This window comes from Simplicispira piscis (genome assembly GCF_054783455.1).
Genome location: NZ_BAAGQN010000006.1, coordinates 200,830 through 246,624, shown reverse-complemented (window position 1 = coordinate 246,624; position 45,795 = coordinate 200,830). Strand labels below are relative to the sequence as shown.

General features: G+C 63.6%; 39 protein-coding genes. 31 read left to right on the top strand and 8 right to left on the bottom strand.

The window, feature by feature from the left end; all coding sequences use genetic code 11:
• Positions 1-94: 94 nt before the first annotated feature.
• The 10 genes from ACYVOC_RS03305 (at position 95) to ACYVOC_RS03260 (ending at position 9,844) form a co-directional block, all read left to right on the top strand.
• The gene (locus ACYVOC_RS03305; protein WP_461160874.1) at positions 95-844 is read left to right on the top strand and encodes a 16S rRNA pseudouridine(516) synthase; all 750 of its coding nucleotides are present in this window, start codon (positions 95-97) and stop codon (positions 842-844) included.
• Positions 845-988: 144 nt separating this feature from the next.
• Complete coding sequence (locus tag ACYVOC_RS03300) at positions 989-1,387, top strand: MerR family transcriptional regulator (RefSeq protein ID WP_116004876.1); 399 nt, start codon at positions 989-991, stop codon at positions 1,385-1,387.
• 34 nt (positions 1,388-1,421) lie between these two features.
• Entirely contained in the window at positions 1,422-1,883 is a 462-nt protein-coding gene (locus tag ACYVOC_RS03295; protein WP_461160867.1) for a PaaI family thioesterase, read from the top strand.
• Positions 1,884-1,915: 32 nt separating this feature from the next.
• Positions 1,916-3,106 (top strand): isovaleryl-CoA dehydrogenase, encoded by a 1,191-nt coding sequence (locus ACYVOC_RS03290; RefSeq protein WP_116004874.1) that lies wholly within the window; start codon positions 1,916-1,918, stop codon positions 3,104-3,106.
• A 99-nt stretch (positions 3,107-3,205) separates the two neighbouring features.
• Positions 3,206-3,865: a carbonate dehydratase gene (can, locus tag ACYVOC_RS03285; RefSeq protein WP_116004873.1), complete on the top strand. Its 660-nt coding sequence runs from the start codon at positions 3,206-3,208 to the stop codon at positions 3,863-3,865.
• Between the two features lie 38 nt (positions 3,866-3,903).
• A complete protein-coding gene (gene aceK, locus ACYVOC_RS03280; protein ID WP_461160866.1) occupies positions 3,904-5,715 on the top strand; it encodes a bifunctional isocitrate dehydrogenase kinase/phosphatase in 1,812 nt (603 codons plus the stop codon).
• A 34-nt stretch (positions 5,716-5,749) separates the two neighbouring features.
• Positions 5,750-6,943 (top strand): acetyl-CoA C-acyltransferase, encoded by a 1,194-nt coding sequence (locus tag ACYVOC_RS03275; RefSeq protein ID WP_461160865.1) that lies wholly within the window; start codon positions 5,750-5,752, stop codon positions 6,941-6,943.
• 76 nt (positions 6,944-7,019) lie between these two features.
• Complete coding sequence (locus ACYVOC_RS03270; RefSeq protein WP_461160864.1) at positions 7,020-7,688, top strand: SDR family oxidoreductase; 669 nt, start codon at positions 7,020-7,022, stop codon at positions 7,686-7,688.
• A 34-nt stretch (positions 7,689-7,722) separates the two neighbouring features.
• On the top strand, positions 7,723-8,853 hold the full coding sequence (locus tag ACYVOC_RS03265) for an acyl-CoA dehydrogenase family protein (RefSeq protein WP_461160863.1): 1,131 nt from the start codon (positions 7,723-7,725) through the stop codon (positions 8,851-8,853).
• 202 nt (positions 8,854-9,055) lie between these two features.
• The gene (locus tag ACYVOC_RS03260; RefSeq protein ID WP_461160862.1) at positions 9,056-9,844 is read left to right on the top strand and encodes an alpha/beta fold hydrolase; all 789 of its coding nucleotides are present in this window, start codon (positions 9,056-9,058) and stop codon (positions 9,842-9,844) included.
• Between the two features lie 60 nt (positions 9,845-9,904).
• On the opposite strand, the gene ACYVOC_RS03255 is transcribed toward ACYVOC_RS03260, so the two are convergent.
• Entirely contained in the window at positions 9,905-10,393 is a 489-nt protein-coding gene (locus ACYVOC_RS03255) for a DUF421 domain-containing protein (protein WP_461160861.1), read from the bottom strand.
• A gap of 117 nt (positions 10,394-10,510) precedes the next feature.
• On the opposite strand from ACYVOC_RS03255, the gene ACYVOC_RS03250 reads away from it, so the two are divergent.
• The 3 genes from ACYVOC_RS03250 to ACYVOC_RS03240 are packed head-to-tail and all read left to right on the top strand — an operon-like array spanning position 10,511 to position 12,343.
• Positions 10,511-11,206 (top strand): DUF4197 domain-containing protein, encoded by a 696-nt coding sequence (locus tag ACYVOC_RS03250; protein WP_461160860.1) that lies wholly within the window; start codon positions 10,511-10,513, stop codon positions 11,204-11,206.
• Positions 11,207-11,211: 5 nt separating this feature from the next.
• Positions 11,212-11,631 carry a YchJ family protein gene (locus ACYVOC_RS03245; RefSeq protein ID WP_461160859.1) on the top strand — a complete coding sequence of 140 codons (420 nt, stop codon included), beginning with the start codon at positions 11,212-11,214 and terminating at the stop codon, positions 11,629-11,631.
• Positions 11,632-11,674: 43 nt separating this feature from the next.
• Positions 11,675-12,343, top strand: a complete 669-nt coding sequence (locus ACYVOC_RS03240; RefSeq protein WP_116004864.1) for an HAD family hydrolase — start codon at positions 11,675-11,677, stop codon at positions 12,341-12,343.
• Here the strand turns inward: ACYVOC_RS03240 and ACYVOC_RS03235 are convergent.
• A complete protein-coding gene (locus ACYVOC_RS03235) occupies positions 12,333-15,497 on the bottom strand; it encodes an EAL domain-containing protein (RefSeq protein WP_461160858.1) in 3,165 nt (1,054 codons plus the stop codon). The genes ACYVOC_RS03240 and ACYVOC_RS03235 overlap by 11 nt on opposite strands.
• Before the next feature lie 326 nt (positions 15,498-15,823).
• Positions 15,824-16,813: an AraC family transcriptional regulator gene (locus ACYVOC_RS03230; protein WP_461160873.1), complete on the bottom strand. Its 990-nt coding sequence runs from the start codon at positions 16,811-16,813 to the stop codon at positions 15,824-15,826.
• Positions 16,814-17,039: 226 nt separating this feature from the next.
• Between ACYVOC_RS03230 and ACYVOC_RS03225 the strand changes: the two genes are divergently transcribed.
• From ACYVOC_RS03225 to ACYVOC_RS03175, 11 genes are all read left to right on the top strand, one after another.
• The gene (locus tag ACYVOC_RS03225; RefSeq protein WP_461160857.1) at positions 17,040-18,647 is read left to right on the top strand and encodes a carboxyl transferase domain-containing protein; all 1,608 of its coding nucleotides are present in this window, start codon (positions 17,040-17,042) and stop codon (positions 18,645-18,647) included.
• Positions 18,648-18,665: 18 nt separating this feature from the next.
• Positions 18,666-19,175, top strand: a complete 510-nt coding sequence (locus ACYVOC_RS03220; protein ID WP_461160856.1) for a DinB family protein — start codon at positions 18,666-18,668, stop codon at positions 19,173-19,175.
• Positions 19,172-19,957 (top strand): enoyl-CoA hydratase/isomerase family protein, encoded by a 786-nt coding sequence (locus tag ACYVOC_RS03215; RefSeq protein ID WP_461160855.1) that lies wholly within the window; start codon positions 19,172-19,174, stop codon positions 19,955-19,957. The genes ACYVOC_RS03220 and ACYVOC_RS03215 overlap by 4 nt, the downstream gene beginning before the upstream one ends.
• 169 nt (positions 19,958-20,126) lie before the next feature.
• Positions 20,127-20,846 (top strand): DUF4126 domain-containing protein, encoded by a 720-nt coding sequence (locus tag ACYVOC_RS03210; protein ID WP_461160854.1) that lies wholly within the window; start codon positions 20,127-20,129, stop codon positions 20,844-20,846.
• 115 nt (positions 20,847-20,961) lie between these two features.
• Entirely contained in the window at positions 20,962-22,983 is a 2,022-nt protein-coding gene (locus ACYVOC_RS03205; protein WP_461160853.1) for an acetyl/propionyl/methylcrotonyl-CoA carboxylase subunit alpha, read from the top strand.
• Between the two features lie 35 nt (positions 22,984-23,018).
• On the top strand, positions 23,019-23,939 hold the full coding sequence (locus tag ACYVOC_RS03200; protein ID WP_116004857.1) for a 2-hydroxyacid dehydrogenase: 921 nt from the start codon (positions 23,019-23,021) through the stop codon (positions 23,937-23,939).
• Positions 23,940-23,971: 32 nt separating this feature from the next.
• The gene (locus tag ACYVOC_RS03195) at positions 23,972-24,880 is read left to right on the top strand and encodes a hydroxymethylglutaryl-CoA lyase (protein WP_278738407.1); all 909 of its coding nucleotides are present in this window, start codon (positions 23,972-23,974) and stop codon (positions 24,878-24,880) included.
• A gap of 5 nt (positions 24,881-24,885) precedes the next feature.
• On the top strand, positions 24,886-25,392 hold the full coding sequence (locus tag ACYVOC_RS03190) for a YbaK/EbsC family protein (protein ID WP_461160852.1): 507 nt from the start codon (positions 24,886-24,888) through the stop codon (positions 25,390-25,392).
• Positions 25,389-25,658 carry a DUF1289 domain-containing protein gene (locus tag ACYVOC_RS03185; RefSeq protein WP_278738405.1) on the top strand — a complete coding sequence of 90 codons (270 nt, stop codon included), beginning with the start codon at positions 25,389-25,391 and terminating at the stop codon, positions 25,656-25,658. Before ACYVOC_RS03190 ends, ACYVOC_RS03185 begins: the two co-directional genes overlap by 4 nt.
• Positions 25,659-25,829: 171 nt before the next feature.
• Positions 25,830-26,471 carry a 2-hydroxychromene-2-carboxylate isomerase gene (locus ACYVOC_RS03180; protein ID WP_461160851.1) on the top strand — a complete coding sequence of 214 codons (642 nt, stop codon included), beginning with the start codon at positions 25,830-25,832 and terminating at the stop codon, positions 26,469-26,471.
• A 55-nt stretch (positions 26,472-26,526) separates the two neighbouring features.
• Complete coding sequence (locus ACYVOC_RS03175; RefSeq protein ID WP_461160850.1) at positions 26,527-28,344, top strand: DUF294 nucleotidyltransferase-like domain-containing protein; 1,818 nt, start codon at positions 26,527-26,529, stop codon at positions 28,342-28,344.
• 394 nt (positions 28,345-28,738) lie between these two features.
• Here ACYVOC_RS03175 and ACYVOC_RS03170 read toward each other — a convergent pair whose 3' ends face one another.
• Together ACYVOC_RS03170 and ACYVOC_RS03165 are read right to left on the bottom strand one after the other, a co-directional pair.
• Positions 28,739-30,475, bottom strand: a complete 1,737-nt coding sequence (locus ACYVOC_RS03170; RefSeq protein ID WP_116004851.1) for a cation acetate symporter — start codon at positions 30,473-30,475, stop codon at positions 28,739-28,741.
• Positions 30,472-30,780, bottom strand: coding sequence for a DUF485 domain-containing protein (locus ACYVOC_RS03165; protein WP_116004850.1), 309 nt, complete (start codon positions 30,778-30,780; stop codon positions 30,472-30,474). Before ACYVOC_RS03165 ends, ACYVOC_RS03170 begins: the two co-directional genes overlap by 4 nt.
• Positions 30,781-31,148: 368 nt before the next feature.
• Between ACYVOC_RS03165 and ACYVOC_RS03160 the strand changes: the two genes are divergently transcribed.
• Positions 31,149-32,810 (top strand): MFS transporter, encoded by a 1,662-nt coding sequence (locus ACYVOC_RS03160; RefSeq protein ID WP_461160849.1) that lies wholly within the window; start codon positions 31,149-31,151, stop codon positions 32,808-32,810.
• Positions 32,811-32,825: 15 nt separating this feature from the next.
• Here ACYVOC_RS03160 and ACYVOC_RS03155 read toward each other — a convergent pair whose 3' ends face one another.
• Positions 32,826-33,938: an ABC transporter substrate-binding protein gene (locus tag ACYVOC_RS03155; protein WP_116004848.1), complete on the bottom strand. Its 1,113-nt coding sequence runs from the start codon at positions 33,936-33,938 to the stop codon at positions 32,826-32,828.
• 149 nt (positions 33,939-34,087) lie between these two features.
• Between ACYVOC_RS03155 and uvrA the strand changes: the two genes are divergently transcribed.
• On the top strand, positions 34,088-40,051 hold the full coding sequence (uvrA, locus tag ACYVOC_RS03150; RefSeq protein ID WP_461160848.1) for an excinuclease ABC subunit UvrA: 5,964 nt from the start codon (positions 34,088-34,090) through the stop codon (positions 40,049-40,051).
• Positions 40,052-40,217: 166 nt separating this feature from the next.
• On the opposite strand, the gene ACYVOC_RS03145 is transcribed toward uvrA, so the two are convergent.
• Both ACYVOC_RS03145 and ACYVOC_RS03140 read right to left on the bottom strand, forming a co-directional pair.
• Positions 40,218-40,916 (bottom strand): CatA-like O-acetyltransferase, encoded by a 699-nt coding sequence (locus ACYVOC_RS03145; RefSeq protein ID WP_461160847.1) that lies wholly within the window; start codon positions 40,914-40,916, stop codon positions 40,218-40,220.
• Positions 40,917-40,985: 69 nt separating this feature from the next.
• Complete coding sequence (locus ACYVOC_RS03140) at positions 40,986-41,543, bottom strand: hypothetical protein (RefSeq protein ID WP_461160846.1); 558 nt, start codon at positions 41,541-41,543, stop codon at positions 40,986-40,988.
• Between the two features lie 294 nt (positions 41,544-41,837).
• On the opposite strand from ACYVOC_RS03140, the gene ACYVOC_RS03135 reads away from it, so the two are divergent.
• The 5 genes from ACYVOC_RS03135 to ACYVOC_RS03115 form a co-directional block, all read left to right on the top strand.
• A complete protein-coding gene (locus tag ACYVOC_RS03135) occupies positions 41,838-42,098 on the top strand; it encodes a DUF4212 domain-containing protein (RefSeq protein WP_116004844.1) in 261 nt (86 codons plus the stop codon).
• Positions 42,099-42,108: 10 nt separating this feature from the next.
• Positions 42,109-43,917 carry a sodium:solute symporter family protein gene (locus ACYVOC_RS03130; protein ID WP_116004843.1) on the top strand — a complete coding sequence of 603 codons (1,809 nt, stop codon included), beginning with the start codon at positions 42,109-42,111 and terminating at the stop codon, positions 43,915-43,917.
• 150 nt (positions 43,918-44,067) lie between these two features.
• Positions 44,068-44,451 carry a hypothetical protein gene (locus ACYVOC_RS03125; RefSeq protein ID WP_116004842.1) on the top strand — a complete coding sequence of 128 codons (384 nt, stop codon included), beginning with the start codon at positions 44,068-44,070 and terminating at the stop codon, positions 44,449-44,451.
• A gap of 95 nt (positions 44,452-44,546) precedes the next feature.
• Positions 44,547-44,804, top strand: coding sequence for a hypothetical protein (locus ACYVOC_RS03120; RefSeq protein ID WP_199562995.1), 258 nt, complete (start codon positions 44,547-44,549; stop codon positions 44,802-44,804).
• Between the two features lie 2 nt (positions 44,805-44,806).
• Positions 44,807-45,795: SLC5/6 family protein (locus ACYVOC_RS03115; RefSeq protein ID WP_461160845.1), on the top strand; the 989-nt coding region annotated here is incomplete at its 3' end.

The window sequence follows — 45,795 nt, the reverse complement described above, 5'->3', positions numbered from 1 at the left end:
CAGGCTCTTACAGCGCAGCAACGCCCCTCTCAGCAATGAGCGGGGCGTTCCTGTTTCTGGGACTGGATAATCATCTCTCAGGTGCCCATAGATGATGCAATTGCAGGACATTCTTTATTCGCAGGGTTTTGGGACACGCCGTGTTTGTGCCGGGCTGGTGCAGCAGGGTTGGGTGGAGGTGCAGCAAAAGGGTGTGGACAGCACTCTCGTACCGTGTCGTGACTCTACGATGCGCTTCAACACCGACGGTTTGCAACTCTGCGTACAAGGCATATGGTGGCCTTACAAAGAAAAAGCGTATTTGATGCTGCACAAGCCAGCAGGCACAGAGTGTTCGCAAAAACCATCGACCTACCCCAGCATCTATACCTTGCTCCCTGTGCCTTTGCGTCAGCGGCCTACGAAGTCAGCCGTACAGGGTGTTCAAGCCATCGGCCGTCTGGATCAGGACACAACCGGCCTGATTTTGCTCAGCGACGATGGGCAGTTCATTCACCGCATGAGTTCACCGAAGAAGCATGTACCGAAGCTGTATGAAGTGCGCTTGAAGCACGAAGCAACGGCTGAACAGGTCGATCGCTTGCTGGCAGGTGTTGTTCTGGACGATGATCCCGCTCCCGTGAAGGCCGCGGCTTGCGTCCAAGTAGATTCCACGCTTGTGCACCTGACGTTGACCGAGGGGAAGTACCACCAGGTCAAGCGCATGATTGCGGCGGTGGGCAATCGGGTGGAGGGCTTGCATCGCTCAAGAATCGGGGGCTTGCAACTGCCTGCTGACTTGGCACCAGGCCAGTGGCGTTGGCTGGACGATACCGATTTGGCGTTATTGAAACCAGCACCTTGACGAAATAATGGGCAGCGCCAAGCCGTTGGTATCCGCTCGCTGGTGCACTGGTGGTTTGCTGTAGCATTGACGTAACGTCAACATTACAAGGCGATGCCAGAGCGGCGGCGATTCACGCCGCCATCGCACCGCCAGAATCCAAGCATGGCCTCCACCTTTACCATTCGTGATCTTGCCAAAGAATTCGATCTTACGACGCGGGCCATGCGTTTTTATGAAGATATGGGCTTGCTGCAACCCGAGCGAACAGGGCCCGGTGGACGGACACGGACCTATAGCGCACGGGATCGCACCAGGCTCAAACTGACGTTGCGCGCCAAGCGGCTGGGCCTTTCTCTCACGGAAGCGAAAGACATCATCGATCTGTACGACAGCCCCAGGGACACTGGTGTGCAGCTGCAGAAGTTTCTCGCGGTACTGGCCCAGCACCGCAAGCAGCTCGAGGAGCAGATGGCCGATCTCCAGGCCAATCTGGACGAAGTACGGGAACACGAAAAGGAAGCGCGCGCCTTGCTCGCCAAAGTGGCCAAAAATATCGGATAATTGACGTTTACGTAAACGTCAATCAGGAGCCTGCATGACGATACCCCGGTTCGAGCCCCGAGATTCACAGTATGCCGAGCGCGTGCAACAGAGTTTTGCGCGCCAAGGGATTATGAAAACCCTGGGCGCCACCCTCGGACTCCTGGAGCCGGGAGCCGTCGATATTCACCTCGACTGGGCGCAAGGCCTCACCCAGCAGCATGGATTCTTGCATGCAGGGGTCGTTTCCACAGGGCTGGACTCTGCCTGCGGCTACGCCGCATTTACCTTGATGCCCGCAGAGGCTGCGGTGCTGACCATCGAATTCAAGATCAACCTGCTAGCCCCTGCAAAGGGCCAGCGCTTTCGGATGGAAGGCCGGGTACTCAAGCCTGGTCGCACCATTTCGGTGTGCGAAGGTCACGCGTACGCGCTGCAAGACGGACATGAAACACTGGTGGCCACCATGGGTTGCACCCTGATGGCGGTGACCGGACGCCCGGATGTTCAGGGCTGATCAACCCATTTACTTCAACACAGGAGAACACCATGAGCATTCCCGGCAACCTTCCTGGCCTTAATTTTCAACTGGGCGACGATATCGATGCTTTGCGCGACGCCGTGCGGGACTTCGCGCAGTCTGAAATCGCACCGCGCGCCACAGAAATCGATCACTCCGACCAGTTTCCCATGGACCTCTGGCGCAAGATGGGCGATTTGGGCGTGCTGGGCATTACGGTGTCTGAAGAGCACGGCGGTGCCAATATGGGTTATCTGGCCCACATGGTCGCCATGGAAGAGATCTCGCGTGCATCGGCCTCGGTGGGTTTGAGCTATGGCGCGCACAGCAATCTGTGCGTCAACCAGATCAACCGTAACGGCAATGAGGAGCAGCGCAAAAAATACCTGCCCAAGCTGATCAGTGGCGAACATGTGGGTGCGCTGGCGATGAGCGAGCCAGGGGCGGGCTCCGACGTCATCAGCATGAAGCTCAAGGCCGAGGACAAGGGCGGCTACTACCTGCTCAACGGCAACAAGATGTGGATCACCAACGGTCCCGACGCCGACACCCTGGTGGTCTATGCCAAGACCGAGCCCGAGATGGGCGCGCGCGGCGTCACTGCCTTCCTGATCGAGAAGGGCATGAAGGGCTTTTCCATTGCGCAAAAGCTCGACAAGCTGGGCATGCGCGGCAGCCATACCGGTGAACTGGTGTTCCAGGACGTTGAAGTCCCTGCGCAAAACGTATTGGGTGGCGTGAATATGGGGGCCAAGGTGCTGATGAGCGGCCTGGACTATGAGCGTGCTGTGCTGACCGGCGGGCCGCTGGGCATCATGCAGTCCGTCATGGACAACGTGATTCCCTACATCCATGACCGCAAGCAATTTGGCCAGAGTATTGGCGAGTTCCAGCTCATCCAGGGCAAGGTCGCCGACATGTATACCGTTTTGCAGGCAGGGCGCTCGTTTGCCTACACGGTGGCAAAGAACCTAGACATGCTGGGTACCGAGCACGTGCGCCAGGTGCGCAAGGACTGCGCCAGCGTCATCCTGTGGTGCGCCGAGAAAGCCACCTGGATGGCGGGCGAAGGCATCCAGATTTTCGGTGGCAATGGCTACATCAACGAATACCCCTTGGGTCGTCTGTGGCGCGACGCCAAACTCTATGAAATTGGCGCCGGTACCAGCGAAATCCGCCGCATGCTGATTGGTCGCGAGCTCTTTGCAGAGACTTGTTAAGGCCCTGCAGAATAGGTTCCCGCTCGATCATTGCGGGCGGCTTGTTCTGCCTTGACCCTCCTGCCGCCGGGCACAACAACACTCCTCCAGGAAAACACTGTGACCACCGATTCCATTGAAGACCTGTTTGTCCACAACCGTGAATGGGCTGCTCAAATGCAGCGCGATCGGCCCGGGTTTTTTACCCTCCTCCTGGAGCAGCAAAAGCCGCGCTATATGTGGGTGGGCTGCTCAGACAGCCGCGTGCCCGCCAACCAGATCACGGGGCTGGAGCCTGGAGAGGTTTTCGTGCATCGCAACATCGCCAACGTGGTGGTGCCGACCGACCTCAACTGCCTCTCGACCATTCAGTACGCCGTTGATCAGCTGCATGTGCAGGACCTCATGGTCGTGGGGCACTACGGGTGTGGCGGCGTGCTGGCCGCGCTGCAGGATTTGCGGGTCGGCTTGTCCGACAACTGGATCCGTCACGTCAAAGATGTGCGCGACCGGCATCGCGAGCTGATCGCGGCGACAGAGCCCGAGTGGCGCCATGACGTCCTGTGTGAGTTGAACGTGATCGAGCAGGTCATCAACGTGGCACAAACCACGGTGTTGCAGGACGCCTGGGCGCGGGGGCAGAAAGTGCACCTGCACGGCTGGTGCTATGGGCTCAAAGACGGGCTCATCAACAACATGCATATCACGCTGGCGGGCAACCAGGGCATTGATTCGCTGTACAAGGCCGCCATCGACGGTGTGCGCGCCGCGCGGCGCTAAAGTCGCAGGGCCGATAGCATTCACAGGACGCCCAGCCCATGTTTCCCCAGCGCCTCGATTCGCCCCAAGCCTACGACATCGCGAAGGCGATGATGGACGGGTTCAACCGGCACTACCGCCTGTTCCGTACCGAATCCGCGCGCGCCAAACACCGCTTCGAAACCGCCGACTGGCATGGTCAGCAGCGTGCCCAGCGTGAGCGGATCGAGTTCTATGACCTGCGCGTCAAGGAATGCACGAAGCGACTGGAAAAAGAATTCAAGGCCGGCAGCCTTCCTATGGACGTGTGGCACCAGATCAAGCTCCACTACATTGGTTTGCTGGTCAACCACCACCAGCCCGAACTGGCCGAGACCTTCTTTAACTCGGTCACCTGCCGCATCCTGCACCGCACGCACTTTCACAATGATTTCATCTTTGTGCGCCCGGCGGTCAGCACCGAATACATCGAGAACGAAGAGCCCGAGGCCCGTCCGACCTACTGGTCGTACTATCCTTCGCGTGAAAATCTGTTCGACACCATGCTGGGCATCGTGGAAAACTTCCAGCTGCAGCGTGAGTTTGAAGACTTGCCCCGAGATATCCGCTACGTGCTCGCGGCCATGCAGGGGCGTCTGGACAAGGTGCGCCTGCGCGCCAACTTCCAGATCCAGGTGCTCTCCGGCCTGTTCTTCCGCAACAAGGGCGCCTATGTGGTGGGCAAGATCATCAACGGCTTTCATGAAGTGCCGTTTGCGCTCCCCATTCTGCACAACGATGCGGAGCAGCTCTACATCGACGCGGCGCTGTTTGGCGAAGACGATTTGCAGATGTTGTTCAGCTTTGCGCGTGCGTATTTCATGGTGGACATGGAAATCCCCAGCGCCTATGTGCAGTTTCTGCGCAGTCTGATGCCGCGCAAGCCGCGCACCGAGCTCTACAACGCGCTGGGTTTGGCCAAGCAGGGCAAGACGCTTTTTTACCGCGACTTTCTCTACCATCTCAAGCATTCCAGCGACAAATTCCGCATTGCTCCAGGCATCAAAGGCATGGTCATGCTGGTGTTCGACCTGCCCAGCTTTCCCTTTGTGTTCAAGCTCATCAAGGACTACTACCCACCACAAAAAGAAACCACGCGCGAACAGATCAAGGGCAAGTATCTGCTGGTCAAGCAGCACGACCGCGTGGGCCGCATGGCCGATACGCTGGAATACAGCGAAGTCGCCTTTCCGCGCGTGCGCTTCAATGATGAGTTGATCGCAGAGATTGAAAAGTTTGCCCCCAGCCAGCTCGAAATCAGCGACCGTGACGGCGATGGTCACCAGGAAGTCATCATCAAGCACCTGTATATCGAGCGGCGCATGATTCCGCTCAATATTTTTCTGCAAGAGTCCTTCGACACCGGCCTGGACGATCCGCGCGCACGCCAGCAGATGGAGCACAGTGTCATCGAGTATGGCAACGCCATCAAAGACCTGGTGGCGGCCAACATCTTCCCCGGCGACATGCTGTGGAAGAACTTTGGTGTCACGCGCAATGGCAAGGTCGTGTTCTACGACTACGACGAGATCGAATACATCACCGACTGCAACTTTCGCAAGGTACCCCAGCCGCGCAACGAAGAAGAAGAAATGAGCGGCGAGATCTGGTACACGGTAGGCCCGCACGATGTGTTTCCCGAGACGTTCGGCCCCTTCCTGCTGGGCAACGATGCAGTGCGTGAAGCCTTCATGCGGCACCATGCCGACCTGCTGGGCGTGGAGTTCTGGCAGCAGCACAAGGAGCGCATTCTTGCGGGCCATGTCTACGACGTGTTCCCTTATGACGTAAACCGCCGTTTCTCGCACGGGCACGAGGAGCGCGGCATCTGACGCCTTTTCCACTTTTCATTCAGGAGTGATTTACATGACTACACCATCCCAGGACCCCATCGTCATCGTCGGCGCAGCGCGCACCCCCATGGGGTCTTTCCAGGGCGATTTTTCGGCCCTCGCGGCGCATGACCTGGGCGGCGCCGCCATTGCTGCTGCTGTCGCACGTGCAGGGGTGTCGCCCGACCAGGTGGGCGAAGTACTGTTTGGCAACTGCCTGATGGCTGGCCAGGGCCAGGCACCTGCACGCCAGGCCGCCTTCAAGGGCGGTCTGCCCAAAGAAGCCGGTGCCGTGACGCTGAGCAAAATGTGTGGCTCTGGCATGAAGGCCGCGATGTTTGCGCACGACATGCTGCTGGCCGGCACGCACGACGTCATGGTGGCAGGCGGCATGGAAAGCATGACCAATGCCCCCTACCTGCTGCAAAAAGGCCGTGGCGGCTACCGCCTGGGCCACGACCGCATCTTTGACCACATGATGCTCGACGGCCTGGAAGACGCTTACGAACCCGGCCGCTCCATGGGCACCTTTGGCGAAGACTGCGCCGCAAAATACGGTTTCACCCGTGCCCAGCAGGACGCCTTCGCCACAGCCAGCGTCGAGCGTGCCAAGGCCGCCACGGCATCGGGTGCCTTTGCTGCTGAAATCACCCCCGTCACCGTCAAGACCCGTGCGGGCGAAGTGGTGGTGTCGGTGGACGAAGGCCCGGGCAAGGTCAAGCTCGACAAAATCCCCAGCCTCAAGCCTGCTTTCAAGAAGGACGGGACAATTACCGCCGCGTCCAGCTCGTCCATCAACGACGGTGCCGCTGCGCTGGTCATGATGCGCCAGTCCACCGCCGCAAAACTCGGCTGCAAGCCACTGGCGCGCATCGTCAGCCACGCCACGCACGCGCAAGAACCCGAATGGTTTGCCACCGCCCCCTTGGGCGCCACGCAAAAGGCCTTGGCCAAAGCGGGCTGGAATGCGGGCGATGTCGATCTGTGGGAAATCAACGAAGCCTTTGCCGTGGTGCCCATGGCGCTGATGACAGAGTTGGATCTGTCGCACGACAAGGTCAACGTCAACGGCGGTGCCTGCGCATTGGGCCACCCCATTGGTGCCAGTGGTGCGCGCATCATGGTGACGCTCATGTACGCACTGCAGGCGCGCGGCCTGAAGAAAGGCCTGGCCACGCTGTGCATCGGCGGTGGCGAAGCGACAGCCGTTGCGCTGGAACTGCTGTAAGTGATGGGTCTTGAATAAATTGATAGCTGCTCGCGCTTGATGGATGGGCGCTAGAGGCCAAAAACACTCAATATCAATGACGACACTCCTTGTCATGGGCGCATCGCGGGGCATCGGCCTCGAACTGGTGCGCCAGTACGCCGCCGAAGGCTGCCGCGTGATTGCCACCGTGCGTGACGACGCCGGGCGCGCGCGCGTGCAGGCGCTGGGCGCCGAGGCGTTGACCGTCGATGTTGCCAACCCTGCCAGCGTCAGCGGCCTGGCCTGGCAGCTCGACGGCGAGAAGCTTGACCTGGCGTTCTACGTGGTCGGCGTGATGCGCCGCCACGGCGCCCACACACCACCCACGCAGCAGGACTTTGATGCGGTCATGCACACCAATGTGCTCGGCGCCATGCAGGCCATCCCGCAGGTGGCTCCGCTGGTGGAGGCTGCGGGCGGCGTGTTCGCTTTCCTGTCGTCGTCGATGTCGCAGATTGGCAGCGTGGGCGAGAGCAGCGCCTGGCTGTACCGCACCAGCAAGGCTGCGCTCAACATGGCCGTAGCCGCAGCGCAGCACGACTACCCCGGCGCCGCGCTGGTCACCATCGACCCTGGTTGGGTACAAACCGACATGGGCGGCGAGACAGCGCCCCTCACGGTCGAGGCCAGTGTGCGCGGCATGCGCCAGACGCTGGCCCACCTCACGGCGGCCGACAAGGGCCAGCTGTTGCACCACGACGGGCGCCGCGCTGCGCATTGGTAAATATTTCTAAATCCCCAAACTGGAGACCCGCCCGATGTTGCTGACCCAAGACCAGGAAATGATCCGTGACGCGGTGCGCGATTTTGCACAAGAGCAGATCGCACCCCACGCCGCGCGTTGGGACAAGGAACACCATTTCCCCAAAGATGTGCACCAGGGACTGGCGGCGCTCGGTGCCTATGGCATCTGCGTGCCCGAAGAGTTTGGCGGCGCGCAGCTCGATTACCTCACACTCGCTCTGGTGCTCGAAGAAATCGCGGCGGGCGACGGCGGCACCAGCACCGCCATCAGTGTCACCAACTGCCCCGTCAACGCCATTCTCATGCGCTACGGCAACGCCCAGCAAAAGCGCGATTGGCTCACGCCGCTGGCGCAGGGCCAGATGCTGGGGGCGTTCTGCCTGACCGAGCCGCATGTGGGCTCCGACGCCTCGGCCCTGCGCACCACGGCGGTGAAGGATGGCGACGAATACGTCATCAACGGCGTCAAGCAATTCATCACCAGCGGCAAGAACGGCCATGTGGCCATCGTCATCGCCGTGACCGACAAGGGCGCGGGTAAAAAAGGCATGAGTGCCTTCCTCGTGCCCACCAGCAACCCCGGCTATGTGGTGGCGCGGCTCGAAGAAAAGCTGGGCCAGCACAGCAGCGATACCGCGCAGATCAACTTCGACCACTGCCGCGTCCCGGCTGAGAACCTGATCGGCGCCGAGGGCGAGGGCTACAAGATCGCGCTGGGTGCGCTTGAAGGCGGCCGCATCGGCATCGCCGCGCAGAGCGTGGGCATGGCGCGCAGCGCGTTCGACGCGGCGCTGGCGTATTCGAAAGAGCGCGAGAGCTTTGGCACGCCCATCTTCAACCACCAGGCCGTGGGTTTTCGCCTGGCCGACTGCGCCACGCAGATCGAGGCCGCGCGCCAGCTCATCTGGCATGCCGCCGCGCTGCGCGATGCAGGTAAGCCCTGCCTGAAGGAAGCTGCCATGGCCAAGCTCTTTGCCAGCGAGATGGCCGAGCGCGTGTGCAGCGCCGCCATCCAGACGCTGGGCGGCTACGGCGTGGTGAGCGACTTCCCGGTCGAACGCATCTACCGCGACGTGCGTGTGTGCCAGATCTACGAAGGCACGAGCGACGTGCAGAAAATCATCATCCAGCGCGCGCTGGCCTAAAGTTTGCTCCTGTATTTGTAGCTGCTTGCGCTTGATGGGTAAGCGCTAGAGGCAAAAAATATCCGAATTTTTCCGGTATTCTACGAGGCTGCCTGACGCCCAGGTGACTCTGTCGGGCCTCTTGTGCGGGTCGCGCCCGTTGCGCGCGGGGGCGGGGTGTTCTTACGATCGGCGCTTGTTTATCGCTGTACAGGAGCACCGCATGCCTTTCGCGCACGTCAATGGCCAGAAGTTGTATTACGAAGACACGGGCGGAGACGGCCCGGTCATCGTTTTCTCCCACGGGCTGCTCATGGACAGCAGCATGTTTGCACCGCAAGTGCAGGCCTTGCGCGGCCAGTGGCGCTGCATCACTTGGGACGAGCGTGGCCATGGCCAGACGGCCGATTCGGCACACTGCGACCCCTTCACCTACTACGACTCGGCCAACGACCTGGCGGCGCTGCTGGCGCACTTGGGCGTGCACAAAGCCGTGCTGGCCGGCATGTCGCAGGGCGGCTACCTGTCGCTGCGCTGCGCACTCACGCACCCCGAAGTGGTGCGTGCGCTGGTGCTGATCGATACACAGGCCCTGCAGGAAGATCCGCAAAAAATGGCGGGCCATGAGGTGCTGGTAAAGGCCTGGCTGGAGGGTGGGCTGTCTGACGAGATTGCGGCGGTGGTGGCGCACACCATCCTGGGCGACGGCTGGGCCGACGCGCCGCTGTGGCAAGCCAAGTGGAAGCAGGTGACCGTGCCCAACCTGCTGCAGTGCTTTACCACCCTGGGCAGCCGCGACGACATCAGCGAGCGCATCCGCGCCATTACCGTACCCGCGCTGGTGGTGCATGGCGCGCTCGACCATGCGATTGACCTGCAAAGAGCCCAGGCCATGGCCGACGCCTTGCCCCACGCGCAGATGGTGGTGGTGCCGGATGGCGGGCACGCCAGCAACCTCACACACCCCGAGCCCGTGAATGCCGCCTTGACGGCGTTTTTGGGCCGCTTGTAAACACCGCTGCAGGTCGTTGTCGGCTGGGTCCATGCCCGCGCCGGTCGGCCTGCGCCCGGTTTATGACAGGCCGGGCGAAAGGGGTGTGGGCCGCAGCACCACCGTGATTTGCCCGTTGACCTCGATCGTGGCGCGGGCCACCTCGTGCGCGTGCAGGCAGCCGCCCGCGCGCAAGGCGGCCGCCAGGTCGCTGGGGGAAATCCGTTCGCTCTGCATCAGTACTTCGTCCACCTTGCCGTCTTGCACCAGCACCCGCGGGCGTCCGTCAATCAGGCGTTCGAGCCGGCGAAAACGGTAAGTGAGGTGCGACAGCGCGACATGGCAACTGATCAGCGTGCTGGCCGAGATCAGCCCGCCGATCAGTGAGTTGTCTCCGGCATTCATCGAGTTCTGCACGGCGTTGGACAAAATCAGCAGCAGCACCAGATCGAACGGTGCGTACTGCCCGGTCTGCCGTTTGCCCGTCAGGCGCAGGAAAACCAGTAGAAACAGGTACACCACCACACCGCGCAGTACAAATTCCCACCATGGCACGCTCAGATTCCACATGAAGCATCTCCTTGCGGACCGGTGCCGCAGGGGCAGTTTAGAGCGTCAACACGCGCCAAAGCGACATCTGCAAGAATCGGGCAAGCCCCCCTGCAGCCCCATCGAAAGGATTTCTCCATGTTGCGCCGTACTTTCCACCAGGCTACTGCCAGCATTCTGTGCCTGGCCGCCCTGCGCCAGGCGCACGCACTGACGCTGGGCGACCTCTCCAGTGCCGAAGCCAGTAGCGGGTTGAAGGCCGCGCTGGGCCAGGGCGCCAGTGCTGCCGTGGCCCTGCTGGGGCGCAGCGATGGCTTCTTGGGCAACCCTCTGGTGCGCATCCCGCTGCCGGGCTCCCTGGAAGATGCCGCCAAGCTGCTGCGTAAATTGGGCCAGGGCAAGCGTATTGATGAGTTGGTGACCACCATCAACCGGGCTGCCGAGGCGGCCGTGCCCATGGGCAAGGATTTGCTGGTGAGCGCCGTGCAGGACATGTCGGTGACCGATGCGCGCAAAATTCTCACCGGCGGAGACACCTCGGTCACCGAGTTTTTTGCGGAAAAAACGCGTCTGCCCCTGGGCGAGCGCTTTCTGCCTGTGGTCACGCAGGCCACCGAGCAGGTGGGCCTGACCCAGAAGTACAACGCGGTGGCCAGCAAGGCTTCCAGCTTTGGCCTGATGAGCAAGGAAGACGCCAATCTGTCCCAGTACGTCACAGGCAAGACGCTCGATGGCCTGTACCGGGTGATTGGCGAGGAAGAAAAAAAGATTCGCCAGAACCCCCTGGGCAGCGGCAGCGCCATCGTGCAGAAGGTGTTTGGCGCGCTGCGCTGATCGCGATGCCACCCGCATTGCCCAAAAAACCAGGGGTCTGCCCCTGTGGCCATCTGTCGTCACGGCATGTGCCGCTGGCCTTTGACGACTGCTGCGGGCGCTATATCGACCACTTTGAAACCTGCCCTGCGCCCGATGCCGAGTTGCTCATGCGTTCGCGCTACAGCGCCTTTGTGCGGGAGCGGGCCGACTACTTGCAGGCCTCCTGGCATGCGCCCCAGCGCCCGGCGGTGCTGGACTTTGAACCCGGCGCACGCTGGCTGGGACTGGAAGTGCGCGCCCACCGTAGCACCGGGCCAGACCAGGCCGAGGTCGAATTCGTCGCCCGCTACCGTGTGGCGGGTAGCGCCGTGCGCCTGCATGAACGCAGCCGCTTTGTGCGCGAGGCCGGGCGCTGGTACTACGTGGATGGCGATCAATTTTGAAGAAAAACACCCTCCAGCGCTTTATGGATAAGCGCTAACAGCTATGAAATTTGAAGCAATTTTGTTCGACTGCGACGGCGTTCTGGTCGACAGCGAACCCATCACCAACGGCGTGCTGTGCGCCATGCTGGGCGAGGCGGGCTGGGCGCTCTCCAGTGAAGAGTGCATGCGCCTCTTCATTGGCAAAACCGTGCGCAGCGAGGCGGCCCGCATCGAGGCCCACACCGGCCAGCCGCTCACCGATGCCTGGATGGCTGATTTTTACGCACGCCGCAATGCGCGGCTTGATGCCGAATTGTTGGCCATTGATGGCGCCGTGGCCGCCGTGCAGGCGGTGCACGCCGCATTGGGTGGGCGCATTGCCTGTGCCTCGGGGGCCGACCGGTTCAAGGTGGAAATGCAGCTGCAGAAGGTGGGCCTGGCGCCGTACTTTGCCGGGCGCATTTTTAGCGGCCACGAAATGCCGGCCACCAAGCCCGCACCCGACGTGTACCTGGCGGCTGCAGCCGCCCTGGGGGTGCCGCCTGCGCGCTGCCTGGTGGTGGAAGACACAGTGACCGGCGTGACCGCCGGAGTGGCCGCGGGCGCTACCGTGGTGGGCTACAGCCCGTCACCCGTGGGGCATGGCACGCCCGAAGCCCTGCGCGCCGCTGGGGCGGTGCAGGTCATGGCGCACATGAATGAGTTGCCGGGGTTGCTGGTCACAGGCTGAATGCCGCCGTCCAGGCGTGGTCGGGTTTCCAGTGCTGCACCCAGTGCGGCAGTTCGCTGGCGGGCATGGGGCGCGCAATGCCGTAGCCTTGTGCGCGTTCACAGCCCAGGGGCAGCAGCAGCGTGCCGTGGGCAATGGTCTCCACGCCTTCGGCTATCACTTCGCGGTGAAAGGCGTGGGCCAGGCCGATCACGCCCTGGACGATGGCCAGGTCGTCGGGGTCGGTCTGCATGTCGCGCACAAAACTCTGGTCGATCTTGATGACCTCGGCGCCCAGGCGTTTGAGGTAGGTGAGTGACGAGTAGCCTGTGCCAAAGTCGTCCAGCGCAAAGCGCACGCCCATCGCTTGGCAGCGGTGCATGATGGCGGACACTTCTGCGATGTCTTCCAGTGCGCTGGTCTCCAGGATTTCCAGTTCCAGGAGGCTGGGTGGTATCTGGGGCTGCTCGGCCAGCAAGGCTGCCAGGCGATGGCTGAAGCCTTCTTTTTGCAGATGCTGGGCGTCAATGTTCACGCTGACCGGCAGGCTCAGCCCCTGCGCCTGCCAGTCGGCCATCTGGCGCAGGGCTGTGGCAATCACCCAGTCGCCCACATCCAGGGTGATGGCGTGGTCTTGCATCGCCGGCAGAAAAGCGGCCGGTAGCAGCAGACCGCGTTCCGGGTGGCTCCAGCGGATCAGGGCCTCGGCCCCGATCACCTGGCCGGTGCGCATGTTGACCTTGGGCTGGTAGTGCAGCACGAATTCTTGCTCGTCCAACGCCCGGCGCAGGCGCGCGATTTCCTCGCGCTGCGTCTTCACGGCCGTGTCCTGCTCCACATCGAACAGGTGGTAGCGGTTCTTGCCAGCCTGCTTGGCCTGGTACATGGCCTGGTCGGCATGGCGGATGAGAAGGTCTGGCGCCACGCCGTCGGCGGGAAACAGGGTGATGCCAATGCTGGCCGAAACCTGGAAGAGCTGGTCGCCCAGGCGCACCGGGTCGGCGGCGGCGCGCAGCATGCGCTCCAGCACGGGTTCGCAGTCACGCACGTGTTCGAGGTCGGAGAGCACAGCCACAAATTCGTCGCCACCCATGCGCGAAAGGGTGTCGCCTTCGCGCAAGGACGATTGCAGGCGCTGCGCCAGCGCGACGAGCAGATCATCGCCCCGCTCATGGCCATGCAGGTCGTTGACGGCCTTGAAACCGTCCAGGTCGATGAAGGCCACGGCCAGCGAATGCCCCTTGCGCTGGCAACGTGCCATGGTTTGCTGCAGGCGGTCGGCCAGCAGCACCCGGTTGGGCAGGCCGGTCAGCGCGTCGTAGTGCGCAATGCGTTCGAGCTTGCGCTCGTTTTCCTTGATGGAGGTGATGTCGGTGAAGAGCGCCACATAGTGCGTTGTTGCACCCAGCGGGTTGCGTACGGCGCTGATGGTGATGATTTCGGCAAACAGTTCGCCGTTTTTCCGGCGGTTCCACACCTCGCCCGTCCAGTGCCCGTGTTCCGCCAGGCTTTGCCACATGGAGGCATAAAAATCGGGCCCCTGGCGGCCCGACTGCAGCATGCGCGGGTTGTTGCCAATGGCTTCTTCTCGGGAGTAGCCGGTGATGCGTGTGAACGTGTCGTTCACATCAATGATGGTGCCGCGCGTGTCGGTGATGGTGATGCCCTCGCGGGCGTGGGTGAACACGCTGGCGGCCAGTTGCAGGCGTTCATGCGCCTGTCGCTGCTCGGTGATGTCGTGGAACGAGCCCATCATCGCGATGCCCCGTCCCTGGGCGTCGCGCTCTGTGACGCGGCCACGCCACAGGCCCCAAAGCCAGTGGCCATCGTGGTGTCGAACGCGCTGTGCCACTTCAAACTGCTCCGTCTCACCTTTGAGGCAGGCGGCCAGGGGTGGGCCGAGGGCTGCCAGGTCTTCAGGGTGCGTGCGGCCGCGCCATTCTTCGATGGACATCGGCCGTTGCTCGGAGTCTTGGTCACCAAAAATCTGGACCAGTGTGTCGTCGCCCTGGACCATGCCGGTGCGCAAATCCCAGGTCCACAGGCCCATGCGTGCGATGTGCATGGCCAGGTCGAGCCGGTCCTTGGCTGCCTGGAGTTGCTGGCGCTGGGCTTGCAGCTGGGTTTCCGCTTGCAGCCGGTCGGCCACCATGGTGTTGAAGTCGCGGGCCAGGTCCGCCAGCTCGGTCGGACCCTGGGGCTGTGCATAGGCTTGCCGGTCGCCCCGGCTGAAGGCGCGCGCCGCCTCGGCCAGGCTGCGCACCGGTTGCTCGATGCGGCGTGCCAGTGCGATGGCCAGCAGGCTCAGTGCCAGGACGATGAGCGCGCCTGCCGCTGCGGTGGTGATGGCCCGCTGGCGAACCTCGGCCGTGATAGTGGCGCTGGGCAGTCCGAAGTACGCCACCCAGCCCGTTTGCGGGATTTTCGTGGTGGCATAAAAGCGCACGGTGCCTTCCAGGCCCGGGCCTTCGAAAACGCCGTTCTTGGAGGCCGAGATGTGGCGCGCCATTTCCCAGTCGGGCTGCGTGCCAATGGCGCTCTCAGGGTCCTGGTTGCGCCAGAGCAAAACACCTTGGGCATCAAAGATGCCATAGCGGCTGTCTGCGGGCAGGTTCGGGGTCCAGAGGGCCATGTCCAGCGCCCGCAGTTCCATGGGCAAGTGCACCGCCCCGTCCACCACGCCCTGGGCATCGCGCACGGGCATGCTCAAAATCGAAACCCAGTGGCCGCTCACCGGGCTGGGGTGGGGTGGGCCGATGTGAAAGTTCTGTGTGCTCGTCAGGGTCTGGAGCCAGCCAGGATCGTCCGCAAGCGGCACCGGGCTGTGCGGTGTCGGTACGGCCGAGCAGACCAACCGGCCCTGCCGGTCGGTGAGCAGCAGGTTGGGAAAGTCCGGTGTCAGCGCATGCAGTTCGGCCAGGACGGAGTTGCACTGCGCAGCGTCCAGGCCGCGAATCCGGGGGCTGGAGGCCATGCTCAACAGGGTTGTGCGGGCATGTTCGATCTTGCGGCCCACATCGGCGGCAACGATGGCGGACAAGGATCGCTGTGCATTCAGCGCTTGGCTACGGGCCTCGGTCGTGTCACGGTAGGCGCCATAGCCCAGCAGCGCGGCCAGGGGCACCGTCAGTGCCAGAAGCGGCAGCAGCAAATGGGTGCGGAGCGGGGCTTGCATGGGGGTATGCGCGGAAAAGGTCGCGGGTGTTGCGCAGCGCAGGAGCCTGGTTCAACACGGGAGAGGTCGTAACGCAATTCCTTTGGCTCGGGGTCATAGGTTGCGCACCGCTCCCCTGGCAAACTTCTGGCGGGCCGTTACAGCATTCAGCGTAGGACGCGGCTGCGCAGGTGGGTACGGGCCATGCCGTAGATTCCAAGGGGGTTATGCGTATTCGTTCCAAAGTGTAAAGGGGAACGTCTTGGCGCGTGGGGCGGCAAAAAAGGCCGTTGCAAATCTGCACGCCGTGGTGGGGGGCCAGGCCGCCGGGCCGGGCTCCACCGGCATCACGTCGGCATGCTGTTGTGCTGGCGCCATTCGGCCGGGGTGTGCCCGGTCCAGAGCCTGAAGGCCCGGATAAAGCTCTTCTCGTTCTGGAAGCCTGCGGCCTGCGCGACCTGTTTGATCGGGCGCTGTGTGCGCAGCAGCAACTCGGTGGCGCGCTGGCGCCGTACTTCGTTTTTCAGTGCCTGGAGCGAGGCGCCTTCCTCCTTCAACTGGCGGTGCAGGGTGCGCGCCGACAGGTGGAGCAGTGCTGACAGGCTTTCGGCGTTGTGTGCCTCCAGTGGCTGGTTGGCTAAGGCCTGGCGTACGCGCTGCACCAGCAGGCGGTCGCGCCGGTACTGCAGCACGGTCAGCGGCAGTGCGCGCTGCAGCATCACGCGCAAGGCGGCCTCGTCGCGCTGCAAGGGCAGCGCCAGGTAGCGCGCATCGAACATGAAGGCGGCGGGCCCCGTGTCAAAGCGCACCGGGCCCGGGAAAAGTACGCCATAGGCGCCATGGTGCGCAGGCCGTGCCAGCGGAAACTGCGAGCCTTGCAGCGGAATGCGCGAATCGATCAGCCAGCAGGCCAGCCCATGGGCGTTGCGCAGCACCGATACCAGGCAAAACTCGTGCAGTGGCTGAAGGTCGCGGTGCGTGACGAGCGATAGCGTAGCCGTGTCCCCCATGCTGTCCAGGCGCAGGGTGATGTCATCCTGCAGCAACCCGTGGTGTCTGCACCAGCGCTGCAGCGCCACGCCCAATGTGGGCGAGCTGATGGAGGCGCGCGCCAGCATGCCGTAACTGCCCCAGGGCAGGCGGCGGCTGAACCACCCCAGGGCTTCGTCGTCCAGCGCCTGCATGGCCAGGCCCGAGAGGCGCTCGAACTGCCAGGCGGTGACGCGGGCCTCGGGGTTTTCCACTTCCTGTGGCGTAATTTGTGCCTGCTGGAGCAAAGCTTCGGCCTCCACGCCGGCGCGCTGGCAGGCCAGCACAATGGCTTGCACAAAGGCCATTGGCGTAGCGGCAGGTCCCGAGGGCAGTGCGGGTTGGGCCAGGGCAAGAGGGCGGGAGGGGGGGGGCAGGTTCACGCCAGAGAGTTTGCCGCAAATGTGGCGTGATTTGCAACCACGCTGGCAACCCCTCTGCCAGTGGGCAGCGTATTCTCGGGGCAGACCTTCGTGGCACGCATGACGCTGTAGCGTCCGGCCCCACCTTCCCCGCACTCCGGAAAGACCCTCCATGCCCGTTTTGCAGACCCAACTGAACGCCCGTTCGTCCGATTTTCTGACCAACGCCGCCGCCATGCGCACGCTGGTCGAAGACCTGAACGCCCACATTGCCCGCACCTTCGAGGGCGGCGGCGAGGCCGCACGCGCCAAGCATGTGGCGCGCGGCAAGCTGCTGCCGCGCGAGCGCGTGCAGATGCTGCTCGACCCGGGCACGCCCTTCCTGGAGCTGGCGCCGCTGGCCGCGCTGAACATGTACAACAACGACGCCCCCGGCGCGGGCATCATCGCAGGCATCGGGCGTGTGAGCGGTGTCGATTGCATGATCGTCTGCAACGACGCCACCGTGAAAGGCGGCACCTACTACCCCCTCACCGTCAAGAAGCACCTGCGTGCCCAGGAAGTGGCGCAGCAGAACCATCTGCCCTGTATTTACCTGGTGGACTCGGGCGGCGCGAACCTGCCCAACCAGGATGAGGTGTTTCCCGACCGCGACCACTTCGGCCGCATCTTCTTCAACCAGGCGAACATGAGCGCGCAGGGCATCGCGCAGATCGCCGTGGTCATGGGCAGCTGCACGGCGGGCGGCGCCTACGTGCCCGCGATGAGCGACGAATCCATCATCGTGAAGAACCAGGGCACCATCTTCCTGGGCGGCCCGCCGCTGGTCAAAGCCGCCACGGGCGAGGTCGTGACAGCCGAAGACCTGGGCGGTGGCGACGTGCACACGCGCCTGTCCGGTGTGGCCGACCATCTGGCGCAAAACGATATGCATGCCCTCAAGCTGGCGCGCATGGCTGTCAAGAATTTGAATAAAAACAAGGCTCCAGCGCCCGCAGATAGTGCGCCAATAGCTCCTAAATTTGAAGCGGAAGAGCTGTATGGCGTGATCCCGGTGGATACGCGCAAGCCTTTTGATGTGCGCGAAATCATCGCCCGCATCGTCGATGGCAGCGAGTTCGACGAGTTCAAGGCGCGCTACGGCACCACGCTGGTGACCGGCTTTGCACGCATCGAAGGCATGCAGGTGGGCATCATCGCCAACAACGGCATCCTGTTTTCTGAAAGCGCGCTCAAGGCCACGCACTTCATCGAGTTGTGCTGCCAGCGCAAGATTCCGCTGGTGTTCCTGCAGAACATCACCGGCTTCATGGTGGGCCGCAAGTACGAGAACGAAGGCATCGCGCGCAACGGCGCCAAGATGGTCACGGCCGTGGCCACGGCGAGTGTTCCGAAGTTCACCATCATCATCGGCGGCAGCTTTGGCGCGGGCAATTACGGCATGTGCGGCCGCGCCTACTCGCCCCGCTTTCTCTGGATGTGGCCGAACGCACGCATCAGCGTGATGGGCGGCGACCAGGCCGCCGGCGTGCTCGCCACCGTCAAGCGCGACGGCATCGAGCTGAAAGGCGGCCAGTGGAGCATGGAGGAAGAAGAAGCCTTCAAGGCCCCCATCCGCCGCCAGTACGAAGACCAGGGCCACCCCTACTACGCCACCGCCCGCCTGTGGGACGACGGCGTGATCGACCCGGCCGACACCCGCCGCGTGCTGGCGCTGGGCCTGGCGGCCACGCGCAATGCGCCGATCGAAGACACCAAGTTCGGCCTGTTCCGCATGTAACCCCCACAGGGAGCTGCCATGGACGCTGTTGCCCATTTCACCCAGCTTGCACGCTACAACGTGTGGGCCACGGCGCGCCTGCTCGATGCCGTGCGGGCGCTGCCCGAGGATGGCTACCGGCGCGATGTGGGCCTCTTCTTCAAAAGCATCCATGGCACGCTCAACCACCTGCTGGTGGGCGAGCACCATCTGTGGTTCGTGCGCTTTGCCGAGGGCATCTCGCCCAAGGTGGCGCTGGATGCCGAGCTGGAACCCGACCGCGCACGGCTGGATGCCCGGCTGCGTGAAGGGGCTGCGCGCTGGGCACCGCTGATCGCCTCGTTCAAGCCCGACCGCTGGAACGGCACGCTCGACTACACCACCATGCGTGGCACGGCGGCATCGCTGCCTTTTGCGGCCACGCTGGCGCATGTGTTCAACCACGGCACGCACCACCGGGGCCAGATCACTGCCGCATTGACCGCCCTGGGCCAGCCCTGTCCGGAGCTGGACCTTGTCTACTTCTTGCAAAACCCGTCCAAGCCATGAGCAGCCAAAACCTTTCCATCACCCAGACCGGCGCCGTGGCGCGCATCACGCTCACGCAGCCCGAGATTCGCAACGCTTTCAGCGACGAAGTCATTGCCGAGATCACTGCCGCCTTCATGGATGTGGGCGGGCGCACCGATGTGCGCGCCGTGGTGCTGGCGGCTGAAGGCCCGGCCTTCTGTGCCGGTGCCAACCTGAACTGGATGCGCCGCATGGCCGATTACACGCGCGATGAAAACATCCAGGATGCGGGCAAGCTGGCCGAGATGCTGCGCGTGATCTACGAATGCCCCAAGCCAACAATAGCCCGCGTGCAGGGCGACGTGTACGCGGGCGGCATGGGCCTGGTGGCCGCGTGCGACATGGCCGTGGCGGTGGACACGGCGGGTTTCTGCCTCAGCGAAGTGAAGCTGGGCCTGATTCCGGCCACCATCAGCCCGTATGTGATCCGTGCCATGGGCGCACGCGCCGCGCACCGCTATTTCCTCACTGCCGAGCGCTTTGGTGCGGCCGAAGCCTTGCGCATCGGCTTTGTGCATGAGGTGGTGACTGTCGACCAGCTCGACGCCAAGGTCGATGAGTTGCTCAAGCAGCTGACCAGCGCCAGCCCCAACGCCGTGCGCGCGTGCAAGAAGCTGGTGATGGAGGTGGCCGAGCGCGAGATCAACGCCAGCCTGATTGCTGCCACGGTGCAAGGCATTGCCGATATTCGCGCCAGCAACGAAGGCAAGGAGGGCGTGCAGTCCTTCCTGCAAAAGCGCAAACCCGCGTGGGTGGCATGAGACACCCCCCTGTGGCGCTGCGCGCCTTCCCCCCTCTCTCGCCTCGCTGCGCGACGCGGGAGGGGGGACGCCGCCAGCGCGGCGGGGCGGCCCTTGCGCGGCGGCCGCTGGCCTCGGCAGTGCGTGGTGGCATGGCCACGAACGATGCGCAGCCCAGTGGATGACGACCATGGACCAACTCTGGCTCGCCATCGTCCAGTGGCTCCACACCGTGGGGCTGCATGTGGACGCGGGCGCGGCGCGCAGCGTGGCCGAGGGTGCGGCGCGTGCCACGGCGCAGCTGGACATGCCGGGCCTGCTGGCGCTGGCAGCCGCGCTGGGCTGGGCCAGCGGCTTCCGGCTTTATGCCGTGGTGTTTCTGGTGGGCGGCATGGGTGCGGCGGGCTGGCTGGCCTTGCCGCCCGGGCTGCATGTATTGCAGCACCCGGCTGTGTTGATCGTCAGCGGGTTCATGCTGCTGGTCGAATTCTTCGCCGACAAGGTGCCGTGGCTCGACAGCGCCTGGGATGTCCTGCACACCGTCATCCGCGTGCCCGCTGGGGCCCTGCTGGCCGCTGGCGTGTTCGGTGCCGACAACGCCACCATGGCCGTGGCCGCCGGCCTGCTCGGCGGCTCGCTCTCGGCCACGGCGCTGGCGACCAAGATGACCACGCGCGCGGCGGTGAACACCTCGCCCGAGCCGTTTTCCAACTGGGGGCTGTCTTTCCTGGAAGACGGCCTGGTGGTGGCCGTGGTCTGGCTCGCCACGCAGTACCCGCTGTGGTTTGGCGTGGCGCTGGTGCTCATGCTCATCGTGTCGGCACTGTTGCTGGTGCTGCTGTTTTCTTTCCTGCGTGCGGTGATCGGCCGCGTGTCCCGTTTCTTTTCTGGTTCTCCTGGAGTGGCCTAAATGTTTACCAAAATCCTGATTGCTAACCGCGGCGAAAACGGCTGCGTAGCGGCCGTTTCAACAAATTGCTTGGCACGCGCAGCGTGCGCAGGCGATTTCAACGCGGAGAACTGCCATGTTTAAAAAGATCCTGATCGCAAACCGCGGTGAAATCGCCTGCCGGGTCGCGGCGACCGCGAAACGCATGGGCGTCAAGACCGTCGCCGTCTATTCCGACGCCGACGCCAATGCCAAGCATGTCGCCGTGTGCGACGAGGCCGTGCATATCGGCGGCAGCGCCCCCAAGGACAGCTACCTGCGCTGGGAACGCATCCTGGAGGCGGCCAAGGCCACGGGCGCACAGGCCATCCACCCCGGTTACGGGTTCCTCTCCGAGAACGAAGAGTTCGCGCAGGCCTGCCAGGACGCGGGCCTGGTCTTCATCGGCCCGCCGCCCTCGGCCATCAAGGACATGGGCCTCAAGGCCGAATCCAAGCAGCTCATGGAAAAGGCCGGTGTGCCCCTGGTGCCCGGCTACCACGGCGCCGACCAGGACCCCGCTTTGCTGCAGCGCGAGGCCGACCGTATTGGCTACCCGGTGCTCATCAAGGCCAGCGCGGGCGGCGGCGGCAAAGGAATGCGCGCCGTGGACAAGTCAGAAGACTTTGCCGCAGCCCTCGCCAGCTGCAAGCGCGAAGCCATCAACAGCTTTGGCGACGATGCCGTGCTGATTGAAAAATACGTGCAGCGCCCGCGCCATATCGAAATCCAGGTGTTTGGCGATACGCTGGGCAACTATGTGTACCTGTTCGAGCGCGATTGCTCGGTGCAGCGCCGCCACCAGAAGGTGCTGGAAGAAGCCCCGGCGCCCGGCATGACGTCCGAGCTGCGCGCGCGCATGGGTGAGGCAGCGGTGGCGGCAGCACGTGCGGTGAACTACGTGGGCGCAGGCACGGTGGAATTCATCGTCGAGCAGCCCGGTGGCTACGAGCACCCCGAGCAGATGAAGTTCTTCTTCATGGAAATGAACACCCGCCTGCAGGTCGAGCACCCTGTCACCGAAGCCATCACCGGCCAGGACCTGGTGGAGTGGCAACTGCGCGTGGCTTCGGGCGAGCCGCTGCCGTGCCTGCAAGACCAGCTCAAGATCACCGGCCATGCCATCGAGGCGCGGATCTGCGCGGAGAACCCCGACAACAACTTCCTGCCCGCCACGGGCACGCTCCATGTCTATGGCTTGCCCGACTGCGTGACCTTTGAGCGTGGCGCAGTGCGTGTCGATTCCGGCGTGCGGCGCGGCGACGCCATCAGTCCGTTCTACGACTCCATGGTGGCCAAGCTCATCGTGCATGGCGATACGCGCGAACAGGCGCTGGCGCGGCTCGACGAGGCGCTGGCGCAGACCCATATCGTGGGGCTGGCCACCAACGTGCAGTTTTTGCGCCGTGTGGCGCGCACCGATTCGTTTGCCAAGGCCCAACTCGATACTGGCCTGATTCCGCGCGAAGAGGCGGTGCTGTTCCATCAGGAACCCATTGGTCTGGCGCTGGCGGTGGCCTCAGCGGTGGCGCAAACGCTGCTGACCGAAGCGGCCCAGTCGGGCGCCGACCCCTTCAGCCGCCGCGATGGCTGGCGCTCGCACGGCCTGGTGCAGCGCCGCTTTGCGTTTGACTTCCATGGCGAACCTGCCCAGGCGCTGCTGACCTACCAGCACGATGGCGCGCTGCATCTGGCCGTGGGCGAGGGTGCGGACCAGGTGGCGGGGTCATTGGCGTTTAAGGCGCAGGGCGCCGAGTGCATCGACCTGCAGTTTGCCGACCAACGCCGTACCGTCAGCGTCTACGCCCAGGGCGAGACGGAGCACATCTTTGCGGCGCACGGGGCGACCGAAATCATCGAAATTGACCTGCTCGCCCATGCCGGAGAAACCCAGCAGGAGGGCGGCCGCCTGACCGCGCCCATGCCGGGCAAGGTGGTGTCATTTGCCGTGCAGGCGGGCGACAAGGTCACCAAGGGCCAGGCCCTGGCCGTGATGGAGGCCATGAAAATGGAGCACACCATCGCCGCACCGCAGGATGGTGTCGTGGCCGAGCTGCTCTACGCCCCGGGCGACCAGGTGACAGAAGGGTCCGAGCTGCTCAAGCTGGCCGCCGCATAAATGCACGGTGGCAGCGGGCGCGGTAGGCTCTTGGCATGAACATTACCTTCTGCTGTACCGGGATTGCGCCGCAGCCCTGGTTGCAGGGCCTGCAGGCCGCGCTGCCGGGCGCGGCCATCAGCCTCTGGCAGCCCGGTGCGCCCTGCGCCGATTACGCAGTGGTCTGGGCGCCGCCCCAGCCGTTTCTGGACGAACAACGGGGCCTCAAGGCCTTGTTCAATATCGGTGCGGGAGTGGACGCGCTGCTCAAGCTGCGTTTGCCGCCGAACGCCCTGGTGGTGCGGCTGGACGATGCGGGCATGGCCGTGCAGATGGCCGAGTACGTCTGTCATGCCGTCATTCGCCATTTTCGTGAATTCGATGCCTACGAAGCTGCCATGCACGCGGGCCAATGGGCCTTTCGCAAGCCGCGCCTGCGCCAGGATTTCCCCATCGGCGTGATGGGCCTGGGCGTGCTGGGCGAGCGGGTGGCCAAAGCGCTCGCACACTTCGATTTTCCGGTCAACGGCTGGAGCCGAAGCCCCAGGGCCATCGACGGCGTGCGCACCTTTGGTGGCGCCGCAGGCATGAACGATTTTCTGTCCGCCAGCCGCGTGCTGGTGAACCTGCTGCCGCTCACGCCCGAGACGGAAAACATCCTGAACCAGGGCACCCTGTCGCGTCTGCAGGCCGGTGGCTATGTCATCAACGTGGCGCGCGGCGCGCACCTGGTGGACGATGACTTGCTGGCGCTGCTGGACAGCGGCCACCTCGCTGGCGCCACGCTGGATGTGTTCCGCACCGAGCCGCTGCCTGCTCACCACCCGTTCTGGGGCCACCCCCGCATCACGCTGACGCCGCACACCTCGGCACGCACCCTGCGCGGCGAGAGCATCGCGCAGATTGTGGGCAAGATCGGCGCGCTGGAGCGTGGTGAATCCATTGGCGGTATCGTGGACCCTGTGCGTGGCTATTGAGCCGCCTGATTTTTTATCTTGAGAGTCTTGTGATGAATATTCCCTCCCGCGTCAAACTCATCGATGTCGGTCCGCGCGACGGCCTGCAGAACGAGAAATCCCCCGTACCGGCCGAAGTCAAGATCGAGCTGGTGCACCGCCTGCAAGCAGCCGGCCTGCAAGAGATCGAGGTCACCAGCTACGTCTCGCCCAAGTGGGTGCCGCAGATGGCCGACAACCACGCGGTCATGCAGGGCGTGCAGCGCCAGAGCGGCGTGCGCTACTCGGTGCTCACGCCCAATCTCCAAGGTTTTGAAGCCGCGCTGCGGGACCAGCCCGACGAAATCGTCGTCTTCGGCTCGGCCAGCGAGGCCTTCAGCCAGAAAAACATCAACTGCAGCATTGCCGAGAGCATCGAGCGCTTTGCGCCGGTGGTTGAGGCCGCGCTGGCCGCAGGCATTGCAGTGCGCGGCGCCATGAGCTGCACTGTGGGTTGCCCGTACGAAGGCGACATTGCCCCCGAGCGCGTGGCGTATCTGGCGGGGCTGCTCAAAGGCATTGGTGTTCAGCGCGTGGATGTGGCCGACACCATTGGTGTGGGCACGCCGCGCAAGGTGCAGCGCGCCATCGAGGCGGCGCTGGCGCACTTTGCCATCGATGAGGTATCGGGCCACTTCCACGACACCTACGGCCAGGCGCTGTCGAATACGCTGGCGGCGCTGGAGCTGGGCGTGTGGAACTTTCAGTCCTCCGTGGCGGGCCTGGGCGGCTGTCCCTATGCCAAGGGCGCCACGGGCAATGTGGCCACCGAGGACGTGGTGTACATGCTGCATGGCATGGGCATTGAGACGGGTATTGACCTGGACAAGCTCATCGACGCCGGGTCTTACATCAGCGGCTTTTTGGGCCGTAAACCCCACTCGCGTGCGGCAACGGCGCTGCTGAACAAGCGCGCAGGTTGACCGGCATGTGTGGATCTGAATTGAAAAACCTGCCCGAAGGCGTGCAGCGCGTTGCGATGGCGCTGCAGGCGGCAGGGCACCCCCATGCGCCCCGCATGCTGGACGATGCCTGCCGCACGGCGCAGCAGGCGGCCGATGTGTTGGGCATCCTGGTGGGCCAAGTGGCCAAGAGCATCATCTTTCGCCGCAAGAGTGACGATGCGGCGGTGCTGGTGATCACCTCGGGCGACCGGCGCGTGGACGAGAAAAAGGTCGAGGCCCAGGTGGGCAAGATCGGCCGGGCCGATGCCGAATTTGTAAAAACGCGCACGGGGTTCTCGATCGGTGGTGTTTCACCCGTCGCGCACGCCACGCCGCCTGTCACGCTGATCGACCGGGACCTGTTGCGCTTTGATGTGGTGTGGGCGGCAGCCGGGCACCCGCATGGCGTGTTCCCGCTGCACCCCGGCGATCTGCAGCGGCTGACGGGCGCGCCAGTGATGGATGTGGTGCAGGAGCTGGTCAGATCATGAATGCTACAGAAGCAATAGCTGCTCGCGCTCGCCTGTTGGGCGCTGCAGGCTATTTTGATCAAAATTCTGATGAGGTGGTGCCTTCGCCCTGCATCTCGGTGTGCCGCATGGCGCCAGATGGGGGACTCTGTGAAGGGTGCTTTCGCACGGTAGCAGAAATCCGCGCATGGTCGCTGGCGGATGGCGACCAGCGCATGGCGATCTGGGCACGGCTTGCGCAGCGCGCAGGGATGCCTTTCCCTCCGTGCAATGACGCAACCCCCTGAGGCGCTGCGCGCCTTCCCCCTTCTCTCGCCTCGCTATGCGAGGCGGGAAGGGAGACGCCGCCAGCGCGGCGGGGCGGCCCTTGTGCGGTGGCCGCTGGCCTGGGCCGTGCCGGTTTCATACGCAGTGCGCGGGAAGCCAACGCCATGAAAAATTGACACGAGGAGTGACCCATGAAGCACATCGTTTTCCACCTGGACTTTGTCTCGCCCTACGCCTGGCTCGCCTTTGAGCGCCTGCCCGATGTCCTGGAAGGCCTGAGCTACAGCGTCGAATACCGCCCGGTGCTGCTCGGCGCCTTGCTGCAGAAACATGGCAATCCTGGGCCTGCAGGCATTGCCCCCAAGCGCGACTGGACCTACCGCCACGCGATGTGGCTGGGCCATTCGCTGGGGGTGGATACGCACATGCCCGCGCGCCATCCGTTCAACCCGCTCCCCCTGCTGCGCCAGGCGCTGGCCTGCAGCCGGGACGGCAGCATCAACCGCTTTGTGGCGGGTACGGTGCTGCGCCATGTCTGGCAGGGCGGGCACGATGCGCTGGATGCGCAGCGCCTGACGGCGCTGGCTGCCGAGCTGGAGCCCCAGTTGCAGCCCGACGATAGCGACGGCGCACGGGCCAAGGCGCTGCTGCGCAGCAATACCGATACCGCTGCTGCGTGCGGTGTGTTCGGTGTGCCCGCGTTGGAGGTCGATGGCAAAGTCTTCTGGGGCTACGACAGTCTGCCCATGCTGCGCGCCTACCTGGAGGGTGACACCTGGTTCGACGCCCACTGGGACGCGGCTGCAAGCGTGGCGCAAGGCCTGCCGGGTTGAATGGCAGGGCCGCAGTGTGCGCCGTGCTCTGTGGCGCCGCCCGTGACTGCCTGCCATGCCCAATGCTTTTCACTTTTCAGCCTCGCCCTTTGACTGCCTGACCGCGGACGAGCAGCGCCTGGTGCGCGCCAGCGTGGACATTGCCTATTTCCCTGAAGGTGCCGTGGTGCTAGAGGTGGGGGCGGTGCCCACCCATCTGTTCATCCTCATCAAGGGCTATGTCACGCAGACCGAGGGGGACGAAGTGCTGGCCACCTATGGCCCCGACGACAGCTTTGACGGGCGCGGCCTGGTTGCAGGGCGCGCCAGCAGTCGTTTCGTGGCCACCGGGGAGGTGGTCGCCTACCAGCTTGCGCGCGAGGCGGTCAACGAGCTGATCGCGCGCAACACCACCTTTGGCGCGCTGCTTTTTTCCGATATCGGGCACAAGCTCAGCGTGCTCGCACAGCGGCCAGACCAGCACCAGCGCCAGTCGCTCACCCTGGCCCGCGTGGACGAAGCCTATTTGCGCCCGGCGCATACGGTGGGCGCAGACTGCGACATCGTCACGGTGGTAAAGCTGTTTCAGGCGCAGCGCACCACCAGCGTGCTGGTCACCGGGCTGGCGGGCGGGCTGGGCATTTTCACCAACACCACGCTGCAGCGCGCCATTCTGGATGGGCGTCCCCTGACCGAACTGGCCGTGGGCGAACTCGCCAGCAGCCCGGTGGTTACCGTGCGCGCGTCCGACACGCTGGGTGACGCCATGGCGCTGTTGCTGCGTGTGCGCGTACACCGCCTCGTGGTGCTGGGCGAGGGCGCGCAGGTGCTGGGCATTCTGGAGGCGCTGGACCTGTTCAGTTTCCTGGCCAACCACTCGCACCTGATCACGGTGCAGATCGAGCAAGCCCCGGATCTGGAAACCCTGGCCCAGGCGGCCGGGCAGATCACGCGGCTGATCGGGGCGCTGTACCGCAGCGGGACGCGCATCGGCCTCATGGCCAAACTGGTGCAGCAGCTCAATGCCCGCCTGTTCGAACGTGCCTGGGCCATGGTCGCACCAGCCGAACTGGTGGTCCACAGCTGCCTGCTGGTGATGGGCAGCGAGGGCCGTGGTGAGCAATTGCTCAAGACCGACCAGGACAACGGTCTCCTGCTGCGCGACGGTTACAGCCCGCCGCCCGATCTGCAGGCGATCTGCCAGCGCTATTCCGATGTACTGGCGCGCTTTGGCTACCCCGAATGCCCCGGGCATATCATGCTCAACAACCCCGCCTGGCGCGGCACGGCCAGCGAATTCACGCAGCGCGCCCGCCAGTGGCTGCTGCTGCCCGAGGCCGACAGTCTGATGAACCTGGCCATCTTTCTGGACGCGCATGCCGTGGCCGGTGACGGCACTTTGCTGGATCAGGTGCGCCGCGGCCTGATGGCGGTGGCCACGGACAACGACGCCCTGGTCGCGCGTTTTGCGTCTGCCGTGGAGCAGTTCGGCGGTGCCGCTGGCTGGTGGACCCGCCTTCTGGGCCTGGGCCACGAGGCCCGCCAGATCAACCTGAAAAAGGCGGGCATCTTCCCCATCGTGCATGGCGTGCGCAGCCTGGCACTGGTGCGGCAGGTGGCCGCCACCGGAACCGCCGAGCGGGTGGCCGCCCTCGTGGCCGATGGAACGCTGGACGCCGCGCTGGGTCAGGAGCTGATGCAGAGCCTGCACTTCCTGATGGGGCTGCGCCTGCAGGCGGGGCTGGCTGAAATCGACACCCACCGCACTGTCACAGGCAACGTAGACCCGCAGCTTCTGAGCAGCCTGGAGCGTGATCTGCTCAAGGATGCGCTGGCCGTGGTCAAGCGCTTCAAGGCTTTGCTGCACCAGCGTTTGCGGCTGGACTTGCTGTGATTCCATTTCTAAACCATCCGTGTCGTTGTTGCTTCGCGTTGCCGTGCCACAGCACGGGCTGCGGCTTCGCACCTGGACACGGATGATTTGGAAACAGCATGGGCTGGCTGGCGCAGCCAGAAGGGCCGCGAGCGGCGCAGGCTTTGATTTTGGAAAAACTGGACGTCAGGGCTTATTGGGTAAGCGCCAGCAGCTATAAAAATAAGAGCAAAAAAAACCGGGCGCAAGGCCCGGTCGTGGTGGGCGCAGCGGCCAGGCCGCCACGCCAAGGGCTTGCGCCCCATCGTCTGTCATCCCATTTCCATATCAAACGTGCACTTTGTCGGCTTCGCTTGCCGTACGCCTGTACTGTCTGCGCTTCGCCTTCGCGTTCACGCTTGATCTAGAAATGGAATCAGTGGCCCGATGCGCCGGAGGCGCCCAGGCCGGTTTCCGAGCGCACTTGTTGTGCCGGGAAGGCGGCGCGTTCGCGCGCTGCGTTGGCGCTCTTGTCGGTGATCGAGAAGAGCCAGATGCCGACGAAACCGATGGTCATCGAGAACAGCGCGGGCGAGGTGTACGGGAACCAGGCCGAACCGGCGGGGTTCCCCAGCGTGCCTTCCCACACCGAGGGCGAGACGATGGTCAGGCCCACCGACGAGATCAGGCCAAGGAAGCCGCCAATCACCGCGCCGCGCGTGGTGCAGTTCTTCCACAGCACCGAGAGGAACAGCACAGGAAAGTTGGCCGAAGCTGCAACGGCAAATGCCAGCGACACCATGAAGGCGATGTTCTGCTTTTCAAAGGCAATGCCCAGAACCACCGCCACCACACCCAGGCACAGGGTGGTGATACGCGAAACCTTCAACTCCGAGGCGCTGTCGGCCTTGCCCTTTTTGATCAGCGTGGCGTAGATGTCGTGCGACACGGCCGAGGCGCCCGAAAGCGTCAGGCCTGCCACCACGGCCAGGATGGTGGCAAACGCCACGGCAGAGATAAAACCGTAGAACACGTTGCCGCCGACCGACTTGGCCACCAGCACTGCCGCCATGTTGGCCGTACCCGCGCCGCCGTGGATGACACCCTTGACGACGTCTGCCATCTCGGGGTTGGTCAGCACCATGGTGATGGCGCCAAAGCCGATGATGAAGATCAGCACGTAGAAGTAACCAATCCAGGTCGTGGCCCACAGCACCGACTTGCGCGCCTGCTTGGCATCGGGCACGGTGAAGAAGCGCATCAGGATGTGCGGCAAACCTGCCGTGCCGAACATCAGCGCCATGCCGAACGAGATGGCCGAGATGGGGTCCTTGATGAAGCCCCCTGGGCCCATGATGGACAGACCCGCCTTGGCCGCTTCTTCCGGCGTCTTGCCGGTGTTGGCGGCAATGGCCGTGCGTACTTTGACGCCATCGGCAAACAAGGCCTCGGGGCTGAAGCCGTAGTGGGACAGCACCATGAAGGCCATGAAGGTCACGCCCGCCAGCAGCAGGCAGGCCTTGATGATCTGCACCCAGGTGGTGGCGGTCATGCCGCCGAACAGCACGTAGACCATCATCAGCGCGCCGACGATGACCACCGCCATCCAGTATTCCAAGCCAAACAGCAGCTTGATGAGCTGGCCCGCGCCGACCATTTGTGCGATCAGGTAAAAGGCCACAACCACCAGCGTGCCCGACGCCGCAAACGCGCGGATGGGGCCCTGCTGGAAGCGGTAACCCGCCACGTCGGCAAAGGTGAACTTGCCCAGGTTGCGCAGGCGCTCGGCCATCAGGAAGGTGATGATGGGCCAGCCCACCAGGAAGCCGATGGAATAGATCAGCCCGTCATAGCCCGAGGCCATGACCGCTGCGGAAATGCCCAGGAACGAAGCGGCCGACATGTAGTCGCCCGCAATGGCCAGGCCGTTCTGGAATCCGGTGATGCCGCCGCCCGCCGTGTAGAAGTCGGACGCTGACTTGGTTTTTGCAGCGGCCCACTTGGTGATCCAGAGCGTGCCGGCGACAAAGGCGCCAAACATGCCGATGGCTGTCCAGTTGGTGGCCTGTTTGGCCGCTTGGCCCAGGTCGGCCCCGGCGGCATGTGCGGCACCCGTGGCCAGCAAGGCCAGCAGCACCAGCAAGCTGGCCCGGTGTGTGTGAAGGGTGTTCATTTGCTTGCGTCTTTCAGGATGTCTTTGGTCAGGGCATCAAATTCGCCGTTGGCACGGCGCACATAGATCCCGGTGATCACGATGGTGAAAACGATCACGCCCATGCCAATGGGAATGCCCAGCGAGGTCACACCCGCCCCGATGGGTTGCGCAAGAAACTGTTTGTCAAATGCGATCAGCGCGATGTAGCCGTAGTACACGAGCAGCATCAGCAGCGTGAGAAAAATGCCCAAGCGGTTGCGTTTGGTGCGCAGCTCCAGGTACTTGGGGTGGTTTTGGACTTTGGTGACCACAGGATCGTTCATGGTTGTCTTTCTGAGGGAATCGATGCGGAGCTGCTGAAAAATCAGAAGACGCGCTGCGCACCGGTTCTGATTCTGCAAACGGTGCTGACCAAGTGCTTACGCGGTGCCGTACATGCCCGCCTGGAGAGCCTTTGCAGGCCATTGGCCGATCGGTTTTTGCGCGCCTTCCATGACCGATCCAGGGCTCGAATTTCCGCATGGAGAAACTGCAATAACGGGTTACTACCTAGCTTGTAAGTACCACGGCAGTTTGCTGTCAAGTTCTGCAAGAACCGCGTAAGTGCGGCGTTAGCACCGGGGCCGATAGTGCGTGCATAAAAATATTTTTCACTTGCCAGTGATTACAAAAAATAACAGGAGGCCAGAGCATGGCAAGCACGCATCCGGCCCCTGTGCCGATGACACGCGAGGAGGTGCGCGTGATCTTCGCCTCGTCGCTGGGCACCGTGTTCGAGTGGTACGACTTCTACCTCTACGGTGCGCTGGCCACCATCCTGGCCCGCCAGTACTTCAGTGCACTCGATAGCGGGTCTGCTTTTCTGTTTGCGCTGCTGGCGTTTGCGGCGGGGTTCGTTGTGCGGCCTTTTGGCGCCCTGCTGTTTGGCCGCCTGGGCGATTTGATCGGGCGTAAATACACCTTTCTGGTCACCATCCTCATCATGGGTCTGGCCACCTTCGCCGTGGGGCTGCTGCCTTCCTACGACAGCATTGGTGTGGCGGCGCCGGTGGTGCTGATGGGGCTGCGCCTGCTGCAGGGCCTGGCACTGGGGGGTGAATACGGCGGCGCCGCCGTGTACGTGGCCGAGCACGCACCGCAGGGCCGCCGAGGCATCTACACCGCCTGGATACAGACCACCGCCACGCTGGGCCTGCTGATGGCTTTGCTGGTGGTGATGGGCACGCGCACGGTGTTGGGCGAGCACGATTTTTCGGACTGGGGCTGGCGCATTCCGTTCCTGGTCTCCATCGTGCTGCTGGGCATTTCGGTATGGATTCGGCTGGCGCTGGCTGAAACACCGGCCTTCCAGCGCATGAAGGCGCGCGGGCGCGGGTCGCGCGCACCGGTGGCTGAATCGTTTGGCCAGTGGAAGAACCTGAAGCTGGCCTTGCTGGCGCTGGGTGGGCTGACGGCGGGGCAGGCGGTGGTCTGGTACACGGGGCAGTTTTATGCGCTGTTCTTCCTGACCCAGCAGCTGCAGGTAGACGCCACGGCTGCGCAGCTCATGCTGGCGGTGGCGCTGCTGCTGGGTACACCGTTCTTCATCGTGTTTGGCGCGCTGTCAGACCGCGTGGGCCGCAAGCCCGTCATTCTGCTGGGCTGCGCTTTGGCTGCGGCCACGTATTTCCCTGTTTTCCAGGCGCTGTCGGTGGCGGCCAACCCGGCGCTGGCCGCCGCCCAGGAACGCAGCCAGGTCGTGGTGGTGGCCGATCCGGCCGACTGCTCCTTCCAGTTCAACCCCACCGGCGCTGCGCGTTTCACCAGCCCGTGCGACAGGGCCAAGCAGGTGCTGGCAGCGCATTCGGTGCACTATGCGAACGAGGCGCAGTCGGTCGATGGCAGCGCCCTGGTACGGATTGGCCCCATGGAAATCGTCCTGCAATCCAGCGCGGGCCAGAGCGCCGCCGAAACGCGCAAGCGCGACAGGGCCTTCCACGAGGCCGTGGCCGCTGCCCTGGCCGCGCAGGGCTACCCTCGCCAGGCCGACCCCGAGGCCATGAATCGGCCCATGGTGGTGGCCCTTCTTTTCTACCTGATGCTGCTGGTGACCATGGTCTACGGTCCCATTGCCGCGGCGCTGGCCGAGATGTTCCCCACACGCATCCGCTACACCTCGATGAGCCTGCCGTACCACATCGGCAACGGCTGGTTTGGCGGGCTGCTGCCGCCCATGGCGTTTGCCATCGTGGCGCAGACGGGAGACATTTACAGCGGGCTGTGGTACCCGGTGCTTATCGCCGGGGCCACGGTGGTGATCGGTGCGCTCGGCCTGCGTGAAACGCGCGGGATAGACATGTATGCCGACGATTGACGGCGACCCAGGCCATCAGCGGCGGAAGTGTCCGTCCGGTCCAATGATCGACAGGTCGGAAAAATCCAGGCCCGAATGGTCGTCTGCGGTGTAGCTCAGCGAGAGGCCGCCCAGGTCGAACTTGCGGAACGACTCCAGCGCATCGTGCAGGCGGGCGCGTGTGGGGTTGGGGCCGGCGCGGCGCAGCGCTTCAACCAGTACCTTGGCGTTGGTAAAGCCTTCCAGCATGGCGGGCGTGAGGTCGATCTTGGCCTCACGCGCCAGTGTGGCGGCCTCCCGCACCAGCGGGTAGGTGACGGAGCGCTCTGAGGGGAACACCTGCGTCACCACCACGCCGCGTGAGTGCTCGCCCAGGGCCTTGACGAAGCCGCCCGAGGCGTTGTTCGACAGCGTGACGATCTGCCCCGTCACACCTGCGGCGCGCAGCGCCTTGATGCCGTCCACTACCGCCGACCCGGTGCCGATGAAAATCACCGCCTGCGGGTTCTGCTGGGCGACCTGGGGCGCCATGGCGCTGAAGTCGGGCTTGGCGCGGTCAAACTTCTCGACAAACAGGGCCTTCTGCTGGTTCTCCTGAAAGCCGGCCAATGCACCGGCCAGGGCGTCGGCGCCAAAGGTGTCGTCCACGTGGACGACGCCAATGCGCTGCACCCCCAGCGTGGCCAGGTGGCCAATGGCCTTTTTCACCTCGCGTTGGTAGGGGGCGCGTACGTTGAATATGTATTTCTGCACCGGCCGGTGCAGCACCATGGCCCCGGTGGAGGGACCGATCAGCGGTACCCCCGATTCGTCCAGCAGCCCGATGATCCCCTGGGTGTGCGGTGTGCCGCGCGTCATGAACAGTGCCAGCACATTCTTGTCCGTGATCAGCGTGCGCGCATTGGCCAGCGTGAGCTTGGGGTCGAACTGGTCGTCGAGCGTCAGGATTTCGACCTTCTGCCCACCCACCCCGCCTTTGGCATTGACATGGTTGATATAGAGCGCCGCACCCCCCATGGACTCCTTCACGGTAGCGGCGGCCGAACCGGTCACGCCCACGGTCTGTCCAATCAGCAACTGGGCATGGCTGGTGGTGCACAGGCCCAGCACCAGAAGGGCGCCTGCCCACAATGTTGACCAGGGTTTCATGGCAAATCCTCGCGTGTGAAGAGTAAGCCCCGAGTCTAAGCCGGTGCCCGGCAGAACCTGACCGCACTTTGCATGGGTAATCCAGATACGGCAGCAGGCCTGTTGCTTGCTCCCTAGAATGTTTGGCCTCACCCCCGAAAGACCGCTCCATGACCCAGGGACAGATCCGCATCCGCGGCGCGCGACAGCACAACCTCAAGGACCTGGATCTGGATATCCGGACCGGCGAACTCACGGTGGTTACCGGCCCCAGTGGCTCGGGCAAGTCCAGCCTGGTGTTCGACACCTTGTACGCCGAGGGCCAGCGCCGCTATGTGGAAACCTTCAGCGCCTATGCGCGGCAGTTTCTCGACCGCATGGACAAGCCCGCCGTGGACAAGGTGGAAGGCGTGCCTCCGGCCATCGCCATCGACCAGACCAACCCGGTGCGCAGTTCGCGCTCTACCGTGGGCACGATGACGGAGCTGAACGACCACCTCAAGCTGTTGTTTGCGCGGGCCGCCCAGCTGTTTGACCGCCAGACCGCCCAGCCCGTACGGCACGACTCTCCCGAGACCATCTACGCCGAGCTCCAGAGGCGCGCGCAAGCGGACGATCCCCGCCTAGTGGTGACGTTTCCGGTTGAACTTCCCGCCAACACCAGCGCCGAGCAACTGGCGCAGTGGTTGTCGGCCAGTGGCTTTACCAAAATCCAGGCAGAGCGTGACGTCGAGGGTGTGACGAGCGTAGCGCCGGGCCGCCCCAAGCAAGCGAGCGCCCCCTCGGGGGGCAGTGAACCCCACGCAGTGGGGAGCGTGGGGGCCGTCAAGATCCTCGACGTCGTGGCGGACCGCTTTCGTATCGGCACGGTGGAGAGTGCGCGCGCCATTGAGGCGATTGAAGTCGCCCTCAAGCGCGGCAGTGGGCGCATGAACGTGTACCGGCTCAGGGATGAAGACGCCCCCGAGGTGTGGAAATTCTCCACCGGCCTGCACTGCCCCGACAGCGATCTGCGCTACAGCGAACCGCTGCCGTCCATGTTCTCTTTCAATTCAGCGGCAGGGGCCTGTGACACCTGCCGGGGTTTTGGCCGCGTGATCGGGGTGGACTACGGCCTGGTCATTCCGGACGAGAAGAAGACGCTGCGCACGGGCGCGATCAAGGCCATCCAGACGCCGGCATGGAAAGAATGCCAGGATGACCTGATGCGCCATGCAGAAACCGCGGGCATCCCGCGCGATACCTCGTGGCACCGGCTGACCCCCGAGCAAAAGCACTGGGTGATCGAAGGCTCGCCCCACTGGAACGGCAAGTGGAACCAGCAGTGGTACGGTATCAAGCGTTTCTTTGAGTACCTGGAGACCAAGGCCTACAAGATGCACATCCGTGTGCTGCTGTCCAAGTACCGCAGCTACACGCCGTGCCCGGTGTGCGCAGGCGCGCGCCTCAAGACCGATAGCCTGCTCTGGCGCATCGGCAGCAAAGAGAACGCCGACACCGTGCTCGACCCCGCGAAACGCTTCATGCCCCAGGGCGTGCAGTGGACACGCGCGCAGCTCGAAGCCCTGCCAGGCCTGTGCCTGCACGACCTGATGCTGCTGCCCATCGACCGCCTGCGCCAGTTCTTCGAGCGTATGGCCGCGAGTGCGGACATGTTGAATGCTCCTGAAAAAATAGCTGGTGACGCTCTTTCTATGAGCGTTGCAGGCCATTTTGATAGAAAAGATACCGCCGCCACGGGAGAGGTCCAGGCGCTCAAGCTCCTGCACGGGGAAATCGGCACGCGCCTGAAATACCTCAGCGATGTGGGTATCGGCTACCTCACGCTGGACCGGCAAAGCCGCACGCTCTCGGGCGGCGAGGTGCAGCGCATCAACCTCACCACGGCGCTGGGCACTTCGCTGGTCAACACCTTGTTTGTGCTGGACGAGCCCAGCATCGGCCTGCACCCGCGTGACATGCACCGCATCACCCAGGCCATGCTGCGCCTGCGCGATGCGGGCAACACCCTGGTGGTGGTCGAGCACGACCCGGCCGTCATGCTGGCGGCCGACCGCGTGCTCGACTTTGGCCCCGGCCCCGGCGAGCGCGGCGGGTATATCGTGTTCGATGGCACGCCCGACGCGCTGCGCAGCGCCGACACGCTGACCGGCCAGTACCTGGGTGGGCGCAAACACGTGGGCCAGCCCTTTGCGCGCCGCGTGACGGATTCCACGCCACGCCTCATCCTCGAAGGCGCGCGCGAGCACAACCTGCAGAACGTGTCGGTCGAATTCCCGCTGCAGCGCCTCGTCACCGTGACGGGTGTCAGCGGCTCGGGCAAGTCCAGCCTGATCCAGGACGTACTGGCCCCGGCGCTCATGCGCCACTTTGGCAAGGCCACCGACACCCCGGGCGCACACGACCGCCTGCTGGGCGCCGACCACCTGAGCGACGTGGTGTTTGTCGACCAGTCGCCCATTGGCAAGACGGCGCGCTCCAACCCCGTCAGCTACGTGGGCGCGTGGGATGCCGTGCGGGAATTGTTCGCCTTGGCGCCGCTGGCCCGCCAGCGCGGCTACACCCAGACCAAGTTCAGCTTCAACAACGGCGACGGGCGTTGCCCCACCTGCGGCGGCTCGGGCTTCGAGCATGTGGAGATGCAGTTCCTCAGCGACGTCTACCTGCGCTGCCCCGACTGCGATGGCAAGCGCTACCGCCCCGAGATCCTTGAAGTGACCATTGAGCGCGGCGTGCGCCGTCTGAACGTGGCCGATGTGCTCGACCTCACGGTGAGCGAGGCCATCGCCCTGTTTGCGGGTGACCGCGATGTGCTGCGTGCGCTGCAGCCGATTGCCGAAGTGGGGCTGGAATACGTCAAGCTTGGCCAGCCCGTGCCCACGCTGTCGGGCGGCGAGGCCCAGCGCCTCAAGCTGGCCGGTTTTCTGGCCGAGGCGGCGCGCTCGCAGTCCAAGTCGCGCCAGACGCTGGCGCGCAAGGGCACGCTGTTCCTGTTCGACGAGCCCACCACGGGGCTGCACTTTGACGACATCGCCAAACTGATGCGCGCCTTTGGGCGGCTGCTCGATGCCGGGCATTCGCTCATCGTCATCGAGCACAACCTGGACGTGATTGGCGCCAGTGACTGGCTGATCGACCTGGGCCCCGAGGGCGGTGAAGCCGGGGGCTGGGTGGTGGCCCAGGGGTCGCCCGCCGATGTGCGCGAGCACCCCCACTCGCACACGGGCGCAGCCCTGCGCGATTACGCCCAGGCCATTGGTGCGGCAGGTGCCCCGGGCCATGCGGTGCACGAAAAAACGTCGCTGCTATTGAAAGAAGAGCTGGCGGCGCACTCCCTGAAAGCGCGAAAGGCCAAAAACAGCATAGAAATCATCAACGCCCGCGAACACAACCTGCGCTCTTTGAGCGTGGAGATCCCGCGCGGCCAATTCAACGTCATCACCGGCGTCAGCGGTTCGGGCAAGTCCACGCTGGCGTTCGACATTCTGTTCAACGAAGGCCAGCGCCGTTATCTCGAATCCCTCAACGCCTATGCGCGCTCCATCGTGCAACCCGCAGGGCGGCCCGAGGTGGATGCCGTCTACGGCATTCCGCCCACGGTAGCCATCGAGCAGCGCCTGAGCCGGGGCGGGCGCAAAAGCACCGTGGGCACCACCACCGAGGTCTGGCACTACCTGCGGCTGCTCTACGTCAAGCTGGGGGTGCAGCACTGCACGCGCGATGGCGCGGCGGTGCAGCCGCAAACGCCCGACGGCATTGCCGCGCAGTTGCTGAAGAACTTCCGGGGCCAGCACATCGGCCTGCTGGCCCCCCTGGTGGTGGCGCGCAAGGGCGTCTACACCGAGCTGGCCGACTGGGCGCGCCCGCGCGGCCACACCCACCTGCGGGTGGATGGCGAGTTTCTGCCCACCAGCGGCTTCCCGCGCCTGGACCGTTTCAAGGAACATTCCATCGAGCTGCCCGTGATGAGCCTGGACATCTCGCCCGCCACCGAGCCCCTGCTGCGCACGGCGCTGGCGCAGGCGCTCACGCATGGCAAGGGCGTGGTGCAGGTGCTCTCGCACCTGGACGGCCTGCGCGAAGCCATGGCGGCGGGCGCCTCCACGGCAGGCATCGGGCGTGTGCAGACGTTCTCGGCCAAACGCGCCTGCCCGGTGTGCGCTACCTCCTATGCCGAGCTGGACCCGCGCCTGTTCTCCTACAACAGCAAGCACGGCTGGTGCCCCGACTGCGTGGGCACCGGCGTCAAACTGACCAAAGAGCAGCGCAAGGTGTTCGATGATTCGGTGCTGGCCGACGACCAGAAAGGCCGTGAGCAAACTTTTGCCGAGCCCGAGGTGGACGACGTGCAGGATGCCGCCTGCCCCAGCTGCGAAGGCACGCGCCTCAATGCCACGGCACGCGCCGTGCGTTTTGGCGCCGATGCGGCCACGGGCCACCCGGGCTGGGCCATCACGGATATTGCGCGCCTGTCGGTCAGCGACATCCGCGCCTGGGTGCAGCAACTGGCGCTGAGCGGTCGCGAGGCGGACATCGCACGCGACCTCATCCCCGAGATCAAGGGCCGCCTCGCATTTCTGGAAGAAGTGGGCCTGGGCTACCTCACCCTCGACCGGGGCGCGCCCACGCTCAGCGGTGGCGAGGCCCAGCGCATCCGCCTGGCCGCGCAGCTGGGCAGCAACCTGCAAGGCGTGTGCTACGTGCTCGACGAGCCCACGATTGGCCTGCATGCGCGCGACAACCAGATTTTGCTGCGTGCCCTGCACCAGCTCAGCAGCAAGGGCAACACCCTGGTGGTGGTGGAGCACGACGAAGACACCATCCGCGCGGCCGACCATGTGATCGACATCGGCCCCGGCGCCGGCAAGCGCGGCGGCACGCTGGTGGCGCAAGGCACGGTGCAGGACGTGACCGCTGCCGAGCATTCACAAACGGGCCGCTACCTGCTGCACGCCATGCGCCATCCGCTGCAATTGCGCCGTGGCATGGAAGTGAATGCTCCTAAATTAATAGCTACTAGCGCTTTGCCAGAAAGCGCTGGAGGCCAAAAAGACCTTCAGTCCATCGGGCCCGCCCACTGGCTGGTGGTGCAGGGCGCGTACCTGCACAACCTGCACCAGGTGACGGCCCGCGTGCCGCTGCAGCGCCTGGTGGCGGTGACGGGCGTCAGCGGCTCGGGCAAATCCACGCTGGCGCGCGACGTGCTGCTGGCCAACGTGCAGGCCTGGGTGCAGCAGCGCAGTACCAAGGCCGGGCGCGATGCCATGGATGCGGGCAAGGCTCCTGCGCTGGTGGGTTGCTTGGGTTTATCGGGCTTCGAAACCATCGACCGCGTGCTCGAAGTGGACCAGACGCCGATTGGCAAAACGCCGCGCAGCTGCCCCGCCACCTATATCGGCTTCTGGGACATGGTGCGCAAGCTGTTCGCCGAAACCCTGGAGGCCAAGGCGCGCGGCTATGCCGCAGGGCGCTTCTCCTTCAACACCGGCGCGGGCCGCTGCGCCACCTGTGAGGGCCAGGGCATCCGCACCATCGCCATGAGCTTTCTGCCCGACGTGAAAGTGCCCTGCGAAGCCTGCCACGGCGCGCGCTTCAACCCCGAGACCCTGGCCGTCACCTGGCGCGGCAAGAGCATTGGCGACGTGCTGCAGATGGAGGTGGACGAGGCCGTCGCGTTCTTCGCCAGCATGCCCGCCATAGCGCACCCGCTGCAACTGCTCAAGGACGTGGGCCTGGGCTACCTCACGCTGGGCCAGCCCTCGCCTACCTTGAGCGGCGGCGAGGCGCAGCGTATCAAGCTCGTGACCGAACTCACCAAGGTGCGCGACGAAATAGGGCGGCGCGGCCAGAAGGCGCCACACACCTTCTATGTGCTGGATGAACCCACCGTGGGCCTGCACATGGCCGACGTGGACAAGCTCATCCGCGTGCTGCACCGGCTGGTCGATGGCGGGCACAGCGTGGTGGTCATCGAGCACGACCTTGATGTCATCGCCGAGGCCGACTGGGTCATCGACCTGGGCCCCGAAGGCGGGCGAGAAGGAGGACGCATCGTGGCCGCGACCACCCCCGAAGCCTTGGTGCGCCTGGGAACGCATACCGGTGTGGCGCTGGCGCCGGTGCTGGCGCGCTGAGCGGGCTGCTCCATCGCATTTTTTTATGGGTGGCCGAGCAACGTCAACTTTTTGGCGGAGTGATGTGCTTTGGGGATGTCAAAAATAATAGCTGCTGACGCTTGACCAATAAGTGTTAGAGGCCTATTTTTCTTGAAATTGCTCGCCCCCAGAAAGCGAGGGCTTTTCAGTCCGCCCGTGGTGCAAAGCGCCGCTGAAAATCGGCGATCAGCCCATTGAGGACAAAGGGATCGGTGCAGCTGTGGTGCATCCGCACCGCCAGCGGAATCAGCGTGCGCCCACCTTCGGCGTAACGCTGACCAAAATAGAAACTGCTCTGCCCCAGCGACTGGTCGGCCCGCCAGTGCAGCGTCAGGCCGGAAAACCGCAAATGGGGCAAATTACCCATGAAATGCGCGAGGCAATAGGCTTCCCTGGCGCAGGGCGGCAAGCCTGCGGGCGAGCGCGCCAGGGCGAGCATGTTGTGGTAGTTCTCCAGGAACGTCGGCAAATCCTGCTGGTAGGCGTTTTCCAGAACCAGATCTCGAAAGCGCACGTCGCCGCCGACGGCTACGGGGATAAAAATCGGTGGATTGCGCAAGACATACCAGTCGCCATTGACGCGGCGCAGGTTGAACGAGGGGTGTTGCGCCAGGGTCTGTGCGAGATGCCAGACCAAAAAGGCAAAAAAAGACGCCTGCTCGCTGTCCTGCGATAGCCCCTGGTACTGTGCAAAAGCGTTGCTGACATCCAGCTGCAAGGTCAGATCGATATGCGGGTTTTGCAGCACCGGTTCGCTGAAAAACGGCAGCGACCAGCCCAGCCATCCTGGCAATGAAGCGGGATCAATGGGCTCAGGAAGATACGACTCTGGGATGGGGGGCATGGTGGCAAGGCGTGCTGCGTAAGAAACGGGTTCTCACTGTATTGCCAACCTGCTGGCCCATGGCCCTGCCTACAGTACTGCGAACAGCTTTTCGCGCAACTCGGGCAGGCGTTTCTTGCCCGTGTTGTTGGTCTCCAGGGCGTGCGCCCAGGCAGGGTACACCTTGCGCAGCGCTTCGCTGCTCTGGCAGGCGAAGATGGCTTCGAGCAGCGAGATGCGGTTGTGGTGCCCAAAAATATTGTTGACCGTGTTGGTCATGAAGTTGCGCGCCATGTCCAGATCTTTGGTGCTGCGGGTTTCTGCGGCCGGTAGGCGGTTCAACTCGTCTTCGAATGGATCATGGGGGTGGCCTGCTGCGGCCGGCGCGGATGCAGATGCGGGCGCGGGTGCTGCTGCCCTACCTACGGCGGCAATGCACTCGCGTGTCAACAACTCGGTAAGGTGCACCTCGATGTCGTTGCCCGGCACAAAAGCCGCCAGGTCCTTGCCGCTGCGGTGCCCGTCCACCAGCACCAGCACACGCCTCGCCAGCGGCGTCAAACCCATCGCGCGCGCTTGAATTTCTTGTTGGCCTTCGGCGGTCTTGGCGTAGATACGGGAGAGCAGGGAAGCAGATAAATCGGGCATGGGGTTCGCAGACGCTTTCTTTCAGCTGGGGGCGCCAGATGTCACATAGTGTTTCTGCATCGCTTGATCTTGCTATTGGGGATTTCACTGAGGCGCCTCGTAATGCGCACAGCACCCAAAACTAGTGTTTTCCCTTGAGTTGCCACATCCCTGACTTGTTTGGGTGATTTCATCAGTTCACTGTAAGGAAGCGTGAACACAGTCGCTAACGCAAACCGACGGCACTGCCTGCGGGATGCGCGGGGGCAGTGCTTTTTTGCGCTGTGGATCTGTTCTCAAAAAAGAGGGGGTTTCATGAAGGAAGACAAAAGTAGTCACGCCTACTGGAAAGCCACGCTAAGCCTGCTAACCAGGATTCTGATCATCTGGTTTGTGGTGTCGTTTGGCGCGGGGATTCTGTTTGCCGATCTGCTCAATAGCATCAAGTTGGGCGGTTATCCATTGGGGTTCTGGTTTGCACAACAGGGCTCTATCTACATCTTCATTGCGCTGATTTTCTATTACGCCAAGAAGATGGGCGACATTGACCGCCAGTTCGACGTACACGAAGACTGAGGACTGAAATATGGAACTCCAAACCACCATTTATATTTTCGTCGGGTTGAGCTTTGCGCTCTACCTCGGCATCGCCGTATGGGCGCGTGCCGGATCGACGAGCGAGTTCTATGCAGCTGGCGGCAGCGTGCACCCCGTCACCAACGGTATGGCGACGGCCGCCGACTGGATGAGTGCTGCTTCGTTCATCTCCATGGCCGGCCTGATCTCCAACATGGGCTACGGCGGCGCGCTGTTCCTCATGGGCTGGACGGGCGGTTACGTGCTGCTGGCCATGCTGCTGGCGCCTTACCTGCGCAAGTTCGGCAAGTTCACGGTACCCCAGTTCATTGGTGATCGCTTTTACTCCAAGGGCGCCAGCACCATTGCTGTGATGTGCCTGCTGGTCGCCTCGCTGACCTACATCATTGGCCAGATGACAGGCGTTGGCATTGCATTTGCGCGATTCTTGGGCGTGTCCAGCGATACCGGCATTTACGTGGGCATGGCCATTGTGTTTGCCTACGCCGTGTTTGGCGGCATGAAGGGCATCACCTACACCCAGGTGGCGCAATACATCGTGCTGATCCTGGCCTATACCGTGCCTGCCGTGTTCATCTCGTTGCAGCTCACGGGCAACCCCATTCCCCAGCTGGGCTTGGGTTCCAACCTGGTGGACCATAACGTGTCTTTGCTGGCCACGCTCGACAAGGTCGTGACCGATCTGGGCTTTGGCAAGTACACGACGCAACTGCCCGGCAGCATGCTGAACATGTTCATGTACACACTGTCGCTGATGATTGGTACCGCTGGTTTGCCGCACGTCATCATGCGATTCTTTACCGTGCCTTCGGTGAAGGATGCACGTAGCTCGGCCGGTTGGGCGCTGATCTTCATTGCCATTTTGTACACCACGGCTCCTGCTGTGGCGGCCATGGCCAAGACCAACCTGATCCGCACGATCACGCCCGGCGTGGTGATGAACGATGCCGATCCGTTTGGCCCCGAAGCCAGCATCAAGTACGAAGCCCGTCCTGACTGGATGAAGCGCTGGGAGAAGACCGGTCTGCTGAAGTTTGCTGACAAAAACGGTGACGGCCGCATCCAGTACTACAACGACAAGACCAAGAACGCCGCCGTGCTCGACAAGGCTGCAGCTGCAGGCTGGAAAGGCAACGAATTGACCGTGAACGACGACATCATTGTGTTGGCCAATCCGGAAATCGCGCTGCTGCCTAACTGGGTGATCGCTTTGGTAGCTGCAGGTGGTTTGGCTGCGGCGCTGTCGACGGCTGCAGGTCTGCTGATGGCCATTTCCTCGGCCGTGTCGCATGACCTGATCAAGGGCGTGTTCAACCCCAGCATCAGCGAGAAGAACGAGCTGCTGGCGGGCAAGGTGTCCATGGCCGTGGCCATTGTGGTGGCTGGCTATCTGGGCCTGAATCCGCCCGGATTTGCGGCCGGTACTGTGGCCCTGGCCTTTGGTATTGCAGCCAGCTCGCTGTTCCCCGCCATCATGATGGGTATTTTCAGCAAGAAGATGAACAAGGAAGGCGCCATGGCCGGCATGCTGGCGGGCCTGTTCTTCACCTTGTTCTATGTGTTCGCACACAAGGGCGTGTTCTTCATCAAGGGCACGGAATACCTCGGCCTGATCGGTGGCGCCAACAGCTTCTTCGGTATCACGCCAGAAGCCATTGGTGCGGTTGGTGCCGGGGTGAACTTCCTGGTTGCCTTCCTGGTGGACAAGGTGACGGCACCGCCACCAGCGCATATCCAGGCCATGGTGGAGGCCGTGCGCATTCCCCGCGGCTCCAAGACGGTGTCGGGTGCGCACTAAGGCCTAGGCTGCGTGCAAGACCAGACTGCCGCCGCGCCTGCGCAGCGGCAGTCACAATAGGGGGCCCTGTCGGCTGTGCTGGCAGGGCTTTTTTTCTGAATACCGGGGTGGCACTGCAAGGCAGAGTGTCACCGCATCTGGGAGCCCTGCATGGTTTTTGATGTCAATGTCGCCTTGACGTGGATTCTGTATCTGGCGCTGTTCCCCATGGCGTATTTCTGGTTGCGCCGGGCCTGGCGCATCGTGGTGCGGCGTGATTTTTCCGAAGTGGCGCTCAAGCGTGGCGAATCACCGCCCAATCCCGAAAAATATGCGCCCTATGTCGTGGCAATCAACCTCGTTGCAGGGGGGGTGGCGTCCGTAGTGATCGTGACCGTGGCCATGGGCCTGTTTGACTACAACACCTGGTCTGCCATGGCCGGCAGCACCATCTGGTGCAAGTTTTTTCTGGATTTCGCCCTGTCACGCCAGGCGCACAACACCTTTTCCAAGGGTAAAGCCAAGGCTGAATCCAAGGTGCAACCCAAGGCTTGAATCCCGACCGCGCTGCCCGGTGCGTAAGACCTTGGTAAGTGCGGGGCGCACAATGGCAGCAGGAGGCGCTTAGACCTTCTTGCCAGGAGACCGTCGTGCTCAAAGGACTCGGCTCCCAACGCCTGGTTGCCCTGTTCACCGGCGGCTGGTTGCTTTTCAATTTTCCGCTGCTGGGCCTGTGGGACCGCGATGTGGTTCTGTGGGGAGTGCCGCTTTTCCCGCTGGCCCTGCTTGTGCTGTGGGCCGGCATCATTGCAGCGCTGGCCTGGTTGATGGAGCGCCCACAGGACCGCTTCGACGAGCGGCCTGAGGAGCGCGCGGGCATACCCCCGCCGCCAGAAGACCAGGGCTAGCCATGCTTTCGCCCTTTCTGGTCATCACGGCGTCCTTTGCCTACCTGTTGCTGTTGTTTGCAGTGGCCTACTGGGCCGATCGCCGTGCGCAGCAAGGCCGCTCTGTCATTGCCAATCCCTGGGTTTATGCGCTTTCGCTGGCGGTGTATTGCACGGCCTGGACCTACTTTGGCAGTGTGGGGCGCGCAGCGTCTGGGGGGGTCTGGTTTTTGCCGATCTACCTGGGTCCTACGCTGGTCATGGTGCTGGGCTGGATTGTGCTGCGCAAGATGGTGCGTATCGCCAAAACGTACCGCATCACGTCCATCGCCGACTTTATTGCCAGCCGCTATGGCAAAAGCCCGTTGTTGGCGGGTCTGGTGACCCTGATTGCCGTGGTGGGCATCGTGCCGTACATCGCCTTGCAGCTCAAGGCCGTTTCGGCCGGGTACACCTTGCTCACGGCCACCGACGGCGCCACGGCGATGCTGCCCTTGCACTGGAGCCAGGACAGTGCCTTCTATGTGGCGCTGGTGTTGGCCGGCTTTGCCATGGTGTTTGGTGCGCGGCACCTCGATACCACGGAGCGGCACGAGGGCATGGTGGCCGCCATTGCCTTTGAGTCGGTGGTCAAGCTGGTGGCGTTTCTGTCGGTGGGTTTTTTTGTGGTTTACAGCCTGTTTGATGGCCTGGAAGACCTGTTCGCCCGCGCGCAGGCGATTCCGGAACTGCAACAACTGTTGCGCCTGGAGCAAGGTGGGCAGTTTGCCTGGGCGCAGTGGTTCGGTCTGACGGTGCTGTCGATGTTCTCGGTGGTGTTTCTGCCCAGGCAGTTCCAGGTCATGGTGGTGGAGAACGTGCGCGAGACCCACCTGCGCCGCGCCGTCTGGGTGTTTCCGCTGTATCTGCTGCTGATCAATCTGTTCGTGCTGCCCATTGCCTTAGGCGGTCTGTTGTACTTTGGCCCGGGCCAGGCCAATGCGGAGAACTTTGTGCTGTCGCTGCCCCTGGC

Coding starts and splice junctions, on each gene's coding strand:
- ACYVOC_RS03305 (WP_461160874.1), top strand. CDS start 95: ATGCAATTGCAGGACATTCTTTATTCGCAGGGTTTTGGGACACGCCGT.
- ACYVOC_RS03300 (WP_116004876.1), top strand. CDS start 989: ATGGCCTCCACCTTTACCATTCGTGATCTTGCCAAAGAATTCGATCTT.
- ACYVOC_RS03295 (WP_461160867.1), top strand. CDS start 1,422: ATGACGATACCCCGGTTCGAGCCCCGAGATTCACAGTATGCCGAGCGC.
- ACYVOC_RS03290 (WP_116004874.1), top strand. CDS start 1,916: ATGAGCATTCCCGGCAACCTTCCTGGCCTTAATTTTCAACTGGGCGAC.
- aceK (WP_461160866.1), top strand. CDS start 3,904: ATGTTTCCCCAGCGCCTCGATTCGCCCCAAGCCTACGACATCGCGAAG.
- ACYVOC_RS03275 (WP_461160865.1), top strand. CDS start 5,750: ATGACTACACCATCCCAGGACCCCATCGTCATCGTCGGCGCAGCGCGC.
- ACYVOC_RS03270 (WP_461160864.1), top strand. CDS start 7,020: ATGACGACACTCCTTGTCATGGGCGCATCGCGGGGCATCGGCCTCGAA.
- ACYVOC_RS03265 (WP_461160863.1), top strand. CDS start 7,723: ATGTTGCTGACCCAAGACCAGGAAATGATCCGTGACGCGGTGCGCGAT.
- ACYVOC_RS03260 (WP_461160862.1), top strand. CDS start 9,056: ATGCCTTTCGCGCACGTCAATGGCCAGAAGTTGTATTACGAAGACACG.
- ACYVOC_RS03255 (WP_461160861.1), bottom strand. CDS start 10,393: ATGTGGAATCTGAGCGTGCCATGGTGGGAATTTGTACTGCGCGGTGTG.
- ACYVOC_RS03250 (WP_461160860.1), top strand. CDS start 10,511: ATGTTGCGCCGTACTTTCCACCAGGCTACTGCCAGCATTCTGTGCCTG.
- ACYVOC_RS03245 (WP_461160859.1), top strand. CDS start 11,212: ATGCCACCCGCATTGCCCAAAAAACCAGGGGTCTGCCCCTGTGGCCAT.
- ACYVOC_RS03240 (WP_116004864.1), top strand. CDS start 11,675: ATGAAATTTGAAGCAATTTTGTTCGACTGCGACGGCGTTCTGGTCGAC.
- ACYVOC_RS03235 (WP_461160858.1), bottom strand. CDS start 15,497: ATGCAAGCCCCGCTCCGCACCCATTTGCTGCTGCCGCTTCTGGCACTG.
- ACYVOC_RS03230 (WP_461160873.1), bottom strand. CDS start 16,813: ATGGCCTTTGTGCAAGCCATTGTGCTGGCCTGCCAGCGCGCCGGCGTG.
- ACYVOC_RS03225 (WP_461160857.1), top strand. CDS start 17,040: ATGCCCGTTTTGCAGACCCAACTGAACGCCCGTTCGTCCGATTTTCTG.
- ACYVOC_RS03220 (WP_461160856.1), top strand. CDS start 18,666: ATGGACGCTGTTGCCCATTTCACCCAGCTTGCACGCTACAACGTGTGG.
- ACYVOC_RS03215 (WP_461160855.1), top strand. CDS start 19,172: ATGAGCAGCCAAAACCTTTCCATCACCCAGACCGGCGCCGTGGCGCGC.
- ACYVOC_RS03210 (WP_461160854.1), top strand. CDS start 20,127: ATGGACCAACTCTGGCTCGCCATCGTCCAGTGGCTCCACACCGTGGGG.
- ACYVOC_RS03205 (WP_461160853.1), top strand. CDS start 20,962: ATGTTTAAAAAGATCCTGATCGCAAACCGCGGTGAAATCGCCTGCCGG.
- ACYVOC_RS03200 (WP_116004857.1), top strand. CDS start 23,019: ATGAACATTACCTTCTGCTGTACCGGGATTGCGCCGCAGCCCTGGTTG.
- ACYVOC_RS03195 (WP_278738407.1), top strand. CDS start 23,972: ATGAATATTCCCTCCCGCGTCAAACTCATCGATGTCGGTCCGCGCGAC.
- ACYVOC_RS03190 (WP_461160852.1), top strand. CDS start 24,886: ATGTGTGGATCTGAATTGAAAAACCTGCCCGAAGGCGTGCAGCGCGTT.
- ACYVOC_RS03185 (WP_278738405.1), top strand. CDS start 25,389: ATGAATGCTACAGAAGCAATAGCTGCTCGCGCTCGCCTGTTGGGCGCT.
- ACYVOC_RS03180 (WP_461160851.1), top strand. CDS start 25,830: ATGAAGCACATCGTTTTCCACCTGGACTTTGTCTCGCCCTACGCCTGG.
- ACYVOC_RS03175 (WP_461160850.1), top strand. CDS start 26,527: ATGCCCAATGCTTTTCACTTTTCAGCCTCGCCCTTTGACTGCCTGACC.
- ACYVOC_RS03170 (WP_116004851.1), bottom strand. CDS start 30,475: ATGAACACCCTTCACACACACCGGGCCAGCTTGCTGGTGCTGCTGGCC.
- ACYVOC_RS03165 (WP_116004850.1), bottom strand. CDS start 30,780: ATGAACGATCCTGTGGTCACCAAAGTCCAAAACCACCCCAAGTACCTG.
- ACYVOC_RS03160 (WP_461160849.1), top strand. CDS start 31,149: ATGGCAAGCACGCATCCGGCCCCTGTGCCGATGACACGCGAGGAGGTG.
- ACYVOC_RS03155 (WP_116004848.1), bottom strand. CDS start 33,938: ATGAAACCCTGGTCAACATTGTGGGCAGGCGCCCTTCTGGTGCTGGGC.
- uvrA (WP_461160848.1), top strand. CDS start 34,088: ATGACCCAGGGACAGATCCGCATCCGCGGCGCGCGACAGCACAACCTC.
- ACYVOC_RS03145 (WP_461160847.1), bottom strand. CDS start 40,916: ATGCCCCCCATCCCAGAGTCGTATCTTCCTGAGCCCATTGATCCCGCT.
- ACYVOC_RS03140 (WP_461160846.1), bottom strand. CDS start 41,543: ATGCCCGATTTATCTGCTTCCCTGCTCTCCCGTATCTACGCCAAGACC.
- ACYVOC_RS03135 (WP_116004844.1), top strand. CDS start 41,838: ATGAAGGAAGACAAAAGTAGTCACGCCTACTGGAAAGCCACGCTAAGC.
- ACYVOC_RS03130 (WP_116004843.1), top strand. CDS start 42,109: ATGGAACTCCAAACCACCATTTATATTTTCGTCGGGTTGAGCTTTGCG.
- ACYVOC_RS03125 (WP_116004842.1), top strand. CDS start 44,068: ATGGTTTTTGATGTCAATGTCGCCTTGACGTGGATTCTGTATCTGGCG.